The organism is Mycolicibacterium sp. XJ870, from assembly GCF_053483975.1.
The window spans coordinates 1-57671 of sequence record NZ_JBEFTI010000002.1; the positions used below are offsets into that span (position 1 = coordinate 1).

The following is a 57671-nucleotide window of genomic DNA, read 5'->3' on the forward strand; positions in this document are numbered from 1 at the left end:
CTGGCGAAGATCTGCCCACCGTTCTGCGCCATCCGTTGGAAACCGACCCGCGGATCCCAACTGCCCGGGGGTTGGTAGCCGAGATAGGCGATCGAGGCCGCCGACAGATTCGGGTCCTCCTGCAGCGTCGAGCGCAGCTGGTTGAACCCGCGCCGCATGATCGTCCCGATTCTCTCGATCGTGGTCGTCATCCCCGGCACATACCAGGACACCGACTGCGCGGTATACGGATCAGCACCGAAGCTGACGATCGCGCGTCCCACCCCACCGAAAGAATCCGGATCCAGCGCCAACAGGTAGGGTCCGCCGATGCCATGCTGGATCGCATTCCGCTCGGCCGTGCGCAGCGCGGACTCGATGTCGTCCATCAGCTTGACGAACTTTTCCTGCGCTTCGTTGAGGGCGATCCCGTTGTCGCGCTGGGACACCCACAGGTCCCGCCGGGCCGCGTTGCGCTCCAGCATGATCGAGTTCGCCTGGTGGCGCGCCATCGGCGGAATGCCCTCGGCGTTGCCCACCTCGAATGGGTGCGTCTCAATCAACGCCTGCTGCTGAGCCTCGGACAACCCGGCCCACCAGTGCGCATTCGCCCGCGCCCGGTCCACCGCGCGATCCACCGACACTCGGTGATCGGCGGGGCTCATGATGTCCTTGGCGCTGATGCCCCGCTCATCCAGCGCTTCATTGGCGATCTCACGTGGCGTCCGGGGGTCGAGTTCCGAATCGGTCGCGGCCTGAACCTCGGACTGCCAGCGCGGATTCCACGGACGACGGGTTTCGCGGTCACCCTGGAGCCTGGTCTCGCCCTCGAGCCGCAGCGGCCTGCCCTCCGCGGGCTCCACCGTGGCTTCGCGAGTACCGAAGTATCGCCGCGGCTGCCGGTCGACCGTCCGATGCGGGTCCGTGTCGATCCGATCGGCGTGCCCGGCGGCGATCCGGCCGAAGTTGGCCAGCGATTCGCTGCGCACCCCGCCGTTGCGGTCGGCGTACCGGTAGTAGGAATTGTGGGTCCCCCGGCTGCGCGCCCGGTCCATATCCGAGGAGAACTCAGCGGTGACACGTTGGCCACCAAAGCTATTCATGGCCGGATCGACGCCGAGACCGAGGCCGAAGATGCGGCCGGCCGATCCGGGGTTACGACCACCGAGTGCGGTGAACGGATCCCGCGACGAGGAGGCGACGAAGACGTTGTCGCCGATACCGAAATCGGCAGCCGCGCGCACCGGACCGGTGCCGGGCGACCCGATCAGCGAGATGGTGCGGACATCGTTGGCCAGTCGCCCGTCGCGGCCCGCATAGCTTGTGGCCGTGGTGCCGTAGGAGTGGGCGAACACGTGGTTTCCACTGAAATGACTGCCGTCGTCGGCCAAGGTGTCGCGGGCGGCGTTGAAGGCGCGGATATCGCTGTACAGGATCGCGCCGCCCTCGCGGGCCAACGTGTGACCGGCTGCGCGCCAACTACTCAGACCGCTCGGGGTGTCGTAACCGATCCATGCGATCGAGGCGGCGCTGACATCCGGGTTCTCCTGCGTGGTGGACTGCAGGTGGTTGAGCGCATCGCCCATGAAGGCGCCCAGCTGGTCGATCGTGATGCCCTGGCCCGGCACATGCCAGGACACCGAATCCGCTCGGTAGGGGTCGGCGCCGAAACTGACCACCGCGCGGCCGTCCCCACCGAATGCGGTGTGGTCGAACGACAGAAGCAGTGGACCACCGAGATCGGACTGCTGTGCCAGCTGCCCGGCTCGGGTAAGCGCCGCATCGATCTGATCGAGGCGGGCCAGCAGCTTGCTCTGACTGCGGCTGAGCCGATGGCCACTGTCCCGCAACGACTGCAGCTGGCTTCGGCTCTCGCTCAATGAGATGGTGTTGGCCCTGTGCCGGGCCGACGCCGGAATGCCCTCGGCGTTGCCGATGTGCTGCGGGTAGGCCTCGATCAGTGCGAGCTGCTCGGCGCCCGTCAGCTGTGACCACCACGCGGCATTGCTGCGCGCCCGGGCATCGGCCGCCTCCATCATGCCCAGCGGATTGCGCAATCCGTCGATCTGAACCGGCGGAATACGCCGCGCCAGGGCGGAGTCTGCCACCATGCTCTGCGGCACTACGCTGCGCCACCGCTCGCCCGGCGAGTTGTCGCCGTCGTTGGTTCCATCCGGAGTCGGATCGCCCTGCGGCGGATGACCCTGCACATCGCCGACGGCAGCGGCCGCGACCAACTGTTGCGGGCGTCCCTGAAACGAGTCGACAGCTCGCCCTTGCGGATCGAGATAGCCCACAGCAGTGCGTAATACGGCGTCTTGTCCCCAGCCGGGCGGCCATGGTGTACGACGCCCGGTTGTCGGGTCCTCAAGGAAGAGCTGCCCATCGTCGTTGACCGCGAGGTAGGCGTGACCACCTTGATCCTGGCCGCCCGACCACGCGGATACCAGGACGGCCGATGAACCGGGAGCCATCTGCCCGAGCACGTTGTTCACATCGGCGTAGGACGCGAACTGGGCCGCGGAACCAGTGGCCTCGAACAATTGGATGCCGGGCCTGCCGCGCGCCGACGTGAACGGCACGAGCCGGACCGGACGCCCATATCTGTCCGACAACGCCTGCGCGACGCGGTCCGCACAATCGTCGGAGATCTCGCTCCGCTCGTCGGTTATCTCGGTGCGCTCGTCGACTGTCGGGTTCTGTTCAGCCTTCGCCGCGTTGGTCTGGTTGGCCGGTGCGGCTGCGTCCTGAACCCGCGCGGCCGGTACGCCGGCCGCGTCGGAACTGGTCGACGATGGTGTCGGCGTCGACCTTTCGGACTGTGCAGAGGGTGCTGGCGGCTTCGAAACCTCTTCGCGGACACCGGGAGTAGAGGCCTTGGCGACGGGAGCCGCCGGTGGCGTCTCGGTCCGGCCGCCGGCCGTCGGCGTGGCGGGGCTCTGCGACGTGGTAGCCGTTGGCCCGGCCGGTGGGGCAGGAGCCGCGGTATCGGCATGAACAGGGTCAGATTGAGCAGCCTCGGCCTGAACAGGATCGATCTGGGTGGTCTCGGTCTGAACAGGCTCAGCCTGTACCGCATCGGTGGCCTGGGTGGCATCAGTGGTTTGCGTGACATCGGTCGCCACCGGAGACTCCGCCGTCTGCGCGACCGGCATCGGATCCGAAGTTGCAGCATGCTGCTCGGACAGCTGCGCGTTCTGGTTTGTCGCGGTGTCGGTTTCGGGGTCCTGCTGGGCTTGATCGTCACTGGTGGCCGGTTCGGCCGTCTGGTCGTTGGCAGCGGTGTCGGTTGTGTGAGTGCCGCCGGTCGCGTGTGCGTCATCATCGGCCTGCGACTGGACGGAATCCGTGCCCGCGGTTTCGTCCTCGGCGGTATGTTGGTCGGCTGCCTCGTTCTCAGTGGCTGACTTGGCTGCGGAACTCTGTTTGGATGACGACTGATCATGCTGTGCCACAGCATTTTTCGCCGGACCGTTGACGGTATTCGACGGTGCGGCCTTCGGGGCGACGGGCGGTGCCGCCGTACTGCCGGTCGCGTCGTCCGCGGGGGTGGTTTCACTGTCGGCATCGGGTTTGGGCCCGGTGTCGAGATCGGACGGACCATCCGGGTCGAGCCCGGCCAGTTCTCCGGTAGGCGCGGTAGGCCCGGGCTCAGACAGTGGCGTCGCCTGGTTGTTCTGCGGGTTCGGTGATGACAGTCCAGCGCCTTTGAGGCCGCCGATGCTGGTAGTGGTCGCCCCCGCGAGGATCGCCAAGGTATCGAATTCGCCACCGACGGACATGGTTCCGGCGACGTTGCCGACCACCCCGGCGGTGAACATGACGGTCGCGCCCTTGGTTGCGGCTGTGAGTCTGTTGCGCGCGGGACCCAGGGCAGCGCCGACCGGCAGGGCGGAGGCGCCACCGGCGCCACCTCCGACTGTCGAGGCGATCGCGGTCGTTTGGAACCGGTCCCACCGGTAATCGGCATGCCCGTTGTTGGCTTGGATGCCCTGAACGATCCCCTCTTGCGTCAACCCCTGGGCGAGTTCCTGCCTCGCCTCCCGCACTGTGGCGAGCAGCATCTCCTTCCGGAACAGCCGGTTCATCATCGTCCTGCTCAGCAGGTCGCGCATTTTGGCGAGGAGTCGCCGCAGTGCGATCATCACGATCTGGCGGATCGTCATGACGGTGGTCGTTTCAATGACCGGTATCAGTGCGGTCGATGCCCCATACGTGGGCGCGGCATTAGCGAGACACCACGATATTTCAATGGCTGCCAGTGCCAATCCGACAATGATCGACAGCTTGCTGTATTCGATCTCGGTGCCGAAGTTGGTTGCGCCCTCGCCCATTGCGGAGATGCCGTCGGCCAGTCTGTCCACGGCATAGTCGCCGTCGAACAGCATGGCGAACTGCTTCTCCGCGGCATCGGCGGTGTCGCCGAACAGAACCGACAGTGTCTCTCCGCGCACCCGGTTCAGTTCCGGGATGAGGTCTTGGAGCTGTTCGGCCGCAGCCTGATAGTGCTCGCCCATTCGGCGGGTGCGGGTCTCGCTGCCTTGCGGCCACTCACCGCCCGCGAGGTATGACACCCATTGGAGTTCGGGTGGGATCTGGATGTCCATAAGCGACTCGGTGTGGCCGTGACCTTAACCGGCCGGCCACCCCGTGGTGTTGGCCCTACGCCTGATCGTTTTGCTCGAATGAATTTGCGGCAGTCGTCAATCCGTCCGAGTAGTAATCGAGCAGATCGGTCTTCACCACCACAGAGCCATCGACCCAATCCCGTTGGGCCAGATGCCCCGCGTCGCCTTTGGCGAACCCATCACCCATCTTGTCGTCACCCCAGGCGGCGCCCTCGGCCGCCAGATTGGCTTGCAGCGTGGACAACACGCCTTTCATCCTGGTGCTGACATCGTTGAGGTGCTTCGAGGTCGCTCGCAGGTCGGACGGTGCGACACCGAACTCGTCAGCCATCGGTCAGCTCCTCACGGTGGGGAATGCAGATTCGCCGTGACCGTCGTCCTCCGGACTCGGCACAACCTCGGCCGCTTCATCGTGGCCGAATACCGCTCTGGTCAGGTCGCGTAGATCGGGTGCCCCGTCGACAATGTCCGAGAGTGCGGGCAACATCGCGCGCCGTTCGCCGATCGGAACCAACAAGGCGGCCGCGCGCTCCGCTACGAGTTGCGCCGCGGACTGTGCGGCCGACGTGACATGGCCGCCGAGTTCTTCGAGTTCGTACTCATCGAGATATGACTCGTCGATCACGGTCTCGATGACATGCCCTTGTGCGTCGACAGTCACCTCGACCAAACCGTCGGCCGCCTCAGCGGCCGCGGTCAGCTGAGCTTGCTCCCGCTGGACCGCCTGAATATCGGCCATCTGTTCAGAGACCAGGGCAAGCACCTCGGTCATCTGGTGCCGCAGTCCATCGTTGTTGATCTGCCTCACCTCACCCTCACCGCAGCAGGCCGATGCGACCATCCGAAACCGGGATCGGCATAGTCTTCCAGATTCTCAAAGGCACTGCCATGGCCTTGGGCGAATCTGATTAGGGTTTCCCACATTTGAGCGATCGCACGACAATGCTCCGCGAAATTGCCATTGTCGCAATGTCGTCCGCGTGGTGATTTGCCGTCAAACCGTCGATAGCCCGGGCTTCCTGGAGAGGTCTCCAGTCAAACCGATAGCTCACACGCTCTCGACCACTGCACAAATACTTTGCCCCGGTGCGCGTCACGCCCGGTGGCGGCCGCCGTTCAACCTGGGGAACTTCTCCGACACGGCGCCGGCCAATTCCAGATACGCCTGCAACGTGTCCGGGTTCAGCAAATCGAAGTCGACGTCGGCCCCCTCGGCCAGATGCGGATCGAACGGAATCATGTGCACCGAGCGGCATCGCGCTTCGAAATGCTCGTAGACCTTCTCCAGTTTCAGCTTCACCGAACCCGGCCGCGACGCGCTGAGCACCACGTGCGCATCGCGGACCAGAGCCGAGTGGCCATGCTGCATCAGCCAATCCAAGGTCGCCGACGCACTGCGCGCCGCATCGATCGCCGGCGAACTGACCAGCACGATGGTGTGCGCAAGATCCAGCACGCCTGCCATCGCGGAATGCATGATTCCGGTGCCGCAGTCGGTGAGGATGATGTTGTAGTAATGCCGCAGGATATCGACTGTGCGCCGGTAATCCGACTCACCGAACACTTCCGAAACCGCGGGTTCCTGCTCGCTGGCCAGCACTTCCAGGCGGCTGCCCGCCATGCGGGTATGGCTGCGCACGTCGGCGTACCGCTCGATACCGGGATCCGACAGCAGATCGCGCACCGTGGACTGGCTCGAGGTGTCCCGCACGCGTTCGGCCAGCGTCCCCCGATCCGGGTTGGCATCCACTGCGATGACGCGGTCGCTGCGCATCATCGCCAAGGCAGACCCCAGCCCCAGTGTGGTGGTGGTCTTCCCGACACCGCCCTTGATCGAGAGCACGGCGATACGGAAGTCGCCGGCAATGGGCTGGCGAATCTGGGCCAGCAGGTCTTCCCTCTCGCGGTCCCTGCGTGACTCACCCGGGTTGACCCGTCCGGCGCTGGCGCGATGCACAGCGCGACGCCATCCGGATTGCGGCGCAGCGCGCGAACGGTTCAGTATTCCGGCGTCATCGAGCGACGGCACCGGCGAGTACTGCCCGGGCCGTGGAGGCGGGGCGTCGGCAGGCTGCCAATCCGGCGACGGTGGCGGAGGTACCCACCCGGACGGAGGTGGCGGCAGCCAGCCCGGTGGCGGCATTGGTGGCGGAGGTGGCGGCGGCGGCAGTGGCCTCGCGGGTGGTGGCGATTCCGGCGGTGCGGGCGCCTCCGGCGGTGCTGCCGGAGGCGCCGGGACGTCGGGCGCCGGATCATCCTGGGAGAATCGCTCGGCGAACTCCCTGGATCCGATCGTGCTGTGCAGCTGCCAGGGTGGCGGAGCGAGGCGACGGGCCGGTGCCTGCGGCGGCGGCTCCGCGGGCGGATCTACCGACAAGACCTCCGTCGCGTCGTCGTGTTGGTCGGGCTCCTCCGGTGGCGCGACGTGGTTCTGCCGGGCGGACCGGTGCGCCGCGATCTGTTCCAGCAGAGCGGCCGCGCGCGCCTCCACCTCGTCGAGTTGACCAGGCTCCAAGTCGTCGAGCGACGCAGGCTCGCCAATCGGCGGCATCTCGTCCGGCATCATTCCCCTCGCGATCTGCGCTGACTTCGCTCCCGATCGTACGTACCGCTCACTTGGTACGCCGTCGGGCCGCGGCTACCGCCACCGCCGCCGCCATCAACACGAGACTGGCGGCGGTGACGCTGAATACGATCCTGCGCGCCCGCACGTTACCCGGGTCCGGTGGCGGTGGACCGCTGATCGGTGTCCCAGTGGTGACGTCCCGGTCGTCGCGGACCGGCGGGAGTTGGTGTGTCAGCGCCGCGACCGGATCCACCACGCCGTAGCCGGTGGCCTGGTTGGGCCCGTTGCCGGGCGTGCGGGCCGTCCGCTCCACCAACGCCTTGACATCACCGGCGGTCATGTTGGGGAATCGCGATCGAATCAGCGCCACCACGCCCGATACGAACGGCGCGGCGAAGCTGGTCCCGTTGAGCGGGGCCAGACCCTGCTGGCCGAGTTGTGCATTGCTGAGGCCGGGTCCACCGGCATCCAACGACGTGATCCGTTCGCCGGGGGCCGCCACTCCCAGCCACGGTCCGTGCAAGCTGAAGTCAGCCGGCGCGCCCGAGGTGGTCACCGCGCCGACGGTCAAGACGTAGTCGTCGAACCAGGCCGGGCTGGCAATGGTGCTGACGCTGTCCCAGCCGCTGTCCAGTGGTTGGTTCGGGTCACCCATGATGTTCTGTGCCTTGCACATGCTCTGCTCGTTGAAGTTGCCCGCCGCGGCCACAACGACGACATTTCGTTCGAACGCGTATCGCACGGCGCGGCCGAGCGCCCGATCGTCCAATCCCGCCGCCACAGGAGCGCAGGCTACTTCGGACAAATTGATGACTGTGGCGCCGAGGTCGACTGCCCGCGCGATGGCCAGGGCGAGGGTCTGGGTGTTGCCATAGCCGATCGACGTCGCGTTGGGGTCCTCGTTCTGGCCGCTGCTCGTTCCTGCCACGCTGTAGGCGCCGCTGTTCTGGCGGATCGACAGGATCGTGGCTTCCGGAGCCACGCCGGCGAAGCTGTCACCGTCGGCAGGCGTCGCCGCGATGATCCCGGCCACCAGCGTGCCGTGCGCGTCGCAGTCGACCAGCCCGTCGGTGTTCGACACGTAGTCGCCGCCGGCCTCCAACGCAGGTAGCCGCGGATGCCGGTTCACGCCGGTGTCGATCACCGCCACCTTCTGTCCCGCCCCACGCGAAAAGCGCCATGCCCGGCGGTATTCCAGCATTGCCTCGGCACTGCTCTGCTTCGCGAAGTCGGTTCCCGGCAGCACTCCGGTGGGTATCCCGCAGATCGTCTTCTGCTCGGTCGGCTCCGTCGGCCCGACCGGCCCGACAGGTGGCGGGCCGGGTTCCACCACGGGTGGTGTGACGGCACCGGCAGGCGGGGCTCCCAGACCGGCCACCGCCATCGTCAACACCACACCCGCCAGCGCCGCGCAACGCCGAGCGATCACTACAGGCCCAGCCGTTCGTACACGCCGAGCGGCCAAAGAGCCAGCGGTATGACCGCCGCCACGGCCACATATTCCAGATAAGAAGCAACGGTCCGTACGCGGTCGGGCCGACGGCTGACGGTGCAGAACACGCCGGTCAGTACGGCCGCCGCCGCGAGCACCGCCAGCACACCCACCCCGGCGAACTGCAGGGGCCGCACCCCGGATTGCGCCTGCATGCAGGTGGTCAACACCAGCGCGAGCCCGGGGACCGCAAGCGCGGCACGTTCCGGCCAGGTGGACGCCCGACGGCTGCGCAATGCCAGCACCGCAGCACAGGCCAAGGCGAAGGCGAAAGCCGGCCAACCTGAATCGACTCGGGCCAACACCGCGGCCCCGACCAGAACAACCAAGCCCGAACCGGCCAGCAGGCCGACCCGGGTCAGCACCGCCGAGTGCACCCTGGCCCAGACCTGTTCGGCGCTCGGCATCGGGCTGAGCGGCTCGGCTTCCGCTGCGGAGAACGGATCGTCCTTGCGGGCCGCACTCGAGCGCACAGTCGGCGATGGGAACTGGTCAAGCCCAGCGGTGAGCACGGGCACTGCCAGGCACGCCAACACCGCGGCCGTCGCCGCAACCGTGGCCACCACGTCGACACGTCCGCCCAGTGCCCGGCCGGAAAAGGCCAGAACACCGAAGACCAGAACCACCGCCGCCGTGACGTAAGCCCAATGCCCTGCGCGGATGAGGCGGTAATAGAGCGCGATCAGCCCCAACAGCACCGCACACCCCACAGCGAGGCCGAGCACGCCGTAGCCCGCGGCCAGCACCCAACTCAGCGTGGCGCTCAGCACGATCACAGGCGGACCGGTCGCAGCGGCGATATCCGCCCGGTCCAGCAATCCGCGCGCGATTGCCGCACCGGCAACCAACGCGGCCGTCGTCAGCACCGCACCGGTAACGGCCATCGCACGGTACGGCGAAAGCTCGTCGGCCAGTAGGAAAAGCACCCACACCGCGCAGCACAACCACAACCCGGCGAAGGCCATCATCCCCGCCGACGTGGCGTTCCACGCGGCGTATGCCGCTCGGTTGAGCCGGGCGGCTGCATCGACCACGTCGTCGTAGAGGGTGGGTGGAGACAACGCGCGACGAGCCGAGAGATGCAGCAGCTCACCGTTTTCCACACCGGCCGCGCGTAAGGTCCGATCGGGTTCCAGCACCGCGGCGGCGCGGTCGCTCCGACGGAGTACCCAGAACGTCCGGCGTTCGTCGCGATCGGCCGCGTCGTCGCCGCGCCCGGTGTCGCGGGACTTGACCAACCGCGCCAACTCCGGCAGGAACGCCGCCACGGGAACGTCGGCGGGCAGCGCCACATCCAGTTGCGTCCGACCGCCCACCACCGACACCCTGATCGTCTCGGGCGCCGCGGACACCACCCGCACCTCGCGGAGTTCCTCGACCCCCGTCACAGGTCAGGCATCCTGGACAGCTGGACGACGCCGCTGCGAGTGGTGCGGGAGACCAGTGTGCCGCGGCCCGGCGGCATCGCGGTGGCCTTGATTCCGCCGAACAATCCGCCCTCCTCCTTGCCACCGCTCATCACCAAGCCGTTGCAGGACAGGTCTTTCAGACGCCCGATGATCGGGTCCATCATCGCGCGTCCGGCACCGCCGCTGCGTCGGGTGATCACGACGCGTAAACCGATGTCTCGGGCCTGCGGCAGATACTCCACCAGCGGGCCGAGCGGATGGCTCAGTGACCCGCCCGGGATCAGGTCGTAGTCGTCGATCATCACGAACAGGTCGGGTCCCGACCACCACGACCGTTCCTTGAGTTGCTGCTGGGTGATGTCGTTTGGCGGCAGCCGGTCTTTGAGCGCACCGGCCAACGCTGTCATCAAATCCGTACACGACTGCGGAGCGGTGGCATAGCCGCCCAGATACTCGTCGGGAACGACGCCCAACATCGAGCGGCGGAAGTCGACGAGGATGAGCTTGGCCTCCACGGGGGTGGCGTTCTCCATCACCCCGGCGGCGATGTTGCGCAGCAGACCGGTCTTGCCGCACTCGGTGTCGGCGAAGGCCACCAGATGTGGTTGGGTATCGAAATCCAGTACCACGGGCGCCAGTTCGTCCTCGTTGATCCCGATGGCGATGCGGGCCTTGCTCAGCTGCCCGGCCTCGCGCGCCACCCGCACCACCTCGGCGCGATCCACATCGTGCGGCAGCATCCGCACCCGCGGCGCTTCGCGGCCGTCGTAGTGGGCGCGCACCGCCTCGACCGCGCCGGCCACCCCGGCAGGCAGGTCCTCCACCGTCGAGCTGGAGTCGAGTCGAGGCAACCCGATCAGAATATGCAGCCGCTCTGGATTGATACCGCGGCCGGGGCGCCCGATCGGCACCAACTCGGCGGACCGGCGCGCCACCTCGCTGTCGATGGGGTCGCCGAGGCGCAGTTCGATCCGGGTGCCCAGCATGTCCTTGACTGCGGGGCGGATCTCCATCCACCGCGACGCGGAAATCGCAAGGTGCACACCGTAGGACAGACCCTGAATCGCCAGCGACTGCAGTACCGGGTCGAGCGATTCGAAGTCGCTCTTGATCGAGGCCCACCCGTCGACGACCAGCACCACATCACCGAACTTGTCTTGACTCAACGGATCTCGGGCAGCCTCGGCCGGCGGCAGGGTAGCCAGTCGGGCCTTGCGCTGCCGGAAGTCGCGCATGGATTCGATGCCGAGGTCGCGGAACAGTTGTTCGCGGGCTCGCAGCACGCCTGCCACCTCGGCGACCGTGCGCCGGATGGCATCGGCGTCCATTCGGCCGGCCACCCCGCCGACGTGCGGTAGTTTCGCCATGCTCGACAGGGTGCCGCCGCCGAAGTCGAGGCAGTAGAACTGCACTTGTTCGGGAGTGTGTGTGGCCGCGGCAGCCATCATCAACGTCCGCAGCGTCGTCGACTTGCCCGACTGCGGCCCCCCGACCACCGCCACGTTGCCCTGGGCGCCGGACAGGTCGACCATGAGTACGTCGCGGCGCTGGTCGTAGGGTCGGTCCACCACGCCCATCGGCATCCACAGTCGCCCGTTGACGTTTTGTTGGGCACTCCAATCCGTCTCCGGCAAAAGCTCGTTGACGGCGGGGCTGTCGTCGAGCGGCGGCAGCCACACCTCGTGCGCGGGCCTGCCGTGTCCCCGCAACCGGCTCACCACCATGCCGAGCAACGTGGTCTTGGCGGGCCCCGACGCGGCCCGCTCGGGCTCAACCACCGGAGCGTCGGCCGGTAACGCCGCTTTCGCCGGCGCCGGGTCCTTCTTGACGGGTGTGGCGGTGAACAGCTTTGGCGCCAACGCGCCGAGTTGGGTGACGCGTCCGGTCCGCGCCGATACCTGCGGTTTGACGTAATCCCCTGACACATAACACGCGTTGAACCGGATCGGCTCCGAGGCATCGCATTTCAGGAAGGCCGAGCCCGGCACGCTGGGGAGGTGGTAGGCGTCGGGCACGCCGAGCACGCTGCGCGACTCGCCGGCCGAGAACGTCTTCAGGCCGATCCGGTAGGACAGGTGTGAGTCCAGCCCCCGCAACTTGCCCTCTTCCAGCCGCTGCGAGGCCAACAGCAGGTGCATGTGCAGGGATCGACCCAGCCGACCGATCATCACGAACAGCTCCGCGAAATCCGGTTTCTGAGAGAGCAACTCGGAGAACTCGTCTACCACGATGAACAGCGCGGGCAGTGGCTCGAGATCGGCGCCTCCGGCCCGGGCACGTTCGTACTCGCTGACGTTCGAGAAGTTTCCGGCGGAGCGCAGCAACTCCTGGCGACGGTTCATCTCACCGGCCAGTGCGTCACGCATCCGGTCCACCATCGTCAGTTCGTCTTCGAGGTTGGTGATGATCGCCGCGATGTGCGCGATGCCTTCGAGGCCGAGAAACGTTGCCCCGCCCTTGAAGTCGACCAACACCAGGTTGAGCGACTCCGGCGAGTGCGACGTGATCATCGACAACACCAAGGTGCGCAGAAACTCCGACTTACCCGAGCCCGTAGCACCGATACACAGTCCGTGCGGCCCCATCCCACCCTCGGCCGACTCCTTGATGTCGAGTTCGATGGGTTGACCGTTCGGGGTCACGCCGATCGGCACCCGCAGCCGCTCCCGTGGCGATCGCTGCCGCCACACCTGCTCGGGCATGATGCCTGCGGCGTCGGGAATCTTCAACAACGCCATCAATCCGGGGTCCACGGCTCTCGAGTCGGACTCCAGACTGACGATGTGAGCGGCGTTCGCCGGACGGAAGCGCCCGATCCGCCGGGCGGTGGTCTCAGCTTCGGCGATCGTGATGGTGTCCGGGGTGGCGAACCGTTCGATGCCCACCGCGGTGCGCGCGGCGACGTCGTCGCCGTCCACCACCAGTTGCAGGCTGCGGCGCGCCGTCGCACCGTCGCGGGGCCCATTCAGGTCGAGCAGCGTCACGCTATCCATGCCTGCATCGGTGATCAACTGTTCGTCACCGGTGACGAATCCGTCGTCGAGCACCACGACGAGCTGTTTCAGCCCCTGCGTCGGTTGCGCGTTGCGGGTGAACCGGCCGCGTTCGGCCAACTCCGCCGTGAGCGCGGTCTCCATCAGCTCCAGTGTGGGAAACAGCAGCCGCATCGAACCCATCCCGTCCCGGGTCACCGAATGCTGGGCGTGCGGCAGCCACTTGGCCCAGCTCCAGTTCTCGCCGTCGGGGTTGGCTGTGACGACCGCGACCTGGACATGGTCGGGCCCGTGAAAGGTGCACAGCTCCAACACCATCGAGCGCACCAGCTGCTGCGCGAGCTTGCGCTCCCCTTCGAAGGTGATGGTCGGGAAGGCGCGCATCGACACCGCCGTCGGTAGCGCGTGCACCACCGAATGGGTCTTGACGAACCGGCGCAGCGCCACCGTCGACACCGGTTCCAGATCCTCGGGTGGACCGGTCTCGGGAGCCAGCAACCGAGTCGCCAAGCGGTGCGTCCCGATACCGACGCGCACATGGCAGTAATCCGCGTCGGTGGGCCGGCGTTCCCACATGCGGCGGGTCCCGACCACATCGGCCAGCGCACGCGGATCAGGATGGCTCCACTCCAACGCCGTGCGTTGTTCCTCGCCGGTGGCGTCGGCCTCCTCGCGAAGATTCGCCAAATAGCTGAAGTAGTCCTTGCGTTCCTCGTTGAGTTCGGCAGCGGCTTTGCCGGTACGCGCCCCGCCGCCCATGAACATGCCGACCATCGACATCAGCATCATCATCGGGAAGAGCAGGAACATCGGGTTTCTGGCCATGTCACGGCCGCCGACCGTGATCATCAACGCGATCATGCCGATGACGGCAACCAGCATCACAAAGGGCATCAGCTTCATGAACAGGTTTCCCGGGATCGCCCGGGGAACCTCTGGCGGCGGCGCCAGGTTGACCTCCCCGCCCGGCATTCGCGGCGGCGCCACCCGCAGGCGGCGTACAAAACCCTGCGTACTCAACGTTTACCCCTCGGAGACTGCGCAGCTGAAAGCGGCTGGGTATCGTCCCGGTTATTGTGGACCGCCGAGCAATCCCATTGCGCAGGAGGCCGACCGGGTTGTGACTTTACCGCCATCGTTGTCAGAACTTCCGTCCGAACTTGATCCCGAAGCCGAATCCGAACCGGAGCTGAGCCGGCTGACCCTGGTGGTCGGAGGGCTGAACATCGATGTCGGGCTACCGGCCCACGTCAGCATCGCTCAATACATCGCCGCTGTCATCGATATCGCAAACGAGCAGGTGGCGGCACACGAGCAGTTCGATGCCACCGACGGGCAGTGGACGTTGGCCCCATTGGGTGGCGACCCGGTCGACCCGAACCACTCACTGGCCGAGTCAGGGATCTATGACGGCGACTTGCTGATGATCCGTGCGGCCGCCCAGCCGGTCAGCCCACTGCTGTTCGACGACGTCGACGACACCCAGGCGACCGAACAGCAGCGACCGGTGCGCACCTGGCTCGCCGACAACGCGGCCACGTTGGCCTGCTTCGGTGCCGCTCTGGCCGCCACCGTCACGTTGGCCGGGACACTGTCTCGCTGGGCCCACAGCCCTGTGGTGCCCGCTGCGGCGCTCGCTCTGGGCGCTCTGGGCATGCTGTGCGCCTGCCTGGTCGCACACCGGGCAGCGCCGGCGGCGACCTCAGCCTGGATCACCGCGGTATCGATGCCGCTGGTGTTCGCGGGCTCGCTCTACCTCGTACCCGACGGCCATGGGATGACCTCACTGCCGATGGCGTTTGCCATCACCGCGCTCAGTTCGCTGCTGGTGCTCCTCATTTCAGGTACGGGTCACGCTGTGCACACCGCGATCATCACGGTGGGTGCGTTCGGCGGCTTCAGCGCGACGGCTATGTTGCTGTGGCAGGTGCCGGTCCGGACAGTGGGCGCTTTGCTCGCCACGGTCGCCGTAATCGTGGTCTACCTGGCTCCGCGGGTGACGATCGTGTTGTCGAAGCTGCCGATCCCGCGGGTGCCGACAGCAGGCGAACCGCTCGACGACATCGAGACCCAAGGCGGAACCACTGTCGAAGGTGTCAACGCGATCGGCAAACAGATCATCCCCACCGAGGAGGACCTGATCCAACGGGTTCGGCGGGGCAACCAGTATCTCACCGGAATCCTGGTCGCCGCCGCGCTCGTCGCCGCCGTCGGCTGCTACCTGACGACGGACGTCAGCAACGGATTTTACTGGCAGGGAACCCTTTTCGCGGTCATGGTGGCCACGGTACTGTGCCTGCGCGGGCGCGGCCACCACGACTTGGTGCAGTCGGCGACGCTCATCGGTAGCGGGCTGACGATCGCGGTCGTGGTGATCGTCAAGACCGCGATGAATATCGAGCACTGGCAGATCCGCACCATGGTCGCGCTGGTCGCCCTACTGGTTCTCGTACTGGCCTGCGGGCTGGTGGCGCCACGCCGCGAATTCTCACCCGTGGTACGGCGTCAGGTCGAGATACTCGAATACATCGCGGTCGGATCACTTTTCCCGCTGTGCTTCTGGATCATCCGGGTCTACGCGTTCTTCCGTGAGTTGCGTCTCTGACAGCAGCTAGCCGGCTGAAACCGGGGCGGCATCCGGGTCCGCCGCCATGCCGTCATGGGCGACCAGCGCTGCCTCCTGCGACAGGTTCGGCCCGGGCGGCAACAGCGACAACACCGGCCATGGCGCCCACTGCGGAGCGTTGGTCGGCCCGTCGGGAACTTTGACACCCGTGACGCCGAGCGCATCGGCCGTCGGCAGATCCTTGATGTGGTACCGCACGCCGGTATCGGAGACGTAGAAAAGCTGTCCAGTCGACCGGCTGTCGGGGTCGCCGCCGGTGGCCTGCACGTACTCGCCTGCACCTGGTGTCAGATACACCGAGTCCACGCCCGGCCCACTTCCGTCGGCACTGGCCAGCCGTACCAACTGGGCCCCGTCAGCCGTAGGCAACCGGTGGCCCACCAGCAGCCGTACGTCGGCCTCCGCGTCGGTGTTCGACCGCTGCCAACCCATACACACCACCCGGTCGGGATTCGGCGACACGATGCGCGGCGGCTCCGACGGATAGTGGTCGACCGACAACCGGTGCACTGTCGGAACCTCGGCCAGCACGCCCGGGGGGATCTCGCTCGGTTGCCCGCTTGCCACTCCGCCGGATTCGCTGTATCGGATGATGTCGGCTGTGGCTTGCGAGATGGGCTGCAGCCCCTCGCGCAGCACCACATAGAGCTGTTCACCCCGCGAATCGACGGACTCGACGATGGAGCCGACCGGATGGTCGGGCCCAAGCACCTGGCTGGTTTCTCCCGAACCCTCGATCATCACCGGAGTGATCGGATCGACCAGCGGAAACGAATTGAGCAGGGCCAATGACATCGGACGGGTCTGGGCACCCTGCAGGTGAAGACCGTTGACCAAGACCGGATCTGACACGTCGATCGGGGCCCGCACTCCGCGGTACACCAGATAGGTGATCCCGCCGGCTTCCGTGAGAATCGCCTCGGCGGGTTCGACCGGACGGATTCCGCTGTCGAGCGTCGGATCGTTGGCCAGCACTGTGGTCTGCAGGCTGGCCGTACCCGTGGTTTCCGTGACGCCGGGCATGACCAGGCCGTCGCAGATCGTCCACGACGACGTCGCCATGTCGTCCCCGCTATTGATGCTCACGGGCGCACCGACGATGCCGACCATCGGTCCGCGCGGCAACGCATCGAGGAATTTCTCGTCGACCTCCTTGGGGCTGTCGTTCTTACCGACGATCAACCGCGCCGAGGCCAGATTGAGCACGGGATGCACCCGGTCACCGATCCGCACGAACGGCGCACCGCTGGACTTGCTCAGCACAATCTGCGCATCACCGATATTGGGCGCCGGTTTGAAGAACGCCAACACCCCGGCCGCCCCGGTGATCAGGACGGCGATCACCACTCCCACGATCAACGCGCGCATCTGGCCGCGCATCGGGTCGTGAATCATCCGCGAGTCGCCACGGATGAGTGCGTGTTCGAGACGGCGAATGAGAAAGCGGTAGCCGTTGACCTGCGCGCGGGTGGTAACTTGCGCTGGCATGCCCGTAGGGTATAGCACGTCGATACCACGACAACAGTGCATCCTGGACGCGGCTACTGAAATGCGGTGTGCCCATTGCCTTTAGCAGCAAACAACTCGCGGGTCATCCCGCTGGTCGACGTGATTGCGCTGGAGGTCCTCGCGGTCGCCGGGATCGTTGTCGCGTTGTGGCTGGACAGACCAGGCTGGCAGGGTGCCGCAGTGGGTCTGGTCTCTGCGCTGGTGCTGGTCCTCCCGCTGGCCGGTGGTACGACGGTGCCGCGCTCGGTGGCGCTGCGGTGGAGTTTTTTCCGCGACCGACGACGGCCGACCAGGACGCTGCCCGCCGATCCGTTCGACGTGCCGACATCCGACGGTCAGCAGATCGGATTCCGGTGGAACGGCACTACGTTGCTGTCGCTGCTCAAGATCGACGAGAACCCGCGGGCATTGACGGTGCTCGAACCGGGTGTGACGGTGTCCGGCGAAATGGTGCCGGTGGGAGCCCTGTTGGACTGCTTGCGCCAGTTCGACATCACGCTGGAGTCCATCGACATCATCAGCCAGGGCGCCCGGTCGTACGGTCACACCGATGTCGCCGCGGTCTACGACTCCGTGTTGGGGCCATTGCCTGCGATCGCGCAGCGCACCGTGTGGATCGCCGTGCGGTTCAATCCCGCGCGCTGCGCCGAGGCGGTGCGGCGACGCGGCGGCGGGCGCGACGGCATCCTGCGCACCGCCACCACCGCCACCCGGCGAGTTGCCAATCGGCTGGCCGAAGCGGGCCTGCAACCGCAGTTTCTCACCGCGAGCGCCGTGGCGGCGGCCACCAACCAACTGAGCGACGGGGTCAACCTGGCCACTGTCGAGGAAACCTGGGAGGACTGCCGGGAAGGGAACTTTCGGCTGTCCACCTTCGCCGTGCAGCCAGACATGCTGACCACGCCGGGCCTCGGGCTGTTGTGGACGGTGCCGAGTTACTCCACGACGTTGTGCCTGTCGCTGCGGGAGGGCGCCGAACCGGATCGGATCAAGGTGCGGGGACTTGTCCGCTTCGACAGTGAGATCCGGGTACCCACCGCACTGCGCGGGCTCACGCCACTGCGCGGCCGCCAGTTCTCCGCGCTTGCCTCCACACTGCCGATTCCGACGGATCCACGACGGCAGATCGAGCATTGGGCGTCAGGCCCGCGCGACTCGTCGCTTCACGAGCTGGCAGTGCCTGCTTCGGGCTGCGGTCAGGTGATCGGCGCGGACGAACAAGGACGGGCGGTCGCGCTTCCCGTGTTCGGCCCCCAGATCCGCCGAGTGGAGATCTCGGGCACCCTGCACCTGGCTCAGCAGGTGGTGTTGCGGTCGCTGGCGCTGGGTGCCCGGGTGCTGGTGCACAGCCGACGTCCGGCGGCCTGGCGCAGCATGGTCGAAGTTGTCGGGCGCAACGACCTGCTGTGGGTCGCCGATTTCAATCGGCGTGCGCTGCAGGCCGGTTCAGAGCGCAATTACACCGTCGAAATGTTCGACGGTGTTCCCGAACAATCGGTTCGGGTCGGGGTGACCGCGATGGTCGTCGCGCCGCCGTACACGCAGGCATCGGCACAGGCCGACGTCGTCCTCGACTTGATCTCGCTCGAGCACGACACCGTCAAAGTCAGCACGGCGGCCGGCTCGGCGGTCGTCACCATGGTCGCCACCGACGACGAGATGCGTTACCTGAAGTCGTCCGCCAACAGCACCGACTGATCGATAGGAGCGAGCGTGGTCAATTCAGCGCACCGGAATCTGTACGTCGCGGTGGTGGTGCTCGGGGTGGCCTGCTACTGCGTGAGCTTCGGACCGGACGGCGACGGCCTCGGCTGGTACGTCCGGTTCGCCGCACTGGCCGCCCTGACAGCCGCTATCGGCCTGCTGCCCAAACAAACACCCCACCCGGGCGTGATCGCCGTCCTGGCCGCCATAGGCTTCCTCGACGGATTGTCGAACGCCGTGACCGCCCCCGGGGGCTGGGCACTGACCCTCATCGTCGTGCTGGGCGGCCTGCAGGCCGTCGTCGCGATCGCGGCGCTCATGCTCGCACCGAAACCGACCGGGGCCACTGCCACAGCCGGATATGAGGCCTACCTGGACTACTACAACCAAGCCGTCCAGCATTACTACGGTCAGCAGGGTGCGTCGCAGCGCGGTGTCTACGAGCAGGCGCAGGGCCAGGCGTACGGCCAGGCACCGGCCGCCGCGCAGGCCACGGCACAGCCCGTCGCGCAACCAGCCCAGTACGGCGATTACGCCGATCTGCTTTCCCCACAACAGGATTACGGCCGAACCACCGCCAACCCCCCCGGCGAGCCAGGTGCCGCGGTACCCCCGCCGGGGCGGGCCGGAGCTAGCCCCGCGGCCGGGTCAACCGGTGCAACAGCCAGGCCGGCGGAACCGTGGCCACCAACGTCGCCATGAACAGCACCGTCGCCGATCCGGTGTAGACGTTCCAGCCCAGCACGAACTCCATGACCAGGGCCATCACGACCACGTGCAGCAGGAAGATCTCGTAGGAGATCTCCCCCAGCCACACCATCGGCCTGCTGCCCATCAGCCGCCGGTAGGAGCCTGTGTCGCCCAGCGCCAGCGGCGCCACCACGAGCGTGGCGATCAGCGCGTAGAGGATCGTCTTGGACAGGTCTGCGGACAGGTCCAGGGCCGGCGCTGTGACCGTCCCGGCGATCGGCGTGGACACCACCAGATAGCAGGCCAGGGCCAGCGGCAGGACCGCCAACGCATAGCAGCGCACACCCATGGCGGCCAGCACCGCCAGCATCATGCCGCCGACGAACCAGACCAGATAGTGCGGCAGCCACGACCCGGCTCCCACCGGTAGCCAGCCGGCGTGCATCAGCACGAGCCACAGCGGGCTCACCGCCGCCAGCGCGGACAGCCCGACAAGCAGCAGCACCGGGCGAAAACGTCGTCGACACAGCACCACCAGCAGCAGATAGGCCAGCACCGGAAGCACCGCATAGAACGCCACCTCCACCGCCAAGCTCCACATCTGGGACAGGCCCTGGTGCAGGTAGCTCGTGAAGTAGTCGTTGCTGTAAATCTGCGTCAGCGTGAGGTTGCGCCACAGTCCGGTCCAGGTGTGGCCGGGATTGGGCTCCACGGGATGCAGTTCGTAGATGCCGAAGACCAGCAGGACGGTCACGACGTATGCAGGCATGATGCGGCGGAACCGATTTCGCGCGTACCGCCGCGCGCTGGGTGCAGCGCCACCGTCGGCTGCCGCCTGCACCCACGGGCGGAACAGCAACAGGCCCGACAGCACGAAGAAGATCGCGACGCCGATCTCCAGGCGTGCACTCATCAACCCGAGATAGCCCTGGGTGAGCAGCCCGGTGCCGTAGGCAGCGTGGGTGCCCATCACCGTCAGCGCAGCGACGGCCCGTACCCCGGTCAGTGCTGCGATGCGGTCGGCGCCGGCGACCTGTTCTAGCCCGCCTTGATCCGCTTCAGGTTGTTGGGCACACAATCCTCGACCCTATTACGCGATTCCGTTGCGCGGAGACCACTCGACGTTGTTGCATCGCGGTGTGGGCGAAGAGGTCAAACACACCGAGTACAGCCGGGCGCACCGCCAGGAGTACCGCCGCAAGGTGCAGCTGTGCCTCGATGTGTTCGAAACCATGCTCGCTCAGTCCAGTTTCGAGTTCGAGCGCCCGCTCACCGGCATGGAGATCGAGTGCAACCTGGTCGACAGTCACTATCAGCCCGCGATGAGCAACCGGGAGGTGCTTGACTCCATCGCCGATCCCGCGTATCAGACCGAATTGGGCGCGTACAACATCGAATTCAACGTGCCGCCGCGACCACTTCCGGGCCGCGCCGCGCTGGAGTTGGAGAGTGAGGTGCGCGCGAGCCTCAACGCCGCCGAGGCCAAGGCGAACGAGGACGGCGCACACATCGTGATGGTCGGCATCCTGCCTACGCTTATGCCCGAACACCTTTCGGGAAGCTGGATGAGCGAGTCGACGCGATACCAGGCGCTCAACGACTCCATCTTCACCGCCCGCGGCGAGGACATGGCGATCGACATCTCCGGGCCGGAACGACTGAGCCTGCAGGCGGCGTCGATCGCCCCGGAGTCGGCCTGCACCAGCATGCAGTTGCACCTGCAGGTCTCCCCCGCCGATTTCGCAAAGAACTGGAACGCCGCACAGGTGCTTGCCGGGCCGCAGCTGGCGGTCGGGGCGAACTCGCCGTACTTCTTCGGCCACCAGCTGTGGGCTGAGACCCGCATCGAACTGTTCACCCAAGCCACCGACACCCGGCCCGACGAACTCAAGACGCAGGGCGTGCGGCCGAGGGTGTGGTTCGGCGAGCGCTGGATCACCTCGATCTTCGACCTGTTCGAGGAGAACGTCCGGTACTTCCCGTCGCTGCTGCCCGAAGTGTCCGATGAGGACCCGGTCGCCGAACTGGCTGCCGGCCGCGCACCGAAGCTGTCAGAGCTGCGGCTGCACAACGGCACCATCTACCGGTGGAACCGGCCCGTGTACGACGTCGTAGGAGAGGGGGCCAACGGGCGTCCTCACCTTCGAGTCGAGAACCGGGTGCTGCCGGCCGGGCCGACAGTGATCGACATGATGGCCAACTCGGCGTTCTACTACGGCCTGTTGCGGACCCTCTCAGAGGAGGACCGGCCACTCTGGACGAAGATGAGTTTCGCTGCGGCGCAACACAATTTCGTGGCAGGGGCGCAGTACGGCATGGACGCCCGGATGTACTGGCCGGGGCTCGGCGAAGTGACACCGGACGAGCTGGTGCTGCGCCAGCTGCTGCCGCTCGCGCACGACGGCCTGCGCCGCTGGGGCGTCGCCGGGGATGTCTGCGACCGCTACCTCGGTGTCATCGAGGGCCGCGCCAAGACCGGACGGACCGGCTCGGCGTGGCAGGTGTCGACGGTGCAGGAACTCCAGCAGGGCGGTCGGTCCCGGCCGGAAGCCCTGGCCGAAATGCTGCGGCTCTATGTTCAGCGCATGCACAGCAACGAGCCGGTCCACACCTGGGACTGACACGCGTACGTTGGTTGGCATGGCATCTGAAGACGTCTTGGACTGGGATGGCGCATATCGCGGAGACGCCGGATTCGAAGGTCCTCCGCCCTGGAATATCGGCGAACCGCAGCCTGAGCTTGCCGCGCTGCAACGGGCCGGGAAATTCCGCAGTGACGTGCTTGACGCAGGTTGTGGCCATGCCGAGCTGTCGTTGGCCCTGGCTGAGGACGGCTACACCGTCGTCGGCCTGGATCTGAGCCCCACCGCGATCGCCGCCGCCAACAAGGCCGCGCAGGTCCGCGGGTTGTCCACGGCCAGCTTCGCCCAGGCCGACATCACGTCGTTCACCGGGTACGACGGCCGGTTCAACACCGTCATCGACTCGACCCTGTTCCACTCGTTGCCGGTCGAGGGCCGCGACGGCTACCTGAAGTCCATCAACCGGGCATCCGCGCCAGGCGCGAATTACTTCGTGTTGGTGTTCGCCAAGGGTGCATTCCCGGCCGAGTTGGAGTTCAAGCCCAACGAGGTGGACGAGGACGAGCTGCGGGCGGCGGTGTCGAAGCACTGGGAGGTCGACGACGTCCGTCCGGCGTTCATCCACGCGAACGCGGTGGCCATGCCCGCCGACATCCCGTTCGAATTGCCGCCGCACGACCGCGACGAGAAGGGCCGCATCAAGTTCCCGGCGTTCCTGCTCACCGCGCACAAGGCCGGCTGAGGGCTGAGGGCTAGCTCCGCGAGCGTGCGTGTCTGCTGCCCGCCACACCGCTAATTGTCGGCATTTTCGTCACTGTCGTGCGTGAGCGAGTGCGGCGAAACGGTCGAGGGCCTCGACACCCAGCGCGCCCATCGCTCCGCCCGACTCGTGCCCTATCCCGGGCACGATGTGCAACTGCGCCGCAGGCCAGCGCTGGGCGAGCTGCCAGGCGATGTCGTGCGGGCCGCTCACATCGAGCCGGCCGTGAATCAACGCCGCCGGGATGTGGGCGATCTTGCCGACATTGTCGAGCAACTCGCTCTCATCCCGCCACGCGGCGTGCCGCCAGTAGTGAGTGACCAAGCGAGCAAAGCACATCCGGAAGTCCGGGCCCTTGGTGACAAGCCACGGCCGAGGTTCCGGCCCGAGGTTGATGTGGGAGTCCTCCCATTCGCACCAATCCCATGCCGCTTTCTCTCGCACATTCGGGTCGTCGTCGCCGAGCAGGCGTGCGTATGCGTCGACCAGGCTGCCGTCTCGCTCGCCTTCGGGCACCCCGGCGCGGAAACGCGCCCACTCGGCGGGGAACAAGCGCCCGACATCGCGGGTGATCCATTGCACCTCGCGCGGGGTCGTGGTGGTCACGGCCGTCAGCTTCATCGCGGCAACACGCTGCGGGTGTTGTTCGGCGTAGGCCAACGCGAGCGTCGTGCCCCACGACCAGCCGGCGACCACCCACCGCTCCACGCCCAAATGGGTTCGCAGCAGCTCCATGTCGGCGATCAGATGGTCAGTGGTGTTGGTGGCCAGATCGACCGAAGGATCACCGGCATGCGGTGTGCTGCGGCCGCACCCCCGTTGATCGAACAGCACCACGCGGTACTTCTGCGGGTCGAAGTACCGACGCATCCCGGGCACGCAACCGCCGCCTGGCCCGCCGTGAATCACCAACGCGGGCAAGCCCTCCGGATTTCCGGAGGTCTCCCAGTGCATAAGGTTGCCGTCGCCGACGTCCAGCATGCCGCTCTCGAACGGCTCGATTGGCGGATACACACTCGTGACCGTACTGGGTCAGAACGTAGCGCTCACACCGCAGCACGAACACTGGTGACGGGGGCGATCATCGTCGTACGCGGTCCAACGTCTCGCGAACGATCCGGGCGTGCAGAGGACTGAACCCTCCCGAACCAGTTCGACTTCGGTCGGCGCTGGTTCAATCTCGATTCGACCGTCCCGCTCCGTGACCTCCACCAGTTGGTTTCCGCGCAAGCCGAGGCGATCGCGGATCCGCTTCGGAATCACCAATCGCCGCTGACGGATTAGTGGTGGTTCTCATGGGTGAAATCTAACGTTCGACATACATGTGATGCGCTAGCATCAGATGCATGCGCACCACACTGTCCTTGGACGATGACGTACTGCTCGCAGTGAAGGAGCGGGCGCGCCGCGAAAAGCGCACCGCAGGCGAGGTTCTGTCCGACCTCGCCCGGCAGGCGCTGACGCAACAGCAGAGCGCAGCCCCCCGGACAGGTTCGGAAAGCTTCTATGGATTCGAACCGTTCGGACATCGAGGGCCTGCCGTGTCCAACGCTCTCGTCGACCGACTACGCGACGAAGAAGCCGTATGACGCGCGCCCTGCTGGACGTCAATGTCCTGATGGCGCTGCTCGATAGCGATCACGTCGACCACGAGCGGGTTCGCCAGTGGGTCGGCGCCGAGATTTTCCAGGGCTGGGCATCGTGTGCCATCACTCAAAACGGCTTCGTCCGCATCATCAGCCAGCCTCGATATCCCAGCCCGGTGACACCCGCGCAGGCGATCGGCAGATTGGCCCGTGCCGCCGCTACCGAACATCACGAGTACTGGCCATGCTCCGTCAGCCTCGTCGACGATGAACTCATCGACCACTCACGATTGCACGGGCATCGCCAGGTAACCGACGCATATCTACTCGCGCTCGCCACCGCCAACGGTGGCCGATTCGCGACGCTCGATCAGTCGATTCCCATTGACGCGGTCCGCAATGCCAGCGCGGCCAACCTGGCAGTGATCTGACACGAGGATTTGCCCCTACCGCCCGCCATCAAGGCGCCTCGCGCAGCGCCTCGGCGAAGTGCTCCAGGTCCTCGACAGTCGTGTCGACGTGCGGGGATATCCGCAGCACCGGTTTGGTCATCTCGAATGGCGCGCGCAGCACCTCGCATGCGGTGGTGACGATGCCGCGGTCGGCGATCAGCCAGCCCCTTGTCGTAACGGGATCAAAGTCATCGACCGGTTCCAATGTGGTGATTGCGGTGGGCTCGTCAACCCGCTCCACCACCCGCCAACCTGCCACGTCGGCCAGCAGCTCCCGCGACATGCGGCCCACCTCAGCCAACCGCTCGCGGACGAGTTCGGACCCGGCCGCCAGGTGTTCGCCCAGCGCCACCGAATACCCGATGCGGGCCGCGGCGTTGTGCTCGCCGTGCTCGAGACTTTGCAGAAGGCTCACCGGCACAATCCAATCCGCAGGCGGCAGCCGCCGCTGTAGCTGGTCGGCCAAAGACGGCCGGATCGCCAGTGCGCCGACCCCGCGCGGCCCGGCCAGCCACTTGCGCGACGACGAGTACACCGCGTCGGCACCGACGTTGCAGTCGAGATGCCCAAGGGCCTGCGCGGCGTCAACGACGACCGGGATGCCTTCGGCACGGCACACCGCGACGATCTCGGCGACCGGTTGCGCAACGCCGCGGTGACTGGCCAGCGCGGTGAGATGCACGAGTGCCGGTGGATCAGAAGCTAGTTGCCGGGCGGCCTCCTCCAAGACGACACGCCCGTCACCGTCGACCGGAAGCGACCGCACCTGAAAACCGTTGGCTCCCATGACCGCCAGATTCGGCCCGAACTCGCCAGGCAGACAGGCCAACGTCCGCTCCCCCGGCCAGCTGCCGAGCAGCAGGTCAAGCGAATGGTTGGAGCCGGTCGTGTACACGACGTCGGACGCGTCGAACCCGGTCAGCGCAGCGATCGCGGCACGCCCGGCATCGAGCACCGGGGCCGCGGCCTCCGCGGCCACATAGCCGCCGACCTCCGCCTCGTGTCGGGTATGCGTGGTGGCGGCGTCGATCACCGCGAAGCTCTGCCGCGAGCACGCGCCGCTGTCCAGATGCAGCCCAGCGACTTTGGGGCGGGCGTCGCGCCACTGCTGCGGGAGGCTCATTTCGTCGCCAACGACAAGCCGAAGTCTCCGGCCGGGTCGGTCCACCAATGTGTCTGTCGCAAACCGGCTTTCGCAAGTTCGGCGGCAACGCCGTCCTGGCGGAACTTGCAGGACACCTCGGTCAGCATCTCCTCACCGGCGGCGAACGCAACGTCGAGGTCGAGCGCCGCCACCCGCACCTGTTGCGACGCACGGGCCCGCAACCACATCTCGATGCGCTCCTCGTCCTCGTTCCACTTCGCCACGTGCTCGAAGGCATCGAGGTCGAAATCGGCGTCGAGTTCCCGATTCACCACGGCAAGCACGTTGCGGTTGAACGCCGCAGTGACGCCGGCACTGTCGTCGTAGGCGCGGACCAGCCGTCCGGTGTCCTTCACCAGGTCGGTGCCCAGCAGCAGGCTGTCGCCGGGTTGCAGGCTCGCGGCGAGGGTCGCCAGAAAATCCGCCCGCGGGCCGGGCGTCAGGTTGCCGATCGTCGAACCGAGGAACACCACGAGCCGCCTGCCGACCCGCGGAATGTTACCCAGGTGCTCCTCGAAATCACCACATACCGCGTCGATCTCGATACCGGGGTACTCGCGCCCGATCGCGTCGCCCGCCGCCCGCAACACGCCGGCATCGACGTCGAACGGGATGAACCGGCGCAGCAGCCCGCTGTCCCGCAGAGCATTCAGAAGCAGACGGGTCTTCTCCGAGGTGCCGCTGCCCAACTCAACGAGAGTGTCGGCACCGGCGGCCGTGGCGATGTCTGCCGATCGCTCCCTCAGGATCTGCGCCTCGGTGCGGGTCGGGTAATACTCGGGAAGTCGGGTGATCTGGTCGAACAGATCACTGCCGACCGAATCGTAGAACCACTTGGGCGGCAGCTCCTTCGGCGTCTTGGCCAGCCCGTCACGTACGTCGCGGCGCAAGGCTGCGGCTGCGGAGTCGGCGGCCAGATAGTTCGACAAAGAGAGCGTCATGCCGGTCCTTTCAGGGTGGTCAGCTCGACGTGAGCGTCATGGACGGCCACCAGGTGCCGGTCCGGAATATCCTGCCAGCCGGGGTCGTCGTCATAGGGTTCGCTGGCGAGCACCACACCGTCGGGCAGGCGCAACATCGACAGCGTGTCGCCCCACGTGGTGGCGAGCATACGAGAACCGTTGGCGGCCAGGATGTTCAACCTGGCGTTCGGATCTCGCTCGCCCACCTCGGTGATGGTTTCACCGAGGGCGTCCAGGCCCCGCTCGAAAATCAGCGCTGCGAGTATTGCACTGTCCACAGTGGATTCGGCGTGTCCGGTCAATGGCAGCACGGCCCGGTCCACCAAACCGTTGTGCGACAGCAACCACTGCCCGTTACTGAACGGAGCCGAGGCCGACGGCTCGATCGGCATGCCGATCGTGGCCGAGCGCACCGCGGCCACCACACATCCGCTGCGCAACGCGGGTGCCACCGAGGCGAACGACGCGTCGCCCCATATGGGCTTGTCGCTGCGCCACCGGCGCGCCTCGGCCATACCCTCCCCCGGGTCGCTTCGCTCCTGCCCCCAGGGATCGAAAAAACCCACCCCCCAACCATCGGCGTTCATCAGGCCGTGCTTCTGCCGCCGCGGCGCATACGACTGCACCAGCAGACTCTGCGGCGGATCCATGACCAGCGAAGCGACCGAACGCGCCGCGCCGAGCCAACCCAGATGCCTACACATCCCAGGCCAGCCGGACACCCGAGAAGATCTGCCGCCGGATCGGGTGGTCCCAGTTGCGGAAGCTGGGCCGCAGGATCGCGGCGGCGACCGCCCACGACCCGCCGCGCAGCACCTTGTAGTCGCCATCGAAAAACGGCTGAGTGTAGCGGTCATACACCATCGGCGTGAAGCCCGGCCACGGCCGCAGCGGCGAGCTGGTCCACTCCCAGACGTCGCCCAGCATCTGCTCGACACCATAGGCCGACGCACCGGCCGGGTACGCCCCTACCGGCGCGGGCCGAAGTGCGTCGCCGCCGAGATTGACCAGTAGATCGGTGGGTTCAGAAGTGCCCCAAGGGAATCGGCGCCGAGCACCGGCCACCGGATCCCATGCACACGCTTTCTCCCATTCGATCTCCGTCGGCAGCCGTGCACCTGCCCAGGCTGCGTATGCCTCGGCTTCGAAGTACGTCACGTGCTGGACGGGTTCGTCGGCCGGGATGGTCTCGACATGGCCGAACCGGGTGCGCGTTCCGTCGGCGTTCCAGAACTGCGGGGCCGTCAGCCCGGCTTCCTGCCGGTGCGCCCAGCCGCGTTGCGACCACCACCGCGGCTGGCGGTAGCCGCCGTCGTCGATGAAGTCGCGCCATTCGGCGTTGGTCACGGGCACCCGGCCGATCCGGAACGACGCCACGTCGACGGTGTGTGCGGGCCGTTCGTTGTCCAGGGAGTGCGGTTCGGTCAGCTCGTCCACGCCGAGCACGAATGGACCGCCCGGAATCAGCACCGACGTGCCTGCTACCTCGGGCCGCCCGGCCGGTAATGCGGTGCCCGCGTCGAGCAGCGCGGGCCCGGTCCGAAGGTTCAACGCCTGCAGCATGGTTTCGTCGTGCTGGTTCTCGTGGCTGATCACCAAGCCGAAGTTGAATGCCGAATCCTCCTCGGGCAGGGCGTCGAGCGCGTCGAGCGCCTTGGACCGCACCGTCGCGCAGTAGGCACGGGCATCGGCGGGCGGCAGCAACGGCAGGCCCACTCGGCTGGCGCGGGAGTGCACGAACGCGTCGTAGAGCCGGTCGGTCTCCGGCGTCAGCATCCCCGGCCGCTTCGGGTTCCCGTCGCGCAGCAGCCACAGCTCTTCCTGCTGCCCGATATGGGCGAGATCCCACACCAGCGGGCTCATCAGCGGGTCGTACTGGCGGTGCAGCTCGGCGTCGTCGAAGTCGACGAGCCGCAGTGTCCGCTCCCGCGCCCTGGTCAGCTCACCGGCCAACGTCTCGCGTGTGGTCAAAGCTCACCTTTCGCCAATTGGCTCACCGCGTCGGCGATTCCGTGGTGCACCACCCGATCGGCGAAGTCGTCGGCCGGGCACCGTCCCTGTTCGACCGAACGCATCAGCTGCCCCATCGATTCCGCGAGTTCGCCCGGTGCCCGCTCGGCCGCGGTTTGCACGCAGGTGAGCGCGGCTGCCCGGAGACGACGATCGGCCAGTCCAGCCCTGGCGGCGCGGTCCCATGCGGTGGCCACAGACGCGGTGGCCTCGGCCGCGATGTCGGCGGCAGATGGATCGTCGAGCAGCGTGGTGAGGGTGAACACCACCGCGGGCCACAGGGCGTCCGGAACGCTGTCCAGATACCGGATCTCCAACCACCGCCGCGGCCGCACCGGGGGGAACAGCGTCGTCAGGTGGTAGTCGAGGTCCGCCTCGGTGGGTCGCCGGCCGCCGAGCACGGCCCGGCCGTCGGCCCAGTCGGCGAACGGAACCCAATTCGTCACCGGGACCGCATCGGGAGTGTTGACCAGCATCACCGGCGCGCGCATGGCGTACCGCGCCCAGTCGCTGGCCGGGTCAGCTCCGTCGACGCCGAGGATCGGCCCGCACCGCGCGGAATCGAGCTGACCCCAAACCCATTGGCGGGTGGAACTCCAACCGGTGAACCGCCCGCCCAGCAGCGGGGAGTTCGCGGTGATGGCGATCATCGTCGGGCCCAGCGCATGAGCCAGCCGCACGCGGTCCGCCCAGCCGTCGCGGGGACCGGCGTCGAGGTTGACCTGAACCGAGGCCGTCGACGTCATCATCGCCGCACCCGCCTCAGCCGACCCGCTGGCCGCGAAGAACTGCTCCATCGCCTGATAGCGCGAGCCCGGATTGACCCGATGAGTGGGCCGGACCGGATCGGTGCCGAGCAGCACCAACCCCAGACCGCGACGCGCGAACGCCGCGCGCAGCACGGCACGATCGGCCAGCAGCCCGGCGATGGCAGCGGCCGGACCGTCGAAGGGAGGCCCGGACAGCTCGACCGCACCGCCGGGTTCCACGGTGATCCGGCTGCCCCCGGGAAGCGGCGGCACCTCCGCGATCGCTGCGGACAGCTCATCCCAGTGCGGGCGCCGCAGCGGATCGGTCAGGTCGAAACAGTGCGCCTCGATCTCCAAGCCCACCCGGCCGACCGGACCGTCCTGCAGACAGTGCGCACCGATATGCGCCGCGGCCTGCTCGGCGCTGGTGAATTCCAGAGTAGGTAGGCGACCTGGATCAGCCCTGATGGGTACGGCCATGGCAACCACCCCTCCCGGTCCTTACCGGTGTCGGACCGTCTGGTTGCTTCCATCTTCCAGATGGCACCGACAAGTCGCGACCCCGTTATTGCCCGAGCGTGTTCTGCATTGCGCCGGCCAGGACGTTCATCGCGGGGCCGCCATTGCCGGACTGGCACACCTTGGCTTGCAGCAGAACGTTTTCGCGCTTACGGGTGGTGGTGAAACAGCGCCGATCGGTGCCGGCCTCCTGTTTGACCCATTCGGCGTCCGTCGCGCTGGCCGGTCCGCCGGTGAAGGTCCACACCTGGTTGACGAAGTTGTCCAGATGCATCGTGGTGGTCTGGCCCGAGCAGCCCACCGTCCGGTCGACGACCCGGTGGAATGCGCGATCTGCGGCGTCGGGGTTGGCATACACCCCGATGGCCTGTTTGACGAAATGGGTGTCATCGGCGGCAGCGGTCCGGGTGGTGGCGCCGTTGAACGACGCCAGGTCCGGATCGTTGTACACCTCAGGTAGTCCGACGTCGGCCCAGTTGTTGCAGACCGGGTTATCCACCGAGAACCCCTGGAACGGCTCAGTGAATTCCGCCTCCCACCGCATCGGGGCGCCGACGATGTTCCCTACCGAACCCTTCGGCATGACGGCATAAGACACGACACCCGGGTCCGACGGGCGGGCACCCACCGGTGCCGCCAAGGCCAACGCGAGACCGGCCACCCCGAGACCTACAGTCACGGCACGCATGGCTTTGATCATGCCATTCAGGACACGGTCCGGGTGCAGTAGGTGCGTGCAGGCGACGGGTACGGCCACGCGAACTGCCCCGTCGCGACAGGGCATGCGGCCTGGTCACGGACGTCGAGCCGGTGCGTCACCTGCACCATCACGCCGTCGCCGCGCGACGTGCAGTCGGCCAGTTCCATCACACCGGCCGGCAGGCCGAGTTCGTAGCAGTGATGAGTCACGAGGTTTGGCACCAGGCACAGGCGAGCAGTAGACGGATCGGCGTGCTCGGAAGGCAGGTGTTGATACTCGGGGCTCGGACACACTCCGGTGCCGTCGGCGATGGCGCCGATGGTGTAGCTCGGGTCAGTCGAGCAATCCACCTTGTTCGGGCGCACCACCTCGGGCGCCGAGGGCGTGCCCGCAGCAACGCTGACACAGTCGCCGACCGCGTAGACCATCACGGCACCGCGCTCCGGTTGCGCGTCACGCAGGCTGCAGCCGGTCGCTGTCAGCAGCACAGTGAGCACTGCGACCAGTACCCGATTGCGCGTCATGGTTAGCGAGAATCTCACGATTCGTGCCGACCCGCCCAGCGCTTGGGCGAATAGCCGGAAGCCCCGGCCACCGAGGGGTGGTGGCCGGGGCGTCCTTCGGGCTGCAGATGTGGTCTAAGCGGTGATGCTGCTGGCCTGGCAGCCGGCGCACACTCCCCAGAACACCACTTCGGCCTCGTCGACCGTGAAGCCGCCGAGGTCGGAGGGCTCGAGGCAGGGTGCTTCGCCTACGGCGCAATCGACGTCGGCAACCTGCCCGCACACCCGGCAGACCAGGTGGTGGTGGTTGTCGCCGGTTCGGGTCTCGTAGCGGGCAGACGAGCCGGCCGGCTCGATACGCCGCACCAGGCCGGCAGTCACGCAGGCCCGCAGCACGTCGTAAACGGCCTGCGTCGACACGGAACCCAGGTTCTCGCGCACCAGCCCGGCAACCTCGTCTGCAGTCGAATGCGGCTTGGTGGCAAGGACATCGAGCACCGCGGCCCGCGGCGCAGTAACCCGCAACCCGACGGCCCGTAACAGGGCCTTCGGGTCGTGGTCATGCGTCGTGGTCACGATTCCAGTATGCGCTCTTTCTGGAATCAGTCAAAAAGAGCCGATTAAGGCCTGGCAGGCGACGTCGGAGTCGGCGCTTCCGGACGATCGGGTTGTGACGGGCCACGGAACTGCGGGCCACCCGGGCCGCCCTGGCCGAACTGGCCCGGGCCCATCGGCATCATCCCGTGCGGCGGACCCATCGGCGGGCCGCCACGGTGGAACATCACCCCGTGACGGTCGTGGCCGCCGCGATGGTGGTCACCGCCACCGGAATGTGCCCCGAGGAAGAAGCCAGTTCCGAAGATCACGGTGACGATGAAGACGACGCCCGCGACGATGCCGACCCACGCGGCGGCTTGGGTGACGCGGTTGCGCTCGCGCGGCGCTTGCTCCACTGGGACTGTGGTGGTGACCGGCCGCGCTGGTTCAGGGGTCACGACGGGACCGGTCGCGGGTTCGGACGAGGACGGGTTTTCTGTCATGACCTGAGCATGCGAGGGTTGTTCAGGTGCCGATCAAGAATCAGCTATGAATCAGCTGTGAAAGGGGCGGGCGAGCCCTGGGCGTCCGTCGGGCCCCTGAGCGTCCTGGCGCTCTCCGGCGGTGTGTCGATGTGCCCGGCTGTGCGCGACAATGTCGCGGAAATCGCCCCACTGGCCATACCAGCCACTTTGGCACCACCGCCGAAACCACACTGGCAATACTGGTTATCCATAGCCTCATGCATCACGCAATTTTGCGTGCCCGCATACTAGCGACACTGTCGCTGGCCAGGTGGACATGGATATAACCGGGCGCCAATGGCATTCAGCTGAGGCAGGGCGTCCCGCGTGTATGGCGGAAAAATGCGACGCAGACCGCCACCGCGCGCTTCATACGCGGACGCGAAGGGCACCAGCGTGGCCGGCGTGCACATTTCTTTGGCGCCCAGCAATCTCCGTTGCCGCCTGACCAGCGACAGAGTGTCGCTAATAGGCGGGCAGCCCAAATTGCGTGGCAGGTGCGGCTGTTGAGTCTAGGCGGACGCGAGAGACTCACGAGATGGGTCTATCGCGACATATGTTGCCCCTGAGGCTATTTCAGCGACACTGTCGCGCATAGGCGGGCACAACGGTAGGTGCCGGTGGACCCGCGAGACCGCAGCTCAGGCGCAGGCCACACCTACTCCCACGGCTTGATCGGGTTCACCGCATACTGGATGACGCGATAGGGCGTGCCACCGCGGGGCCCGGTGTTCCACTGGCTGATGAACACCCGCACCTGATCGATCGTGGACCCGGGCGAAATGTAGCCGCCGTAGGGCTGGGCCAATTGATTGACCTCCGGCGGCGGCAGGGCCTCGACCGGGTCGGGCCACTCGCTGGCGAACACCACCGTCGTCACCGGCGCGGCCCCCAGACCCGTCGGGTCGTCGGCTACCCGCATCTCCATGTTTCCGGTGCTCGCGTTGAAGTAGGACAGCACCGACTTGCCGTCGATCTGCCGAATGCTCATCTCGCCCACCCGGTCGTTCCACAGGGCAGTCGGCGGTTGACCCCAGCCGGCCTGCGCGGACCAGCCCTGCCAGCCCGCCCGGTCTGTCAATGCCTGTGGGGTGGCCCGATACAGGAACACCGGGCCACTGCGATCGAAATTGTTCGCGACGATGTACACCCAGCCGCTGAGCGAATCGGCTTTCGGGATCGGGTCGTAGTAGCCACTGATCTGCGATTGCCCGCCGCCCTGATAGGACGCGTCGCGAATCGATCCGGGAATGGTTTCCCAGTTTCCCTGCGCCGCATCGGCTTTCACCAGCCGCGAGGACTTCGGCTCCAGGTCCGCGGTGGTGGTGACCATCATGTAGTTCTCCCGGTTGATCGCCACCACGCCGGCCGGAAGCTGCGAACTGCCCGGCGGGGTCGGATCAGCCAGCAGCGGCGTGTCCACCCCGCTGACGCCGTCGTAGCGGACACCGGCGGGATCGTCGATGGAGTCGGGTTCGACATGCAGCGCGATCGGCGAATACCAGCCCCCGAACCCCACGGCTTGACCGGCGAAGCTGTCCCCGCACACCTGTAGCACGCGGCTGGGAAACTCCATGAACTCACAGAGATCAGTGGCACCGATGCCGTAATCGCCTGTGGGCGTACCGGTTCCGGCCGTTGGTCCGATGCGCAGCACCTGACCGGGCGCCAAGGGCGGCAGCTCGGGTTCAGGGAAAGGGTTTGCGTGGGCTGTCGGGGCGTGGCACAGCGAAGCGGCTATCGCTGCAACGACGAACCAGCGGACCACTCGTCAGGGTCAGAGCTCGGCGGCCAGCAACTCGGCGATCTGAATCGTGTTCAGCGCCGCACCTTTTCGCAGGTTGTCGCCGGACACGAAGAGTGCGAGGCCGCGCCCGTCGGGCACCCCGGGATCCTGGCGGATCCGGCCGACGAGCGACTCGTCGACGCCTGCGGCAGCCAGCGGAGTTGGCACGTCGACCAGTTTCACGCCTGGGGCTCCCGAAAGCAGCTCAGTCACCCGGGCAACCGAAAGAGGCTCTGCGAACTCAGCATTGATCGACAAAGAGTGCCCCGTGAACACCGGGACACGCACACAGGTGCCGCTCACAGCCAGCGAAGGGATGCCGAGGATCTTGCGGCTCTCGTTGCGCAGTTTCTGGTCTTCATCGGTCTCGCCTGAGCCGTCGTCGACCAGCGAACCCGCCAGCGGCACCACGTTGAACGCGATCGGCGCGACGTAGGAGACCGGCGCCGGGAAGTCCAGCGCCGAGCCGTCATGCACCAACTGCTCAGCCCCGTCGATGACGGCACGGGCCTGCGAGGCAAGTTCTTCCACACCGGCCAGTCCGCTGCCCGACACGGCCTGATAGCTCGACACGATCAGCCGGGTGAGGCCGGCTTCCTCGTGCAGCGGCTTGAGCACCGGCATCGCGGCCATCGTGGTGCAGTTCGGGTTGGCGATGATGCCTTTCGGGCGCTGCCCCGCGTCACGCTTGAAGTTCACCTCGGAGACGACGAGCGGCACCTCGGGGTCCTTGCGCCAGGCCGACGAGTTGTCGACGACGACCGCTCCGGCCGCGGCGAACCGCGGCGCCTGCACGCGCGACATGGTCGCGCCGGCCGAGAACAATGCGATGTCCAGCCCCGACGGGTCGGCGGTCTCGCTGTTCTCGACCTCGATCTCCTGGCCGCGGAAGGTCAGCTTCTTGCCCTCCGAGCGTGCCGAGGCGAAAAACCGAACCGTCGTGGCGGGGAAATTGCGCTGCTCCAGCAGGGCGCGCATCACCTGGCCGACCTGGCCGGTGGCGCCGACGACTCCGATGTTCACCATTTCTAGATCCCCGTCCCCGCGTAGACAACAGCGTCTTCGTCACCGCCGAGGCCGAACGCCTCATGCAACGCTGCGACGGCCTTATCCAATTCGGTGTCTTTGACCAGCACCGAGATGCGGATCTCGGAGGTGGAGATCAAGTCGATGTTGACGCCGACCTCGGCCAGCGCCTCGCAGAACTTCGCGGTGACGCCGGGATGGCTGCGCATGCCGGCGCCCACCAGCGACACCTTCCCGATGTGATCGTCGTACAGCACCTGGCTGAACCCGATCTCATCCTGCAGGGACGTCAGCTTCTGCACCGCGCCCGGCCCGTTGTCCCTCGGGCAGGTGAAGGTGATGTCGGTCTTGCCGTCCTCGACCTTGGAGATGTTCTGCAGCACCATGTCGATGTTCACGTCGGCGTCGGCGACCGCGCGGAACACCCTCGCGGCATAGCCGGGTACGTCGGGCAATCCGACCACGGTGACCTTGGCTTCGCCGCGGTCGTGGGCTACTCCGGTCAGAATGGCGTCTTCCATGGGGATGTCCTCGATCGATCCTTTGACGATGGTGCCCGGCTTGTCTGAATAGGACGAGCGGACGTGAATGGGCACGTTGTAGCGGCGGGCGTACTCCACACACCGCAACATCAGCACCTTGGCCCCGCACGCCGCCATCTCAAGCATCTCCTCGAAGGAGACGGTGTCGAGATGGCGGGCATTGGGCACGATGCGAGGGTCGGCGGTGAAGATGCCGTCGACATCGGTGTAGATCTCACAGACATCGGCCTTCAGCGCCGCGGCCAGTGCCACCGCGGTGGTATCCGATCCGCCGCGGCCCAGCGTCGTGACGTCCTTGCTGTCCTGGCTGACGCCCTGGAACCCGGCGACCAGCACGATCAGTCCCTCGTCCAGCGCGCTACGCAGCCTGCCCGGGGTGACGTCGATGATCTTGGCGTTGCCGTGGGTTCCCGTGGTGATCACGCCGGCCTGGGACCCGGTGAACGAGCGGGCCTGCGCGCCCAGCGACTCGATGGCCATCGCGACGAGCGCATTGGAGATCCGCTCACCGGCGGTGAGCAGCATGTCCATCTCGCGTGCGGGAGGGGCCGGAGAGACCTGCCGGGCCAGATCAAGCAGGTCGTCGGTGGTGTCGCCCATCGCGGAGACGACCACGACGACGTCGTTGCCGGCCTTCTTGGTCTCCACGATGCGCTCGGCGACTCGGCGGATCCGGTCAGCATCTGAAACCGAGGATCCGCCGTATTTCTGTACGACGAGCGCCACTGTCTGCCCTTCAAAGTGCGGGGATGAGTCCCAACAAGGATAAGGGAGACGCGCACGCGATTTTGTCCGCCGGTAACTTGACGGACGTGCCCGACGCGCCGAGCGATCGGCTGGCAGCCACCAGCGTCCCGATCCACCCCGCTCTCGCGGCCCGCTGGAGCCCGCGGGCGTTCGACCCCGACTCGACCATCACGCCTGAACAGCTCACCGCCGTGCTGGAAGCGGCACGCTGGGCGGCGACCTGGGGGCATCGCCAGCCGGTGCGGTTCGTGGTGGGCGTCCGCTCCCTGACGCGAGGAGCAGAAACAGCACCGGACGAGACGTTCACCACACTGGCCGGCCTCCTCAAACGCGGCAACAGTTACGCGCATGCTGCCGGCGCACTGATCCTGGTGTGCGCCGACGAAGGCGAAGACGACCGCACCGCTGTGTACGCGGCGGTCGACGCCGGAGCGGCCATCGCCCAGATGACCGTCGAGGCGGTGTCGCGTGGATTGATCGCACACCCGATGGCCGGGTACGACGTCGACGGCGCACGCACCGCGTTCGGCATCCCGGACGGGGTGCGGCCGCTGACGGTCGTGGCGTTGGGGACGCTGGGCGACTACGCGGACGTCGACGACGCGATTGCCGAGCGCGATGGGCGGCCACGCGAGCGGCTACCGCTGGACCAGGTCGTGTTCAGCGGTCGTTGGGGTCAGGCTGCCGAGCTCACGTCCACAGCGCCTCCAGCGACGTGACCGATTGCCCGAGCGATCGGGCGCTCAGTGCGCGCAGTGCCCGTCGCTCGACGACCTCGAAGCTCGCCCCGACATGTTCGTGCAGGGCTTTGCGACCTTCGGCGAGCTGATCGTCGAGGAGAAGGTCGACGATCTCCAGGTGCTCGTCGATCGTCGCCGTCACCCGTTCCTCGGTGACGAAGTCGTACATCCGGATGAGCCGGATGCGCCGGTTGAGGTTGTCGAGCGTCGCGACCATCGCCGTGTTCCCGGACGCTGCGGACAGTTCGATATGGAATGACTCATCGCGCAGCACCATGTCACCGTCCGGCGCGGGCAAAGCGGCTTTCAGTTCGAGCCACTCCGCGCGCAACACGGCCAACCTGTCCTTGTCATAGCGCAGTTCGTCGGTCTCCAGGATCCGCGTGATGCCGCGGAGTTCGATGGTGATCCGCAGCTCGTAGAGATCGCGCACACCCGGAATGTCCAGCGCCACCGGGTAGTACCCGTCGGACCTGCGCTCGAGCATCCCGTCGGCGTGCAGCCGCACCAGTGCCTCACGCAGCGGGGTACGGCTGACGTTCAGCGTCTCGCACAGCTGTGACTCCACCAGACGGGTGCGGTGGTCGATCTCGCCGAGCATGAGCTTCTTGCCGAGATCGAGGTAGACCCGGTCGCGAAGCGACACCGGCTCGTCGACCCGGACAGCCGTCACTGCAACTCCTTCAGCGCCGCCACGACGTCGGCACTGGTGGCGTGTGCGCCAAACACCCCGCCTTGCATGGTGATCATGTTCAGCGCCGCCACATGATTGGCGTAGTCGGTGGCACCGGTTGCATCCGATACCACGAGGCATTCGTAGCCGCGGTCATTGGCGTCTCGCATCGTGGTGTGCACGCAGACGTCAGTGGTGATGCCGGTGAAGATGATGTGTGTAATGTTGTTGCTGCGCAATACTAATTCGAGGTCAGTCGCGTAGAAGCTGCCCTTGCCCGGCTTGTCGATGACGGGTTCTCCTGGAAATGGGGCCATTTCGGGCACCAGCTGCCAGCCAGGCTCCCCGTGGACGAGGACACGGCCGCACGGGCCGACGGAACCGATCTCAGCGCCGATCTGGGCCGATCGCCAGCGCTTGTTGGCGGGGAGGTCGGACAGGTCGGGGCGATGCCCTTCGCGGGTGTGGATGATGAACAGCCCCGCCGCCCGAGCCGCAGCCAGTACCTGCTGAGCCGACCCGAGCGGGGTCCGCACCAAAGACAGGTCGTAGCCCATGGTGTCGACGTATCCGCCCTCGCCGCAGAAGTCGACCTGCCAGTCGATGTTTATCAACGCCGTTCGGCCGGAAGGGATGTCGCCGTCGTAGGGCCACACATACGGGTTGGCCTGGATGGTGACGGTCATGCAGGTTCCCCGCTCAGGACCACACGCGCAGGCAGGTAGCTCAGTGCCGCGAACGCAAGACCGCCTACGACCATCGCCACGACGGCGTCCGATAGTTGAGGGGCGTAGAAGTGCGTCGCCAATGCCACCGTTGCGCCGATCCCCCACGCGGCGAACGGCTTCCAGTAAACTCCGCCGATCGACTCTCGACGATGGGCGAACACCAGCTGATCGAGGATAAGCACGATGCCGATCGGCGGGACCAGCACACCGAGGATGTTCAGCCAGGTGGCGAAGTAAGACCAGATGCCGGCGACTGCAGCGATGGTGCCGATGATTCCGAGCACGATCGTCAACTGGCGCATGGTCTTTCCGGTGATGTTGCCGAAGCCGACGGCACCGTTGTACAGGCAGTGCGCACACACACTGCCGAGGTTGACGAACACGAACGCGATGGCCAGCGGCACCAGAATTCCGCCACCGCCCACCAGCACGTGCAGGAAATCACCGCCTGCGGTACCGGCCGCTGCCGCCGCGCCGAGTGCGACGATCAGCGCCCCGACGAGTTGCGCGATGAAGTAGGCGACGGGAAACGCAGCGAATGCCGCCAGCGCGCCTTCCCTGCCGTTGCGGGCCCATCGGGTGAAGTCCGCGGTCATGGTGCCCGAGTCGACGAAGCAGGCGAACACCATCGTCACGGCCACACCGAAACTGAAAGCGGCCGCACCGGCTCCGCCGCCATACGACAGTGCCGAACCCAGGCCGCCGGGCGAGGACGCGGCCAACATCACCGCCACCACACCGAGCGGGATGAACAATGCCGATGCCACTACGCCGATCCAGGAGATCGCCCGGATCCCGACGAAGGTGAGCGCCACGAACAGCACGCCGGCCAGCAGGGTGATCCAGGGCGCGCTCCAGCCCATCGAGAGGTTGAGCGTCGTTCCCACCATGCCGGTCTGGAAAGCGAACCAGCCGATGACCAACGTCGACAGGAACGCCGACACGATCCGAAAGCCCCTGGCACCGAAGGTGTCCGCGGCAGTGAGCGCGAAGTTCTTGCCCGACCGCCCGGCGAGATAGCTCAAGGCGCCCACGTACGCCATCAGGATCAGGTCGCCGACGACAATCGCGAGCATCCCGGTGACGAAGCCCAGGTTGTAGACCACGATGCCGGCGAACACCGCCGAAGTCATGATCATCGGGAAGCCCACCCACACCGCCGACACTGCGAACAACGACTTGCGCGCGGACAGCGGGACAGGTTCGTTCTCGTACTCTTCGCCGAGCCCTGATTCGTGGCGACCGGCTAATGGCGCGGAGCTCTCGACAGCGGTTGTATCCATGGCTGTATACGGTGCTGTATACGGATTGCCGTGCTATTTCGTGTCATGAACATCCCGTTACGGAGTCCTCACAGGGGCGACGCTTATACGGTCCACCAGTTCTCGCCGTCGGAGATGACGTCGACCGCGTTCCCCCCGCCCACCCGAACGTGCCGCTCACCGTCGACCTCCTGACCGCTCGGCGCGTGGAGCCGGCTCGCCCCGACAGCGGTGTTCTTCACCGTGTAGCGGTTCGTGTTGCCGACGGCGGTGGGCAGCGTCGCCTCGGCGCCCCGGCCCAGCAGGTACACGTAGTCGGTGCCGGCCGCGGAGCCGAGGGCCACGTCGTCGTCGGCGGTAATCACCACGCGCGCCGGGCGATTTCCGGACGTGTTACCGGCGATGCCGACGTTGCGCCCCTCGGCGCGAACCGGGGCGACGCTGTATCCGTTGTTGTCCCACTGGTTTCCGGAGATCGCGAGGTCGTCGACATATCGGGCGTCCACCGCGTAGCTCCAGCCGGCACCCTCGTCCACGTTGGCGATGAAGTTGCCGGTGATGTTGAACCCCATCGTCCGGCGCTCCGCGTCAACCGAATAGATGCCGATGGCGGGATACGTGCCCGGTGCGATCTTGCCGCCGTTGGTGATGTTGTTGCCGACGATGGCCACCTGCTCGTTGTCGGTGTCAGCCCACGACGGCATGGTGAAGACGATCGCCTCTTTGCGGGCGTTCTCACAGATGTTGCCGATGATGTTGAGCGACTTGTTGCCCCGCAGCTCGATATTGTTCGACGGCTCCCCGTCGAGGTGGTTGGCGATGATGCGCACGGGCCCGGCCTCGACAGACAGATTCGGCCCACTGGAGCCGATGTTGTTGTTGACGATCCACGAGTCGTAGAAGTGGTAGGTGGTGTAAATGCCGTAGCCGGTGCACTGCTCGATGAAGTTGTCGTCGATCCAGTTCAGCAGGCCCTCGATGTTGGCGTTGATCCGCATGCCGTAATCGGTCCAGCCATCGAGCCAGCAGTGCTTGACATAGCTCTTGTCCAGGTCCACATCGAGTGCCGGTGAGCCCTGAAAGTTGGCGTCTATCTTCAGGTTTTCGATCCGGCATTCGATCCAGTGCCCGCTGATCGGCGCGACGTTCTCCGTCACCCGCAGGCGCGCAGCACGTTCGCCGTCGCCGAGCAGCCAAAGCTGCGCGAACCCCTCCGCCCCGTTGCCGATCGATCCCGACAGCGCGTACTCACCGGCCGGAAAGAACACCGTGCCACCGCCGGCATCGACGGCCTCCTGGATCGCAGCCATCACGGCCGGGTAGTCGTCGGTTGTCCCGTCCCCTGTCGCACCATGCGTCTTCACGTTGATCACGGCCACAGGCCAACGATAAGTGCGGACCGGCCAGATTCGTTTACGCACACGCAACATCACGATCCCGTCTACGTAACAGAAACGACAGTTACTGCCAGTGGTCGGCCTGAACCGGGCCGCGCATCCCCAGGAGATGTAGATGGATACAGGAACCACGGCATTCATGCTGTGTTGCATCATCGGCCTCACGCTGATGATTCCCGGACTCGCGCTGTTCTACGGCGGCATGGTGTCGGTGAAGAGCTCGACCAACATGATGATGATGACCTTCGGTGCGGTCGCGGTCGTCGGCTTGCTCTGGGTGCTCTTCGGATTCTCGATGGTCTTCGGCACGTCCTACGGCGGATTTGTCGGCAGCTTCACGGAATTCGCCGGCATGACGGACCTGATGGAACCGATGACCACGGTCGACGGGCTGCCGATCAGCTTGTTCTCCCTGTTCCAAGCCTTGTTCGCGGCCATCACCGTCGCGCTGATCTCCGGTGCGGTCGCCGACCGGATGAAGTTCGGCGCCTGGATGATCTTCGCCGCGGTGTGGGCGGTGCTGGTGTACTTCCCCGTCGCGCATTGGGTGTTCGCCTTCGACGGCGTCGTCACCGAAGACTCGGTCGGCGGCTGGATCGCCAACAAGCTGCACGCGGTCGACTTCGCCGGTGGCACCGCGGTGCACATCAACGCCGGCGCGGCCGCCCTGGCCGTGGCGATCGTGCTCGGCAAGTCGGCGATGTTCGGTCAGCTGCGCAAGCCGCACAACGTCCCGCTGACGCTGCTCGGCGCAGGCATGCTGTGGGCCGGCTGGTACGCATTCAACGGCGGATCGGCGCTGGCCGCAGGCAACTCGGCCGCGATCGTCATGGTCACCACGTTCGTCGCCACCTGCGCGGCGGTGCTGGCCTGGTTGGCCGCCGAGAAGATCAAGACCGGTCACGTCACCGGAGTCGGCGCCGCCTCGGGGGCCATCACAGGCCTGGTAGCCATCACCCCCGCCTGTGGTTCGGTCTCCCCGATCGGTGCGATCTTCGTCGGCGGCATCGCCGGTGCGATCTGCGTGTACGCCGTCGGGCTCAAAGACAAGTTCGGGTACGACGATTCGCTGGACGTGGTCGGTGTACACCTGGTCGGCGGTGTCATCGGCACTCTGCTGATCGGCTTCTTCGCCACCGAGGGCATGCCCAACGCCGTCAACGGCCTGCTCTACGGCGGAGGCATCGACCTGCTCTGGCGGCAGGCGGTCGCGGCAGCTGCGGTGATGGCGTACTCGTTCGTCGTCGCCTTCGTCATCGCGTTCGCCATCAAGAAGACGATGGGCATCCGCATCTCGCCCGACGAGGAGGAGAAGGGTATCGACGCCAAGTTCCACCGGGACTCGGCCTACGAGCTCGAATTCGCCTGACCTGAACGATGATTCCCCGGTGACTACCGGTCACCGGGGTTTTGTCGGCTTGCGAATGTTTCATCTAGTGATACATTGATTCCCAACAAGAGACGAAAGTTCTGGAGCCCATGACCCTCGATCTCGCCACACTCGCCGAACAATCCGGCACGAAGTTCATCCTCGCCCTGTTTGTGGATCTGCGCGGAAAGCCTTGCGCCAAGCTGGTTCCCGTCGAGGCGGTCAACCAGCTGGCCACCGAGGGAGTCGGATTCGCGGGCTATGCCGTGGGTGCCATGGGCCAGGAGCCCAAGGATCCCGACCTGATAGCCATCCCCGATCCGGCGTCGTTCACGCCGATTCCGTTCATCAAGGACGGGCTGGCGTTGGTGCACTGCGATCCGCATGTGGAAGGCAAGCCGTGGCCGTATGCACCGCGTGTCATCCTCAAGGGCCTGATCCAGCAGGCCGCTGATGCCGGATTCGAGCCCTGGGTGGGCGCGGAGGTCGAGTATTTTCTCCTGCGCCGCAATGCCGATGGCAGCCTGTGCACGGCCGACGCCGACGACACCGCCGCCCAACCGTGCTACGACGCCCGCGGCGTCACGCGGATGTATGACCACCTCACCGCCATCTCCACGGCGATGAACCAGCTGGGTTGGGCCAACTACGCCAACGACCACGAGGACGGCAACGGCCAGTTCGAGCAGAACTTCGAGTTCGCCGACGCACTCACCACGGCCGACCGCGTTATCACGCTGCGCTACCTGCTGTCGATGATCGCGGCTGAACGTGGCATGGTCGCCACCTTCATGCCCAAGCCCTTCTCCGACCGCACCGGTAGCGGCCTGCACTTTCATCTGTCGCTGACCAGTGCCGGCAAGCCGGTGTTTCCCGGTGACACCGACGATCGCGGCTTGGGCTTGTCGGAAACGGCGTACTCGTTCATCGGCGGGATCCTTGACCATGCCTGCGCGCTGCAGTCCGTTGTCGCGCCAACAGTCAACTCCTACAAGCGAACCGGGGCCGTATCCACTGCCTCCGGAGCGTCTTGGGCGCCGCGCAAACCCAGCTACGGCGGCAACGACCGCACCCACTACATCCGGGTGCCGGACAACCAGCGCGTCGAGTTGCGTGGCGGGGACGGTTCGGCCAACCCCTACCTGGCGATCGCCGCGGCACTCGGCGCCGGATTCGACGGGATCAAGCGCAGTGTCGACCCCGGCGCCGTCGGTGCCCAAGGACCTGCGAACCTGCCGCCTACCCTGCTGCACGCAGTCGACGCTCTCGAGGCCGATCCGGTGGTCGCCGGCGTACTCGACGTCGCAGGCGACGGTGTTGCTTCCTACTTCGCGAATGTCAAGCGCGAGGAGTTCTTCACCTACCACGGTGCCGTCACACCGTGGGAGATCGACACCTACCTGACGGCCTTCTGAGAGGACGACGACAATGTGCGGGATCGTGGGGTTACACCTGCGCACACCGGAGCTGCATCCCCGGCTGGGCGAACTACTCAGCGGGATGCTGTGCGAAATGTCGGACCGCGGCGCCGATTCGGCCGGCGTCGCGGTGTACGGGGACCCGGTGTGGTCGCCGGCCGGGCGCGGCTGCGTGTCGGTGACCGACATCGAAATCGGCGCCGAACAGCCCGAGCTGGGCCCGGACGTCGATGTGGTGCAGGTGGATTCGACCTATCTGTTGTCGGCCGACATGCGGTCCGAAGAACTGCTGGAGCGCGTCAGGAGGGCATATCCAACGGCGCTGATCGCCGGTTTCGGCGCCGACCTGGCCGTGCTCAAAGGCGTTGGTCATCCCCGTGCCCTCACCGACGCGTGGGGCTTGTCCAAGGCCCAGGGCTGGCAGGGCGTCGGGCACACCCGGATGGCCACCGAGTCGGCGGTGACGCCGTCGGGCTGCCATCCCTACACCGTGGGGCCGCAACAGTGCCTGGTGCACAACGGATCCTTCGCCAACCACGCCACGATCCGGCGTGATCTGCGCCGGGCCGGAGTCGAGTTCGACAGCGAGAACGACACCGAGGTGGGCGCGCGGTTCGTGGCGCAACAGCTGGCGGCGGGCCGCGACGTGGAGACGGCATTAAAGGGCCTCGTCGCAGCCTTTGATGGCTTCTACACGCTGCTGGTGTCGAACCACGATTCGTTCGCAGTGGTACGTGACGCCATCGCCTGCAAGCCCGCGGTGATCGCGGAAACCGCCGACTGGGTGGCCATGGCCAGTGAGTACCGCGCGCTGTCCGAGCTGCCCGGCGTCGAATCCGCCAAGATCTGGGAACCTGAACCGGAGGTTGTGTACGCGTGGAAAAAATAGGGGCCACGTTATCCGTTGAATCTTTCGACCTGCGCACAACGCCTTTGCGTGAGGTCAATGCCGCACTGCACCAACCGGACCTGGACGGCGACTTCGTCATCGAGCACCCGGCCGGGGCCCACAACGTCGCGGTCGGCGTCAACGCACCCGTCCGGGTCCGCGTCGACGGCCACGTGGGTTACTACGCCGCCGGCATGAACCAACTCGCCGACATCACCATCACCGGCAACGCCGGCACCGGCGTGGCCGAGAACATGATGAGCGGCACCGTCCGGGTCAAAGGGAACGCGTCGCAGTCCGCGGGCGCCACCGCACATGGTGGCCTGCTGGTGATCGAAGGCGACGCCGCCGCACGCTGCGGTATCTCGATGAAGGGCGTCGACATCGTGGTGGGCGGCGACATCGGGCACATGAGCGCATTCATGGCCCAGGCCGGCCGTCTCGTGGTCCGCGGCAATGCGGGTGAAGCACTCGGGGACTCGATCTATGAGGCACGCGTCTACGTGCGGGGCAGCGTCGCATCGTTGGGTGCGGACTGCGTCGCCAAGCAGATGCGTCCCGAGCATCACGCCGAGCTCGCGGAGTTGTTGGCGGCCAGTGGCTTCGGCGACGACGACACCGCCGACTACACCCGCTACGGCTCGGCCCGAAACCTCTACCACTTCCACGTCGACAATGCGAGAAGCTACTGATGCGTGAATCCGCCACCTTCGATCGAAACACGATCGCCGACATCCAGCGTGCCGCCGAGACCGGTGTCTACGACATCCGGGGTTGGGGCGCCAAACGCTCACTGCCGCACTTCGACGACCTGCTGTTCCTCGGCGCATCGATGTCCCGGTACCCCCTGGAGGGCTACCGGGAGCGGTGTGGCACCGACGTCGTCCTCGGTGACCGGTACGCCAAACATCCGTTGCACCTCGATATTCCGGTCACCATCGCCGGCATGAGCTTCGGCGCACTGTCCGGCCCGGCCAAGGAGGCGTTGGGCCGCGGCGCCAGCGAAGCGGGTACCTCGACCACCACTGGCGACGGCGGGATGACCCCGGAAGAACGCGGGCAAAGCAAGCACCTGGTCTACCAGTATCTTCCGTCGCGCTACGGCATGAACCCCGACGATCTACGCAAGGCCGACGCGATCGAGGTGGTGCTCGGCCAGGGCGCCAAACCCGGCGGCGGCGGAATGCTATTGGGGCAGAAGATCTCTCCCCGCGTAGCTGGCATGCGCACGTTGCCAGAGGGTATCGACCAGCGGTCAGCCTGCCGACATCCGGACTGGACGGGCCCCGACGACCTGACCATCAAGATCAACGAGCTGCGGGAGATCACCGACTGGGAGAAGCCGATCTACGTCAAAGTCGGTGCCACCCGCACCTACTACGACGTCAAGCTGGCCGTGCACGCCGGCGCGGACGTCGTCGTCGTCGACGGGATGCAGGGCGGCACGGCCGCCACCCAGGAGGTGTTCATCGAGCACGTCGGCATTCCCACCTTGGCGGCGATCCCGCAGGCCGTGCAAGCGCTCCAAGAGCTGGACGTCCACAGAAAAGTCCAGTTGATCGTCAGCGGCGGTATCCGCTCCGGAGCCGACGTCGCCAAGGCGCTGGCGCTGGGCGCCGATGCCGTCGCGATCGGCACGGCCGCACTCATCGCGCTGGGCGACAACCACCCCCGGTATGCCGCGGAGTACGAAAAGCTGGGCAGCGCAGCCGGTTTCTACGACGACTTCCAGGACGGCCGGGATCCGGCCGGGATCACCACGCAAGACCCGGAACTGTCCGCGCGGTTCGACCCGATAGAAGGCGGCCGGCGGCTGGCCAATTACCTGCGGGTGCTGACCATGGAAGCCCAGACGATCGCCCGGGCCTGCGGCAAGGCGCACGTGTGCCATCTGGAGCCGGAGGACCTCGTAGCGGTCACCATCGAGGCGGCGGCGATGGCGCGGGTGCCGCTGGCGGGCACGAACTGGATTCCGGGCCAGTGAACACCGCAGACGTCATCATCGTCGGCGGCGGGCTGGAAGGAGCTGCGGCGGCCTGGGCCCTGAGCCAGCGTGGTGTGACCGATGTGCTTGTCGCCGAACGCAACACCGTCGGGTCCGGGATGACCGGCAAGTCGAGCGGGATCGTGCGGTGCCACTACGGGGTCAGCTCACTGGCCGCGATGGCCGCCGTCGGGCTCGAGGTCTTCGAAAAAGCCCAGGAGATCTTCGGCGACGATATCGGCTTCCGGCAGACCGGTTACGTCGTCGGCGTCGGCGAGCCCAACGTCGACTCGCTACGCAAGAGTCTGGCCGCCCAACGAGAGGTCGGCGTGCAGACCGAGGAGATCGACGCCGACGAGGTCGCGAAACTGTGGCCGTATGCCGACCTGAGTCCGTTCGCGGCGTTCGGCTGGGAGGCCCGTGGCGGTTACGGCGACGCGTACCAGACGGCGCAGGCCTTCGCGATCTCGGCCAGGGCGGCCGGGGTGCGAATCCAACAGGGCTGCAACGTCACTGAACTGTTGCTCGGCGGCGACCGCGTCACCGGCGTGCGGCTCGCCGATGGCACCGAGGTCTCGGCAGGCACGGTCATCGTGGCCACGGGCGCCTGGACGCAGCCGTTTCTCAAGCCGTACGGCGTGGACGTGCCAATCCGCGTGGTGCGTGAGCAGATCGTCACCATCTCCCCCGGCCTCGAGCTCGGACCGGTGCCGGTGTTCTCCGATCTGGTGTCGCTCCAATATGTCCGGCCGGAACTGGGCGGTGAGATCCTCTTCGGCAACAGCGATCTGGCACACTGCCAGGACGCCGACCCCGACGACTACCTCAACCGGGCCACCGACGACTTCGTCGACCTCACCGTCGAGAAGGTGAGCGCTCGCTTCCCCGGCTTGCCCAACGCGGCGATCGCCGGCAGTTACGCCGGCTGCTACGACGTCACCCCGGACTGGAACCCTGTGATATCCAAAACCGGCATCGACGGTCTGGTCGTCGCGGCGGGCTTCAGCGGACACGGCTTCAAGATCGCGCCTGCGGTCGGCAAGTTGATTGCCGATCTGGTGACCGACGGCCGTAGCGGCGACCCGCGGATTCCGGAGTCCGATTTCCGGTTGAGCCGGTTCGCCGAGGACACTTTGCTCAAGAGCCCGTATCCATATGTCGGAGCGGGAGAGATGCGATAGGGGGCAGTTGTGAGCGACGTTCCGCTACTCCGCAACAAGTCAGGTACGGCGCGGGAGCGTGATCCGCACGAACCGGTCGAGGAGCTTGAATTCGAGGCCGCGATCGGCCGGAACGTCCGTCAACTCCGCCAGCAGCACGGTCTCACCGTCGCCGAGATGGCGGCCCGCGTCGGCATCTCCAAGGCCATGATGTCCAAGATCGAGAACGCACAGACCTCGTGCAGCCTGTCCACATTGGCGCTGTTGGCCAAGGGGCTCGACGTGCCGGTCACGAGCTTGTTCCGCGGCGCCGATGTGGAGCGTCCCGCCGCGTTCGTGAAGGCAGGCACCGGTCCGGAGATCGTGCGCAACGGCACCAAGCAGGGCCACGAGTATCAACTGCTGAGCTCACTGCGCGGCGAGCACAAGCGGCTGGAGTGCCTGCACGTGACGCTCACCGAGAAGAGCCAGACCTACCCGCTGTTCCAGCATCCCGGCACCGAGTTCATCTACATGCTCGAAGGGGTCATGGACTACAGCCACAGCCGCTCGGTGTACCGGCTGCAACCCGGCGATTCACTACAGATCGACGGCGAGGGCGCGCACGGACCGGTCGATCTGGTCGAGCTTCCGATCCGGTTCCTCTCCGTCATCGCCTTCCCCGATTCGCAGGTGTGACCGAAAGTCCTTTCCAGGACTTTATTTTCACCCGCGTAAGCACCCGATTTCGCCACGCCCCGGTGGCAGCGTGGCTAAAGTCACACCACGTCTGCTCGACATCTGCTCGACCAAGGGGACCCCCGTGAGCACAGCCGCCGAACGCGCAGCGCACCTCGATCTCGTCGGCCGGCTCAAGTCCGGGTATCCCGAGATCCCTGATGCGCCAACGCCCGATCTCCTCGACCATGAGCGCTTCCTGGCGTACATGAAGACCGTCCACGACGTGGGCGGTGAACCCGATGCTCCGATGAAGTACGAGAACAAGGACTACGAGTACTGGGAGCATATGACCTATGTGATCTGCGAGGTGCTCGCCTGGCGCGGGATCTGGCTTTCGGAGGAACGTCGCCGGATCGGCAACGTCGACGTGGGTCGCGCCATCTATCAAGGGTTCCCCTATTACGGTCGGTGGCTCTGGGCCGTGGCGCGCGTCCTGGTGGAAAAACACCACATCAGCCTCGGTGAGCTGACCCAGCGGATGGCCGAGGTCCAGGGCCGCTACGTTGGCGGCCTGGCCGGGCGGGCGCTCGAGGCCCAGCCGAAATCCGAGGGCGACGGCGCAGACGTCAAACGCAACGAGCACCACATCCGCGCGGTCGGCAAGGGCGATCCGCAGGTGTATGCCGGACAGGCCGGCGAGCCGAAGTTCAAAGTCGGTGACGCGGTGACGGTGCGGGAGCTGCCGATAATCCTTTACACCCGCACCCCCGAATACGTCCGCGGCGCTCGGGGCGAGATCGCCGAAGTCACCTATGAGAGCCCGGCTGCCGAGGACGAGACGTGGGACCGCACCGACGCGAAACCGGAGTGGTTCTACATCGTGCGGTTCAACCAGGCGGAGCTGTGGCACGGCTACACCGGAACGGCGACCGACACCCTGCAGACCGAGATTCCCGAGCGTTGGCTGGAGAAGGCATGAGCGATCATCACGACCATGACCATGACCGCACAGTGAAACCCATGGTCGACGAGATCACCGACTTCGAGGTACTGGAGATCGCCCTGCGTGAGCTCTGCATCGAGAAGGGCATCTTCACCGCCGAGGAACACCGCCGCTTCACCGAGTTCGCCGAGCAGATCGGCCCGACGCCCGCCGCACGCCTGGTCGCCCGGGCCTGGCTCGACCCGGACTTCAAACAGCTGGCCCTCACCGACGCACTCGCCGCCAGCAAGGAGGTCGGCGTCGACTGGATGGAACCCACCGGGTTCGGCACCCCGAGTGACTTCACCGCGTTCAAGATCCTCGAAGACACCCCGACGCTGCACAACGTCATCGTCTGCGCGTTGTGCTCGTGCTATCCGCGGCCGATCCTGGGCAATTCCCCGGAGTGGTACCGCACCCCGAACTACCGGCGGCGCCTGGTCCGCTGGCCGCGACAGGTGCTCGCCGAATTCGGGCTCTACCTGCCCGATGATGTCGAGGTCCGGGTGGAGGACTCCAACCAGAAACACCGGTTCATGGTGATGCCGATGCGGCCGGACGGCACCGACGGCTGGACCGAAGACCAGCTCGCCGAGATCCTGACGCGCGACTGCCTCATCGGCGTCGCGCTGCCCAAACCCGGCGTCACCACCAACGTCATCGTCGACACGCGGCCCGCGATCCATCCGGCGGGCTGAGGAGATGGCCGACGAGATAGGGGCGCTGAAGAAGATCGTCGACCGTGATCAGGTGTGGCCGCGGATGGCCGCCAAGTACGGCGTGGAAAACCCTGTGCCACCGTGGAAGTCGAGCCTGGACGGCCTCTGCGACGCCCTCGATCACTCATGGTGTGGCGCAGAGGTACTCAGCTTCAAGGAACGGCGGGACGAGGAGGACGCGCTGTCGACGACGGTGTATGCGGACCTGCCCTACCCCGAGAATCAGCTGGTGTCGTTGGCACACTCCCTGTTGGTGCGCGGCGTCATCGATGAGTCAGAACTGCAGCGACGCCTCGAGGCCGTTCGGGCCAGACTCGAGGCGTGACCGGCTGCGCGACTCCGGCGCCAGAGCCTGCGGTTTTGGCCCGAGGACGTCGCGGAGTACAGTGGCTTGCGATGTCGACTGTGCAGCGGGTGCTCCTTCTCGGACGCCGCGACGGGGTCTGATCCAGACTGGCCTCCCGTCGCGGGTTTTCGCGATGCGCCGGTCTGAATCCACAAGGGTTAATCCCAAGACACCGGAGCAAATATCATGACCACCCACGACGTTTCTGCCGACGCATTCAGTTCGGTACGCACCATCACCACCCCGGCCGGCCCTCGCCGCGACGGCCAGCCCTCCTGGAACACCCAGCGCGGATCCTCGATGCCGGTCAGCCGGTATCGCAGCTTCGCCTCTGAAGTTGAAAACGTCACTCTGCCGGACCGCACTTGGCCGGACCACGTCATCGACAAAGCACCCATGTGGTGCGCGGTCGACCTGCGTGACGGCAACCAAGCACTGATCGACCCGATGAGCCCGGCGCGCAAGCGGCGCATGTTCGACCTGCTGGTCCGGATGGGTTACAAGGAGATCGAGGTCGGTTTTCCGTCGGCATCTCAGACGGACTACGACTTCGTCCGCGAGATCATCGAGCAGGGCGCGATCCCTGATGACGTGACGATCCAGGTGCTGACCCAGTGCCGACCCGAGCTGATCTCGAAGACCTTCGAGGCGTGCGCGGGTGCCCCCCAGGCGATCGTGCACTTCTACAACTCGACGTCGATCCTGCAGCGCCGGGTGGTGTTCCGCGCCGATCGCGATGCGGTCAAGAAGATCGCCACCGACGGCGCACGGATGTGCGTCGAGGAGGCCAAGAAGTACCCGGACACCAAGTGGCGCTACGAGTACTCGCCGGAGTCCTACACCGGCACCGAACTGGAGTACGCCGTCGAGGTTTGTAACGCGGTGGCCGACATCGTCCAGCCGACACCCGAACTGCCGCTGATCGTCAACCTGCCGGCCACCGTCGAAATGGCAACGCCGAACGTCTACGCCGATTCGATCGAGTGGATGCACCGGCATCTGTCCCCACGCGACTCCATCATCCTGAGCCTGCACCCGCACAATGACCGCGGAACTGCCGTTGCCGCAGCGGAATTGGGCTACCAGGCGGGGGCCGACCGGATCGAGGGCTGTCTGTTCGGCAACGGTGAGCGCACCGGCAATGTGTGCCTGGTGACCCTGGGCATGAACCTGTTCAGCCGCGGCGTCGACCCACAGGTCGACTTCTCCAACATCGACGAGATCCGCCGCACCGTCGAGTACTGCAACCAGCTGCCGGTGCCCGAACGTCACCCCTACGGCGGGGATCTGGTGTACACCGCGTTCTCCGGCAGCCACCAGGACGCGATCAACAAGGGCCTGGACCAGATGAAGGTCGATGCGGACGCGGCCGACAAGGACGTCGACGACATCCTCTGGCAGGTCCCCTATCTGCCGATCGACCCACGTGACGTCGGCCGTACCTATGAGGCCGTCATCCGGGTGAACTCGCAGTCCGGCAAGGGCGGCGTCGCCTACATCATGAAGGCCGACCACGGCCTGGTACTGCCGCGGCGGTTGCAGATCGAGTTCAGCCAGGCGATCCAGCAGATCACCGACGGTGAGGGCGGAGAGGTATCACCCAAGGAGATGTGGGATGCCTTCTCCGAGGAGTATCTGGCGCCCATCACGCCGCTGGAACGCATGCGACAGAAGGTGGTTGCCGCTGAGATCGACGGCGGAACCGACACCATCACGGCGATCGTGAAGATCAACGGCGAGGAACGCGAAATCGTCGGCGCCGGGAACGGTCCGCTGGCCGCATTCGTCGACGCATTGGGCGCCGTCGGCTTCGACGTCAACGTGCTGGACTACTCCGAGCACGCCATGTCCTCCGGCGAGGAAGCCCAAGCGGCAGCCTATGTGGAGGCGTCGATCGGCGGCCGGACCGTATGGGGCGTCGGCATCGCGACTTCGATCACGACTGCATCACTTCGTGCCGTTGTCTCGGCCGTCAACCGTGCCGCGCGTGATTGACTGACGGCGGCGCAGATCGCTGCGCATCCGACAACGCAAGGAGCGACCCGTGGACTGGGGTTCGACGTGGGATTTCCTGTGGCACTTCCTGATCATCTTCGCTTGGATCGCCTACCTGCTTGTGCTGTTCCAGATCCTCGGGGACCTGTTCTGGCGTGATCACAAGACGTCGGGCTGGGTCAAAGCGGTCTGGGTGGTCTTCCTGATTCTGGTGCCGTGGCTCACCGCGCTGGTGTACCTGATCGCCCGCGGGAACGGCATGACGGAACGTGCCCACGCGGCGGCCCTCGCAGCGAAGAAGGAGACCGACTCCTACATCCGCGAGGCCGCAGGACGGTCACCGGCTCAGGAGATCGCCGACGCGAAGGCATTGCTGGACGCCGGCACCATCACGCAGGTGGAGTTCGACACGTTGAAAGCGAAAGCACTCCGCTAAAAGACCGCGGCGGGCCGCGAATCAGAAAAGCGTGTACTGATCACCGGATGGCGTGGTGTCGGTGAACTCCTCGATGCCCGCACCGCCGATGACATTGTCGAGATGCCGTAGAAGATCGGCGTCGGACACCAACGGCACACCCAACTCGATGGCCTGATAGCCCTTGCCGTGCTCGGGCGTGGGTTCGTTGCAGACGACCAGCGACGTCGCGACGTCGACGGCATCGGTGTAGGCCAGCCCGGCGTGCAGGATCCGCTCGACGAGTTCCTCGTGGGTGCGGACCACCTCGGCCGACAACGCAACCCGCATGCCCTGCACCAGCGGGCGGCCCGGCACATAGGGCCCGGGGTTGACGTACGCGCACGGCAACCGGGACGCCAGCAACTTCAGCGGCCGCAATTCCTCGTGGGTGACCTGACCGTTGGGCCAGCGCCGCCGGCTGACTTCCCGCAGCGGCAGCCACACCTTGCGGTCCCTGGCTCGCGCCAGCGTGGGTTTGAGGATCTGGGCGAGCACCTGCGCGTCGTCGAGTGCGTCGTGCGGCTTCATCTGGCTGACGCCCCAGTGCGCGGCCAGCGTCTCCAACCGCAGGTTCTCGGTGCCCAGCTCGAGCCGGCGGGCCAGCTCAACGGTGCACATCACGCTGTCGATCGGTAGTTCGGCGCCGACCAGCTCGGCCTCGGCGGCCAGGAATGCGTAATCGAAGCCCACGTTGTGGGCGACCAGGGTGCGGCCGCGCAGCACACCGATGAGCTCGTCGACGACGTCGCCAAAGCAGGGCTGGCCTTCCAACATCTCGGCGGTGAGCCCGTGCACGTGGGTGGGCCCTGGGTCGACGCCCGGATTCAGCAGGCTCGCGACGCTGCGTTCGACATTGCCGTCATCGGCCACCGCGAGCGCCGCGATGCTGACGATACGGGCCTGCCCCGGCCGAAAGCCCGTGGTTTCCACGTCGACGACGGCCCAGCCCGCGCCCGGTTCGGCTGCCGGCCTGCCCCAGGAAGCGCTCATATTCCGAGGATGGCACGCATGTCCGACAAGCCTGGGTCGGCGCCGCAGCGTGTCGTGGACATAAAATCCCGGGGATGCTGACGATCCGTGGACGTACCGCACTGGCGGCCGGGGCAACCGCACGCTGGGCGTCGCGGGTCACCGGCCGCGGCGCCGGCGCCATGATCGGCGGTCTGGTCGCGATGACGCTGGACCGCACGATCCTGCATCAACTGGGCCGCGACCGCTGCAGCGTCGTCGTGACCGGGACCAACGGCAAGTCCACGACCACCAGGATGACCGCGGCCGCGCTGGCCACGCTGGGGCCGGTGGCCAGCAATACCGAGGGCGCCAACATGGATGCCGGGCTCGTTGCCGCCCTGGCCGGGGCTCGCGACGCCGGGCTGGCGGCACTCGAAGTGGACGAGATGCACGTCCCGCACGTGTTGGACGCGGTGGAGGCGGCCGTCGTCGTTTTGCTCAACCTTTCGCGCGATCAGCTGGACCGGGTCGGTGAGATCAACCACATCGAACGAACCCTGCGGGGCGGGCTGGCGCGGCATCCGACCGCGGTGATCGTTGCCAACTGCGACGACGTCCTGATGACCTCGGCTGCCTACGACAGTCCCAACGTGGTGTGGGTCGCGGCCGGCGGCGGCTGGGCCGGCGACTCGGTGAGCTGCCCGCGCAGTGGCGAGATCATCGTGCGCGACGGTGGTGATTGGTACTCCACTGGAGCTGACTTCAAGCGCCCGAGCCCGCAGTGGTGGTTCGACGAGACGAATGTTTATGGCCCTGACGGCCTCGTGCTGCCAATGACGCTGGCGCTTCCGGGCACCGTGAACCGCGGCAACGCCACTCAAGCGGTCGCGGCGGCAGTCGCCCTCGGGGCGGACCCGGCCAAGGCGGTGGCCGCGGTGTCGACGGTCGACGAGGTCGCCGGCCGGTACCGCACCGTGCAGGTCGGCACCCACACCGCACGCATCTTGCTCGCCAAGAACCCGGCGGGCTGGCAGGAGGCGCTGTCGATGGTGGACAAGCACGGCGCCGGGGTGGTGATCGCCGTCAACGGGCAGGTGCCCGACGGTGAGGACCTGTCTTGGTTGTGGGATGTGCGGTTCGAACACTTTGACGACACGGTCGTGGTGGCCGCCGGGGAGCGAGGTACCGACCTTGCCGTTCGTCTCGGGTACGCCGGCGTCGAGCACAGCCTCGTCCACGACACGCTCGCCGCGATCGAGTCCTGCCCACCCGGCCACGTCGAAGTCGTCGCCAACTACACGGCGTTCCTGCAGCTGAACCGGCGGATCTCGTGACTCTCCAGATCGGGCTGGTGCTCCCCGACGTGATGGGCACCTACGGCGACAGCGGCAACGCGGTGGTGCTGCGGCAGCGACTCATGTTGCGCGGGATCGATGCCGCGATAGTGGAGATCACCCTCGCGGATCCGGTGCCCGACTCACTGGACCTGTACACCCTGGGCGGCGCTGAGGATTACGCGCAGCGGCTGGCCACCAAACACCTGATCCGCTATCCAGGCCTGCAGCGGGCCGCCGAACGCGGTGCACCGGTACTGGCGATCTGCGCGGCCATTCAGGTGCTCGGGCACTGGTACGAAACCTCGGCCGGCGAGCGCGTCGAGGGTGTCGGCATGCTGGATGTCACCACGTCACCGCAAGAGGCCCGCACCATCGGCGAGGTGGCCTCGAAGCCACTGATCGACGGCCTCACCGAACCACTCACCGGGTTCGAAAATCACCGTGGCGGAACAGTTCTGGGCCCTGACGCGCGGCCGCTTGCTGCGGTCACCAAGGGTGCGGGCAACCGGGCCGGTGACGGGTTCGACGGCGCAGTGCAGGGCAGCGTGATCGCCACCTATCTGCACGGCCCGTGCCTGGCCCGCAATCCGCAACTGGCCGACCATCTGCTGTCGCGAGTGGTCGGCGAATTGCCGCCGCTGCAGCTGCCCGAGGTGGATCTGCTGCGTCGTGAACGGCTGGCCGCACCGCGTCGGGTCTAGCTAGTTTTTGGGCCGAGTGGCCAGCTAGACACCTTCACGAGATTGCAGTCAGGGACAGATTCGGCGCCGATTCTGTCCCTGAGTTCAATCTCGGTGATGGGTCTGGCGACAGCGCCGAACGAGCAGGCGTTATGCATAGGATTGCAGCCACCAGGTGACCTGAACCCTCGGCGTAGACGTTCATAGTTAATGCTCGTCGCCGCCGCCGATCCGCAACAGCCCGGATTCACGAAAACCAGTGTAATAACTGGCCATTCGGCGACTAGATCACCGACACATCGGCGGCGAAGGGATCGGCTGCGGCCGCGATACGAGCCGCGGCGTCGGTCAGCACCGACTCGCCATGCCCGAACCCGGCGATCTGTGCGCCCGTGGCGGCCATTTTGCCGAGCGATCGGGCCGCGGCGTGCCGGTCGGTGTTGAAGACGCCCAGGATCACCTGCCCGTTGAACTCGGCGACCGTATCGCCGGTCAGCACAGCGTCGGCGTCGGGTAGATACAGCGCAATGCTGCCCGGAGTATGGCCCGGAACACCGAGAACCCGTGCGCCGCCTGCGAAGTCGAGCACGTCACCGTCGGAGACGACTCGGTCGACCCGACAGGCGGGTCCGTGCGACGGCTCGTCGGAGTCGGCGCGGTGGAGCGTCCGCTCAGCCTCGGTCAGCACCGGCAGCGGTCCGCGTTCATCACCGCGCACGTACGCCGCGTCGGCTGCCCCGGCGATCACCTCGACGTCGGACCACGATGCGATCTCTGCGGCAGCACCGCAGTGATCCTCGTGGAAATGGGTGAGCACGATGCGCTTCACGTGCAGACGCCGCATGCCGAGCACGGTAAGCGCGTCGGTGATCAGGTCGGCGCTGTCCGGCCAGCCGGTGTCGATCAGCGTCACGCCATCCGGATCCAGCCACAAATAGCTGTTCAACAGATGCGCCCGGTCACCGGGGATGCGCAGCCGATACAACGAGGGTGCCAACTGGAGAAGGTCGGGCATATCTCGACGGTAGTGATCTTGAGCCGGACCCGTCGACTCGTTTCGCTCTCGCCGAAATCAGGCCACTGCGGCGGGCCGCGAATCAGGCCATCGTGCGACGGCCGGCCAGCGCGCGGCCCAGGGTCAGCTCATCGGCGAATTCCAGGTCCCCACCCATCGGCAGCCCCGACGCGATCCGCGTGAC

At 66.5% G+C, this 57671-nt stretch carries 50 protein-coding genes and 2 pseudogenes (1 of these 52 running past the window's edge); 22 read left to right on the forward strand and 30 right to left on the reverse strand.

Annotation, left to right across the window (positions count from 1 at the left end):
- The 7 genes and pseudogenes from ABQF30_RS11380 to eccCa form a co-directional block, all read right to left on the reverse strand.
- Window positions 1-4586: alpha/beta hydrolase (locus ABQF30_RS11380; protein ID WP_448463644.1), on the reverse strand; the 4586-nt coding region annotated here is incomplete at its 3' end.
- Window positions 4587-4641: 55 nt separating this feature from the next.
- On the reverse strand, window positions 4642-4938 hold the full coding sequence (locus ABQF30_RS11385; protein ID WP_448463646.1) for a hypothetical protein: 297 nt from the start codon (window positions 4936-4938) through the stop codon (window positions 4642-4644).
- Window positions 4939-4941: 3 nt separating this feature from the next.
- Window positions 4942-5415: a YbaB/EbfC family nucleoid-associated protein gene (locus ABQF30_RS11390; RefSeq protein ID WP_448463648.1), complete on the reverse strand. Its 474-nt coding sequence runs from the start codon at window positions 5413-5415 to the stop codon at window positions 4942-4944.
- Window positions 5416-5700: 285 nt separating this feature from the next.
- Window positions 5701-6858: pseudogene (locus ABQF30_RS11395) on the reverse strand (MinD/ParA family ATP-binding protein); the annotation flags it as partial.
- A 361-nt stretch (window positions 6859-7219) separates the two neighbouring features.
- Entirely contained in the window at window positions 7220-8557 is a 1338-nt protein-coding gene (mycP, locus tag ABQF30_RS11400; RefSeq protein WP_448464932.1) for a type VII secretion-associated serine protease mycosin, read from the reverse strand.
- A gap of 44 nt (window positions 8558-8601) precedes the next feature.
- The gene (gene eccD / locus ABQF30_RS11405) at window positions 8602-10053 is read right to left on the reverse strand and encodes a type VII secretion integral membrane protein EccD (RefSeq protein WP_448463650.1); all 1452 of its coding nucleotides are present in this window, start codon (window positions 10051-10053) and stop codon (window positions 8602-8604) included.
- Window positions 10050-14087, reverse strand: a complete 4038-nt coding sequence (gene eccCa, locus ABQF30_RS11410) for a type VII secretion protein EccCa (protein WP_448463652.1) — start codon at window positions 14085-14087, stop codon at window positions 10050-10052. The genes eccD (ABQF30_RS11405) and eccCa overlap by 4 nt, the downstream gene beginning before the upstream one ends.
- Before the next feature lie 100 nt (window positions 14088-14187).
- Here eccCa and eccD (ABQF30_RS11415) point away from each other — a divergent pair, with 100 nt between their 5' ends.
- On the forward strand, window positions 14188-15672 hold the full coding sequence (eccD, locus tag ABQF30_RS11415) for a type VII secretion integral membrane protein EccD (RefSeq protein WP_448463654.1): 1485 nt from the start codon (window positions 14188-14190) through the stop codon (window positions 15670-15672).
- Between the two features lie 6 nt (window positions 15673-15678).
- On the opposite strand, the gene eccB is transcribed toward eccD (ABQF30_RS11415), so the two are convergent.
- Window positions 15679-17181: a type VII secretion protein EccB gene (gene eccB, locus ABQF30_RS11420; protein WP_448463656.1), complete on the reverse strand. Its 1503-nt coding sequence runs from the start codon at window positions 17179-17181 to the stop codon at window positions 15679-15681.
- Window positions 17182-17256: 75 nt separating this feature from the next.
- Here eccB and eccE point away from each other — a divergent pair, with 75 nt between their 5' ends.
- Together eccE and ABQF30_RS11430 are read left to right on the forward strand one after the other, a co-directional pair.
- Window positions 17257-18900 (forward strand): type VII secretion protein EccE, encoded by a 1644-nt coding sequence (gene eccE, locus ABQF30_RS11425; protein ID WP_448463658.1) that lies wholly within the window; start codon window positions 17257-17259, stop codon window positions 18898-18900.
- 15 nt (window positions 18901-18915) lie between these two features.
- Complete coding sequence (locus tag ABQF30_RS11430) at window positions 18916-19608, forward strand: DUF5336 domain-containing protein (RefSeq protein WP_448463660.1); 693 nt, start codon at window positions 18916-18918, stop codon at window positions 19606-19608.
- Here the strand turns inward: ABQF30_RS11430 and ABQF30_RS11435 are convergent.
- On the reverse strand, window positions 19538-20674 hold the full coding sequence (locus ABQF30_RS11435) for an acyltransferase family protein (protein ID WP_448463662.1): 1137 nt from the start codon (window positions 20672-20674) through the stop codon (window positions 19538-19540). The two genes, ABQF30_RS11430 and ABQF30_RS11435, sit on opposite strands and share 71 nt — an antisense overlap.
- Before the next feature lie 61 nt (window positions 20675-20735).
- On the opposite strand from ABQF30_RS11435, the gene ABQF30_RS11440 reads away from it, so the two are divergent.
- Together ABQF30_RS11440 and ABQF30_RS11445 are read left to right on the forward strand one after the other, a co-directional pair.
- Window positions 20736-22217, forward strand: a complete 1482-nt coding sequence (locus ABQF30_RS11440) for a glutamate-cysteine ligase family protein (protein WP_448463664.1) — start codon at window positions 20736-20738, stop codon at window positions 22215-22217.
- A 19-nt stretch (window positions 22218-22236) separates the two neighbouring features.
- A complete protein-coding gene (locus tag ABQF30_RS11445; RefSeq protein ID WP_448463666.1) occupies window positions 22237-22920 on the forward strand; it encodes a class I SAM-dependent methyltransferase in 684 nt (227 codons plus the stop codon).
- Window positions 22921-22989: 69 nt separating this feature from the next.
- On the opposite strand, the gene pip is transcribed toward ABQF30_RS11445, so the two are convergent.
- Both pip and ABQF30_RS11455 read right to left on the reverse strand, forming a co-directional pair.
- Complete coding sequence (gene pip / locus ABQF30_RS11450; RefSeq protein WP_448463667.1) at window positions 22990-23952, reverse strand: prolyl aminopeptidase; 963 nt, start codon at window positions 23950-23952, stop codon at window positions 22990-22992.
- A gap of 67 nt (window positions 23953-24019) precedes the next feature.
- A pseudogene (locus ABQF30_RS11455) lies at window positions 24020-24235 on the reverse strand (AbrB/MazE/SpoVT family DNA-binding domain-containing protein).
- A gap of 49 nt (window positions 24236-24284) precedes the next feature.
- Here ABQF30_RS11455 and ABQF30_RS11460 point away from each other — a divergent pair.
- Entirely contained in the window at window positions 24285-24527 is a 243-nt protein-coding gene (locus ABQF30_RS11460; protein ID WP_448463669.1) for a ribbon-helix-helix domain-containing protein, read from the forward strand.
- Complete coding sequence (locus tag ABQF30_RS11465) at window positions 24524-24955, forward strand: TA system VapC family ribonuclease toxin (protein WP_448463671.1); 432 nt, start codon at window positions 24524-24526, stop codon at window positions 24953-24955. Before ABQF30_RS11460 ends, ABQF30_RS11465 begins: the two co-directional genes overlap by 4 nt.
- Window positions 24956-24983: 28 nt before the next feature.
- Here the strand turns inward: ABQF30_RS11465 and egtE are convergent, their stop codons facing one another.
- From egtE to ABQF30_RS11525, 12 genes are all read right to left on the reverse strand, one after another.
- Window positions 24984-26099 carry an ergothioneine biosynthesis PLP-dependent enzyme EgtE gene (egtE, locus tag ABQF30_RS11470; RefSeq protein ID WP_448463673.1) on the reverse strand — a complete coding sequence of 372 codons (1116 nt, stop codon included), beginning with the start codon at window positions 26097-26099 and terminating at the stop codon, window positions 24984-24986.
- Window positions 26096-27061 (reverse strand): L-histidine N(alpha)-methyltransferase, encoded by a 966-nt coding sequence (gene egtD / locus ABQF30_RS11475; RefSeq protein ID WP_448463675.1) that lies wholly within the window; start codon window positions 27059-27061, stop codon window positions 26096-26098. The genes egtE and egtD overlap by 4 nt, the downstream gene beginning before the upstream one ends.
- Window positions 27058-27786, reverse strand: a complete 729-nt coding sequence (gene egtC, locus ABQF30_RS11480) for an ergothioneine biosynthesis protein EgtC (protein WP_448463677.1) — start codon at window positions 27784-27786, stop codon at window positions 27058-27060. The genes egtD and egtC overlap by 4 nt, the downstream gene beginning before the upstream one ends.
- Complete coding sequence (gene egtB / locus ABQF30_RS11485) at window positions 27779-29053, reverse strand: ergothioneine biosynthesis protein EgtB (RefSeq protein WP_448463679.1); 1275 nt, start codon at window positions 29051-29053, stop codon at window positions 27779-27781. Before egtB ends, egtC begins: the two co-directional genes overlap by 8 nt.
- Entirely contained in the window at window positions 29050-30321 is a 1272-nt protein-coding gene (gene egtA / locus ABQF30_RS11490; protein WP_448463681.1) for an ergothioneine biosynthesis glutamate--cysteine ligase EgtA, read from the reverse strand. The genes egtB and egtA overlap by 4 nt, the downstream gene beginning before the upstream one ends.
- 85 nt (window positions 30322-30406) lie before the next feature.
- Window positions 30407-31048: a sensor domain-containing protein gene (locus ABQF30_RS11495; RefSeq protein WP_448463683.1), complete on the reverse strand. Its 642-nt coding sequence runs from the start codon at window positions 31046-31048 to the stop codon at window positions 30407-30409.
- Window positions 31049-31065: 17 nt separating this feature from the next.
- Window positions 31066-31584, reverse strand: a complete 519-nt coding sequence (locus ABQF30_RS11500; protein WP_448463685.1) for a hypothetical protein — start codon at window positions 31582-31584, stop codon at window positions 31066-31068.
- Window positions 31585-31698: 114 nt separating this feature from the next.
- Window positions 31699-32139 carry a Fur family transcriptional regulator gene (locus tag ABQF30_RS11505; RefSeq protein ID WP_448463687.1) on the reverse strand — a complete coding sequence of 147 codons (441 nt, stop codon included), beginning with the start codon at window positions 32137-32139 and terminating at the stop codon, window positions 31699-31701.
- A 44-nt stretch (window positions 32140-32183) separates the two neighbouring features.
- Entirely contained in the window at window positions 32184-32603 is a 420-nt protein-coding gene (locus ABQF30_RS11510) for a hypothetical protein (RefSeq protein ID WP_448463689.1), read from the reverse strand.
- A 679-nt stretch (window positions 32604-33282) separates the two neighbouring features.
- Window positions 33283-34365: a DUF4185 domain-containing protein gene (locus ABQF30_RS11515; RefSeq protein WP_448464934.1), complete on the reverse strand. Its 1083-nt coding sequence runs from the start codon at window positions 34363-34365 to the stop codon at window positions 33283-33285.
- Between the two features lie 36 nt (window positions 34366-34401).
- Window positions 34402-35436, reverse strand: coding sequence for an aspartate-semialdehyde dehydrogenase (locus ABQF30_RS11520; RefSeq protein ID WP_448463691.1), 1035 nt, complete (start codon window positions 35434-35436; stop codon window positions 34402-34404).
- A gap of 2 nt (window positions 35437-35438) precedes the next feature.
- Window positions 35439-36704 carry an aspartate kinase gene (locus tag ABQF30_RS11525; protein WP_448463693.1) on the reverse strand — a complete coding sequence of 422 codons (1266 nt, stop codon included), beginning with the start codon at window positions 36702-36704 and terminating at the stop codon, window positions 35439-35441.
- A gap of 86 nt (window positions 36705-36790) precedes the next feature.
- Between ABQF30_RS11525 and ABQF30_RS11530 the strand changes: the two genes are divergently transcribed.
- Window positions 36791-37444: a nitroreductase family protein gene (locus tag ABQF30_RS11530; RefSeq protein ID WP_448463695.1), complete on the forward strand. Its 654-nt coding sequence runs from the start codon at window positions 36791-36793 to the stop codon at window positions 37442-37444.
- Here ABQF30_RS11530 and ABQF30_RS11535 read toward each other — a convergent pair.
- The 4 genes from ABQF30_RS11535 to ABQF30_RS11550 all read right to left on the reverse strand — a co-directional run bounded on the left by ABQF30_RS11535 (window position 37416) and on the right by ABQF30_RS11550 (window position 41507).
- The gene (locus ABQF30_RS11535; RefSeq protein WP_448463697.1) at window positions 37416-38138 is read right to left on the reverse strand and encodes a GntR family transcriptional regulator; all 723 of its coding nucleotides are present in this window, start codon (window positions 38136-38138) and stop codon (window positions 37416-37418) included. The two genes, ABQF30_RS11530 and ABQF30_RS11535, sit on opposite strands and share 29 nt — an antisense overlap.
- Window positions 38135-38824 carry a biuret amidohydrolase gene (gene biuH, locus ABQF30_RS11540; RefSeq protein ID WP_448463699.1) on the reverse strand — a complete coding sequence of 230 codons (690 nt, stop codon included), beginning with the start codon at window positions 38822-38824 and terminating at the stop codon, window positions 38135-38137. The genes ABQF30_RS11535 and biuH overlap by 4 nt, the downstream gene beginning before the upstream one ends.
- Window positions 38821-40149 carry a cytosine permease gene (locus tag ABQF30_RS11545; RefSeq protein WP_448463701.1) on the reverse strand — a complete coding sequence of 443 codons (1329 nt, stop codon included), beginning with the start codon at window positions 40147-40149 and terminating at the stop codon, window positions 38821-38823. Before ABQF30_RS11545 ends, biuH begins: the two co-directional genes overlap by 4 nt.
- 83 nt (window positions 40150-40232) lie before the next feature.
- Window positions 40233-41507, reverse strand: coding sequence for a glycosyl hydrolase family 28-related protein (locus tag ABQF30_RS11550; protein ID WP_448463703.1), 1275 nt, complete (start codon window positions 41505-41507; stop codon window positions 40233-40235).
- Between the two features lie 133 nt (window positions 41508-41640).
- Here ABQF30_RS11550 and ABQF30_RS11555 point away from each other — a divergent pair, with 133 nt between their 5' ends.
- From ABQF30_RS11555 to ABQF30_RS11610, 12 genes are all read left to right on the forward strand, one after another.
- A complete protein-coding gene (locus tag ABQF30_RS11555; protein ID WP_448463705.1) occupies window positions 41641-42894 on the forward strand; it encodes an ammonium transporter in 1254 nt (417 codons plus the stop codon).
- A 110-nt stretch (window positions 42895-43004) separates the two neighbouring features.
- Window positions 43005-44309: a type III glutamate--ammonia ligase gene (gene glnT / locus ABQF30_RS11560; RefSeq protein ID WP_448463707.1), complete on the forward strand. Its 1305-nt coding sequence runs from the start codon at window positions 43005-43007 to the stop codon at window positions 44307-44309.
- A 13-nt stretch (window positions 44310-44322) separates the two neighbouring features.
- Window positions 44323-45201: a class II glutamine amidotransferase domain-containing protein gene (locus tag ABQF30_RS11565; RefSeq protein WP_448463709.1), complete on the forward strand. Its 879-nt coding sequence runs from the start codon at window positions 44323-44325 to the stop codon at window positions 45199-45201.
- Window positions 45189-45893 (forward strand): protein glxC, encoded by a 705-nt coding sequence (locus ABQF30_RS11570; RefSeq protein ID WP_448463711.1) that lies wholly within the window; start codon window positions 45189-45191, stop codon window positions 45891-45893. Before ABQF30_RS11565 ends, ABQF30_RS11570 begins: the two co-directional genes overlap by 13 nt.
- Window positions 45893-47185 (forward strand): FMN-binding glutamate synthase family protein, encoded by a 1293-nt coding sequence (locus tag ABQF30_RS11575; protein WP_448463713.1) that lies wholly within the window; start codon window positions 45893-45895, stop codon window positions 47183-47185. Before ABQF30_RS11570 ends, ABQF30_RS11575 begins: the two co-directional genes overlap by 1 nt.
- Window positions 47182-48366: an NAD(P)/FAD-dependent oxidoreductase gene (locus tag ABQF30_RS11580; RefSeq protein WP_448463715.1), complete on the forward strand. Its 1185-nt coding sequence runs from the start codon at window positions 47182-47184 to the stop codon at window positions 48364-48366. Before ABQF30_RS11575 ends, ABQF30_RS11580 begins: the two co-directional genes overlap by 4 nt.
- A 9-nt stretch (window positions 48367-48375) precedes the next feature.
- Window positions 48376-49023 carry a type II toxin-antitoxin system RelB family anti-toxin gene (locus tag ABQF30_RS11585; RefSeq protein WP_448463717.1) on the forward strand — a complete coding sequence of 216 codons (648 nt, stop codon included), beginning with the start codon at window positions 48376-48378 and terminating at the stop codon, window positions 49021-49023.
- Window positions 49024-49147: 124 nt separating this feature from the next.
- Window positions 49148-49984 (forward strand): nitrile hydratase subunit beta, encoded by an 837-nt coding sequence (locus ABQF30_RS11590; RefSeq protein ID WP_448463719.1) that lies wholly within the window; start codon window positions 49148-49150, stop codon window positions 49982-49984.
- Window positions 49981-50685: a thiocyanate hydrolase subunit gamma gene (gene scnC, locus ABQF30_RS11595; protein ID WP_448463721.1), complete on the forward strand. Its 705-nt coding sequence runs from the start codon at window positions 49981-49983 to the stop codon at window positions 50683-50685. The genes ABQF30_RS11590 and scnC overlap by 4 nt, the downstream gene beginning before the upstream one ends.
- A 4-nt stretch (window positions 50686-50689) precedes the next feature.
- Window positions 50690-51031 carry a thiocyanate hydrolase gene (locus ABQF30_RS11600; protein ID WP_448463723.1) on the forward strand — a complete coding sequence of 114 codons (342 nt, stop codon included), beginning with the start codon at window positions 50690-50692 and terminating at the stop codon, window positions 51029-51031.
- 207 nt (window positions 51032-51238) lie between these two features.
- Window positions 51239-53047 (forward strand): 2-isopropylmalate synthase, encoded by a 1809-nt coding sequence (leuA, locus tag ABQF30_RS11605; protein WP_448463725.1) that lies wholly within the window; start codon window positions 51239-51241, stop codon window positions 53045-53047.
- 49 nt (window positions 53048-53096) lie between these two features.
- Window positions 53097-53483 carry an SHOCT domain-containing protein gene (locus tag ABQF30_RS11610; protein WP_448463727.1) on the forward strand — a complete coding sequence of 129 codons (387 nt, stop codon included), beginning with the start codon at window positions 53097-53099 and terminating at the stop codon, window positions 53481-53483.
- A 21-nt stretch (window positions 53484-53504) separates the two neighbouring features.
- On the opposite strand, the gene ABQF30_RS11615 is transcribed toward ABQF30_RS11610, so the two are convergent.
- Entirely contained in the window at window positions 53505-54494 is a 990-nt protein-coding gene (locus ABQF30_RS11615; RefSeq protein ID WP_448463729.1) for a DEDDh family exonuclease, read from the reverse strand.
- Window positions 54495-54568: 74 nt separating this feature from the next.
- Between ABQF30_RS11615 and ABQF30_RS11620 the strand changes: the two genes are divergently transcribed.
- Entirely contained in the window at window positions 54569-55789 is a 1221-nt protein-coding gene (locus ABQF30_RS11620; protein WP_448463731.1) for a MurT ligase domain-containing protein, read from the forward strand.
- Window positions 55786-56493, forward strand: a complete 708-nt coding sequence (locus ABQF30_RS11625) for a type 1 glutamine amidotransferase (RefSeq protein WP_448463733.1) — start codon at window positions 55786-55788, stop codon at window positions 56491-56493. The genes ABQF30_RS11620 and ABQF30_RS11625 overlap by 4 nt, the downstream gene beginning before the upstream one ends.
- 262 nt (window positions 56494-56755) lie before the next feature.
- Here the strand turns inward: ABQF30_RS11625 and ABQF30_RS11630 are convergent, their stop codons facing one another.
- Window positions 56756-57487 carry an MBL fold metallo-hydrolase gene (locus tag ABQF30_RS11630; RefSeq protein WP_448463735.1) on the reverse strand — a complete coding sequence of 244 codons (732 nt, stop codon included), beginning with the start codon at window positions 57485-57487 and terminating at the stop codon, window positions 56756-56758.
- A gap of 82 nt (window positions 57488-57569) precedes the next feature.
- Window positions 57570-57671: the 3' end of a recombination mediator RecR gene (gene recR / locus ABQF30_RS11635; protein ID WP_448463737.1), read on the reverse strand. Its footprint extends 510 nt past the window's final position; the window shows 102 of its 612 coding nt (coding positions 511-612); its start codon lies beyond the right edge, outside the window — the gene reads right to left on this strand; it ends in the stop codon at window positions 57570-57572.

Excerpts from the sequence above, each read along its gene's own strand:
- biuH (WP_448463699.1), bottom strand. The coding sequence starts at position 38,824 with ATGACCGTCACCATCCAGGCCAACCCGTATGTGTGGCCCTACGACGGC.
- ABQF30_RS11555 (WP_448463705.1), top strand. The coding sequence starts at position 41,641 with ATGGATACAGGAACCACGGCATTCATGCTGTGTTGCATCATCGGCCTC.
- ABQF30_RS11500 (WP_448463685.1), bottom strand. The coding sequence starts at position 31,584 with ATGACGCGCAATCGGGTACTGGTCGCAGTGCTCACTGTGCTGCTGACA.
- egtA (WP_448463681.1), bottom strand. The coding sequence starts at position 30,321 with ATGGCCGTACCCATCAGGGCTGATCCAGGTCGCCTACCTACTCTGGAA.
- ABQF30_RS11460 (WP_448463669.1), top strand. The coding sequence starts at position 24,285 with ATGCGCACCACACTGTCCTTGGACGATGACGTACTGCTCGCAGTGAAG.
- egtD (WP_448463675.1), bottom strand. The coding sequence starts at position 27,061 with ATGACGCTCTCTTTGTCGAACTATCTGGCCGCCGACTCCGCAGCCGCA.
- ABQF30_RS11445 (WP_448463666.1), top strand. The coding sequence starts at position 22,237 with ATGGCATCTGAAGACGTCTTGGACTGGGATGGCGCATATCGCGGAGAC.
- ABQF30_RS11600 (WP_448463723.1), top strand. The coding sequence starts at position 50,690 with ATGGCCGACGAGATAGGGGCGCTGAAGAAGATCGTCGACCGTGATCAG.
- mycP (WP_448464932.1), bottom strand. The coding sequence starts at position 8,557 with ATGGCGGTGGCCGGTCTGGGAGCCCCGCCTGCCGGTGCCGTCACACCA.
- egtE (WP_448463673.1), bottom strand. The coding sequence starts at position 26,099 with ATGAGCCTCCCGCAGCAGTGGCGCGACGCCCGCCCCAAAGTCGCTGGG.
- ABQF30_RS11545 (WP_448463701.1), bottom strand. The coding sequence starts at position 40,149 with ATGGATACAACCGCTGTCGAGAGCTCCGCGCCATTAGCCGGTCGCCAC.
- leuA (WP_448463725.1), top strand. The coding sequence starts at position 51,239 with ATGACCACCCACGACGTTTCTGCCGACGCATTCAGTTCGGTACGCACC.
- egtC (WP_448463677.1), bottom strand. The coding sequence starts at position 27,786 with ATGTGTAGGCATCTGGGTTGGCTCGGCGCGGCGCGTTCGGTCGCTTCG.
- ABQF30_RS11520 (WP_448463691.1), bottom strand. The coding sequence starts at position 35,436 with ATGGTGAACATCGGAGTCGTCGGCGCCACCGGCCAGGTCGGCCAGGTG.
- eccB (WP_448463656.1), bottom strand. The coding sequence starts at position 17,181 with ATGCCAGCGCAAGTTACCACCCGCGCGCAGGTCAACGGCTACCGCTTT.
- ABQF30_RS11565 (WP_448463709.1), top strand. The coding sequence starts at position 44,323 with ATGTGCGGGATCGTGGGGTTACACCTGCGCACACCGGAGCTGCATCCC.
- ABQF30_RS11385 (WP_448463646.1), bottom strand. The coding sequence starts at position 4,938 with ATGGCTGACGAGTTCGGTGTCGCACCGTCCGACCTGCGAGCGACCTCG.
- ABQF30_RS11495 (WP_448463683.1), bottom strand. The coding sequence starts at position 31,048 with ATGCGTGCCGTGACTGTAGGTCTCGGGGTGGCCGGTCTCGCGTTGGCC.
- ABQF30_RS11620 (WP_448463731.1), top strand. The coding sequence starts at position 54,569 with ATGCTGACGATCCGTGGACGTACCGCACTGGCGGCCGGGGCAACCGCA.
- ABQF30_RS11615 (WP_448463729.1), bottom strand. The coding sequence starts at position 54,494 with ATGAGCGCTTCCTGGGGCAGGCCGGCAGCCGAACCGGGCGCGGGCTGG.
- ABQF30_RS11465 (WP_448463671.1), top strand. The coding sequence starts at position 24,524 with ATGACGCGCGCCCTGCTGGACGTCAATGTCCTGATGGCGCTGCTCGAT.
- glnT (WP_448463707.1), top strand. The coding sequence starts at position 43,005 with ATGACCCTCGATCTCGCCACACTCGCCGAACAATCCGGCACGAAGTTC.
- scnC (WP_448463721.1), top strand. The coding sequence starts at position 49,981 with ATGAGCGATCATCACGACCATGACCATGACCGCACAGTGAAACCCATG.
- ABQF30_RS11575 (WP_448463713.1), top strand. The coding sequence starts at position 45,893 with ATGCGTGAATCCGCCACCTTCGATCGAAACACGATCGCCGACATCCAG.
- ABQF30_RS11510 (WP_448463689.1), bottom strand. The coding sequence starts at position 32,603 with ATGACAGAAAACCCGTCCTCGTCCGAACCCGCGACCGGTCCCGTCGTG.
- ABQF30_RS11630 (WP_448463735.1), bottom strand. The coding sequence starts at position 57,487 with ATGCCCGACCTTCTCCAGTTGGCACCCTCGTTGTATCGGCTGCGCATC.